Annotated in this window: 36 protein-coding genes and 1 pseudogene; 9 read left to right on the forward strand and 28 right to left on the reverse strand. The window is 33.0% G+C overall.

The window, feature by feature from the left end:
* The 12 genes and pseudogenes from ACJAX4_RS02900 to ACJAX4_RS02955 form a co-directional block, all read right to left on the reverse strand.
* Nucleotides 1-380 (reverse strand): annotated as a pseudogene (locus ACJAX4_RS02900) (oxaloacetate decarboxylase subunit alpha); the annotation flags it as partial.
* A 70-nt stretch (nt 381-450) separates the two neighbouring features.
* Nucleotides 451-1,956: a tripartite tricarboxylate transporter permease gene (locus tag ACJAX4_RS02905; RefSeq protein ID WP_435787952.1), complete on the reverse strand. Its 1,506-nt coding sequence runs from the start codon at nt 1,954-1,956 to the stop codon at nt 451-453.
* A 14-nt stretch (nt 1,957-1,970) separates the two neighbouring features.
* On the reverse strand, nt 1,971-2,462 hold the full coding sequence (locus ACJAX4_RS02910) for a tripartite tricarboxylate transporter TctB family protein (RefSeq protein WP_435787953.1): 492 nt from the start codon (nt 2,460-2,462) through the stop codon (nt 1,971-1,973).
* Between the two features lie 76 nt (nt 2,463-2,538).
* Nucleotides 2,539-3,552 (reverse strand): tripartite tricarboxylate transporter substrate binding protein, encoded by a 1,014-nt coding sequence (locus tag ACJAX4_RS02915; protein WP_435787954.1) that lies wholly within the window; start codon nt 3,550-3,552, stop codon nt 2,539-2,541.
* A 355-nt stretch (nt 3,553-3,907) separates the two neighbouring features.
* Nucleotides 3,908-5,464, reverse strand: coding sequence for a citrate lyase subunit alpha (citF, locus tag ACJAX4_RS02920; protein WP_435787955.1), 1,557 nt, complete (start codon nt 5,462-5,464; stop codon nt 3,908-3,910).
* Nucleotides 5,465-5,468: 4 nt separating this feature from the next.
* Nucleotides 5,469-6,356 (reverse strand): aldolase/citrate lyase family protein, encoded by an 888-nt coding sequence (locus ACJAX4_RS02925; protein WP_435787956.1) that lies wholly within the window; start codon nt 6,354-6,356, stop codon nt 5,469-5,471.
* Nucleotides 6,356-6,619: a citrate lyase acyl carrier protein gene (citD, locus tag ACJAX4_RS02930; protein WP_435787957.1), complete on the reverse strand. Its 264-nt coding sequence runs from the start codon at nt 6,617-6,619 to the stop codon at nt 6,356-6,358. Before citD ends, ACJAX4_RS02925 begins: the two co-directional genes overlap by 1 nt.
* Nucleotides 6,620-6,859: 240 nt before the next feature.
* Nucleotides 6,860-8,122: a dicarboxylate/amino acid:cation symporter gene (locus tag ACJAX4_RS02935; RefSeq protein WP_435787958.1), complete on the reverse strand. Its 1,263-nt coding sequence runs from the start codon at nt 8,120-8,122 to the stop codon at nt 6,860-6,862.
* Nucleotides 8,123-8,226: 104 nt separating this feature from the next.
* Complete coding sequence (gene dapF, locus ACJAX4_RS02940; protein ID WP_435787959.1) at nt 8,227-9,072, reverse strand: diaminopimelate epimerase; 846 nt, start codon at nt 9,070-9,072, stop codon at nt 8,227-8,229.
* An 83-nt stretch (nt 9,073-9,155) separates the two neighbouring features.
* Nucleotides 9,156-10,424 (reverse strand): O-acetylhomoserine aminocarboxypropyltransferase/cysteine synthase family protein, encoded by a 1,269-nt coding sequence (locus ACJAX4_RS02945; RefSeq protein ID WP_435787960.1) that lies wholly within the window; start codon nt 10,422-10,424, stop codon nt 9,156-9,158.
* Between the two features lie 87 nt (nt 10,425-10,511).
* A complete protein-coding gene (gene serS / locus ACJAX4_RS02950) occupies nt 10,512-11,786 on the reverse strand; it encodes a serine--tRNA ligase (RefSeq protein ID WP_435787961.1) in 1,275 nt (424 codons plus the stop codon).
* A gap of 343 nt (nt 11,787-12,129) precedes the next feature.
* The gene (locus ACJAX4_RS02955) at nt 12,130-12,705 is read right to left on the reverse strand and encodes a TetR/AcrR family transcriptional regulator (RefSeq protein ID WP_435787986.1); all 576 of its coding nucleotides are present in this window, start codon (nt 12,703-12,705) and stop codon (nt 12,130-12,132) included.
* A 249-nt stretch (nt 12,706-12,954) separates the two neighbouring features.
* Here ACJAX4_RS02955 and ACJAX4_RS02960 point away from each other — a divergent pair, with 249 nt between their 5' ends.
* Both ACJAX4_RS02960 and ACJAX4_RS02965 read left to right on the forward strand, forming a co-directional pair.
* Entirely contained in the window at nt 12,955-13,653 is a 699-nt protein-coding gene (locus tag ACJAX4_RS02960) for an ABC transporter ATP-binding protein (RefSeq protein ID WP_435787962.1), read from the forward strand.
* The gene (locus tag ACJAX4_RS02965; RefSeq protein WP_435787963.1) at nt 13,653-15,881 is read left to right on the forward strand and encodes an ABC transporter permease; all 2,229 of its coding nucleotides are present in this window, start codon (nt 13,653-13,655) and stop codon (nt 15,879-15,881) included. The genes ACJAX4_RS02960 and ACJAX4_RS02965 overlap by 1 nt, the downstream gene beginning before the upstream one ends.
* A gap of 69 nt (nt 15,882-15,950) precedes the next feature.
* Here the strand turns inward: ACJAX4_RS02965 and ACJAX4_RS02970 are convergent, their stop codons facing one another.
* The gene (locus tag ACJAX4_RS02970) at nt 15,951-16,304 is read right to left on the reverse strand and encodes a hypothetical protein (RefSeq protein WP_435787964.1); all 354 of its coding nucleotides are present in this window, start codon (nt 16,302-16,304) and stop codon (nt 15,951-15,953) included.
* A gap of 17 nt (nt 16,305-16,321) precedes the next feature.
* Nucleotides 16,322-17,512 carry a cation:proton antiporter gene (locus ACJAX4_RS02975; RefSeq protein WP_435787987.1) on the reverse strand — a complete coding sequence of 397 codons (1,191 nt, stop codon included), beginning with the start codon at nt 17,510-17,512 and terminating at the stop codon, nt 16,322-16,324.
* Nucleotides 17,513-17,790: 278 nt separating this feature from the next.
* On the opposite strand from ACJAX4_RS02975, the gene ACJAX4_RS02980 reads away from it, so the two are divergent.
* Entirely contained in the window at nt 17,791-19,014 is a 1,224-nt protein-coding gene (locus ACJAX4_RS02980; protein WP_435787965.1) for a M20 family metallopeptidase, read from the forward strand.
* 97 nt (nt 19,015-19,111) lie between these two features.
* Here the strand turns inward: ACJAX4_RS02980 and ACJAX4_RS02985 are convergent, their stop codons facing one another.
* From ACJAX4_RS02985 to ACJAX4_RS03020, 8 genes are all read right to left on the reverse strand, one after another.
* Nucleotides 19,112-20,497: a sodium-dependent transporter gene (locus ACJAX4_RS02985; RefSeq protein ID WP_435787966.1), complete on the reverse strand. Its 1,386-nt coding sequence runs from the start codon at nt 20,495-20,497 to the stop codon at nt 19,112-19,114.
* Nucleotides 20,498-20,784: 287 nt separating this feature from the next.
* Nucleotides 20,785-21,102 carry a PTS fructose-like transporter subunit IIB gene (locus ACJAX4_RS02990; RefSeq protein WP_435787967.1) on the reverse strand — a complete coding sequence of 106 codons (318 nt, stop codon included), beginning with the start codon at nt 21,100-21,102 and terminating at the stop codon, nt 20,785-20,787.
* An 80-nt stretch (nt 21,103-21,182) separates the two neighbouring features.
* Entirely contained in the window at nt 21,183-22,286 is a 1,104-nt protein-coding gene (locus ACJAX4_RS02995) for a PTS fructose transporter subunit EIIC (RefSeq protein ID WP_435787968.1), read from the reverse strand.
* 41 nt (nt 22,287-22,327) lie between these two features.
* On the reverse strand, nt 22,328-22,765 hold the full coding sequence (locus tag ACJAX4_RS03000; RefSeq protein ID WP_435787969.1) for a PTS sugar transporter subunit IIA: 438 nt from the start codon (nt 22,763-22,765) through the stop codon (nt 22,328-22,330).
* Nucleotides 22,758-24,785 (reverse strand): BglG family transcription antiterminator, encoded by a 2,028-nt coding sequence (locus tag ACJAX4_RS03005; RefSeq protein WP_435787970.1) that lies wholly within the window; start codon nt 24,783-24,785, stop codon nt 22,758-22,760. Before ACJAX4_RS03005 ends, ACJAX4_RS03000 begins: the two co-directional genes overlap by 8 nt.
* A gap of 141 nt (nt 24,786-24,926) precedes the next feature.
* Nucleotides 24,927-25,688: a DeoR/GlpR family DNA-binding transcription regulator gene (locus ACJAX4_RS03010; RefSeq protein ID WP_435787971.1), complete on the reverse strand. Its 762-nt coding sequence runs from the start codon at nt 25,686-25,688 to the stop codon at nt 24,927-24,929.
* A gap of 32 nt (nt 25,689-25,720) precedes the next feature.
* A complete protein-coding gene (locus tag ACJAX4_RS03015) occupies nt 25,721-26,611 on the reverse strand; it encodes a Cof-type HAD-IIB family hydrolase (protein WP_435787972.1) in 891 nt (296 codons plus the stop codon).
* A 12-nt stretch (nt 26,612-26,623) separates the two neighbouring features.
* Nucleotides 26,624-27,094 carry a heme-degrading domain-containing protein gene (locus tag ACJAX4_RS03020; RefSeq protein ID WP_435787973.1) on the reverse strand — a complete coding sequence of 157 codons (471 nt, stop codon included), beginning with the start codon at nt 27,092-27,094 and terminating at the stop codon, nt 26,624-26,626.
* Between the two features lie 158 nt (nt 27,095-27,252).
* Here ACJAX4_RS03020 and ACJAX4_RS03025 point away from each other — a divergent pair, with 158 nt between their 5' ends.
* From ACJAX4_RS03025 to ACJAX4_RS03050, 6 genes are all read left to right on the forward strand, one after another.
* Nucleotides 27,253-29,553, forward strand: a complete 2,301-nt coding sequence (locus ACJAX4_RS03025) for a formate C-acetyltransferase (RefSeq protein ID WP_435787974.1) — start codon at nt 27,253-27,255, stop codon at nt 29,551-29,553.
* Between the two features lie 11 nt (nt 29,554-29,564).
* On the forward strand, nt 29,565-30,389 hold the full coding sequence (locus tag ACJAX4_RS03030; protein WP_435787975.1) for a [formate-C-acetyltransferase]-activating enzyme: 825 nt from the start codon (nt 29,565-29,567) through the stop codon (nt 30,387-30,389).
* A gap of 51 nt (nt 30,390-30,440) precedes the next feature.
* Entirely contained in the window at nt 30,441-31,307 is an 867-nt protein-coding gene (locus tag ACJAX4_RS03035) for an SDR family oxidoreductase (protein ID WP_435787976.1), read from the forward strand.
* Nucleotides 31,308-31,325: 18 nt separating this feature from the next.
* Entirely contained in the window at nt 31,326-32,006 is a 681-nt protein-coding gene (locus ACJAX4_RS03040; protein ID WP_435787977.1) for a fructose-6-phosphate aldolase, read from the forward strand.
* 83 nt (nt 32,007-32,089) lie between these two features.
* Nucleotides 32,090-32,266 (forward strand): hypothetical protein, encoded by a 177-nt coding sequence (locus tag ACJAX4_RS03045; protein WP_435787978.1) that lies wholly within the window; start codon nt 32,090-32,092, stop codon nt 32,264-32,266.
* Nucleotides 32,267-32,414: 148 nt separating this feature from the next.
* Nucleotides 32,415-34,781: a GGDEF domain-containing protein gene (locus ACJAX4_RS03050; protein ID WP_435787979.1), complete on the forward strand. Its 2,367-nt coding sequence runs from the start codon at nt 32,415-32,417 to the stop codon at nt 34,779-34,781.
* Nucleotides 34,782-34,878: 97 nt separating this feature from the next.
* On the opposite strand, the gene ACJAX4_RS03055 is transcribed toward ACJAX4_RS03050, so the two are convergent.
* The 6 genes from ACJAX4_RS03055 to ACJAX4_RS03080 all read right to left on the reverse strand — a co-directional run bounded on the left by ACJAX4_RS03055 (nt 34,879) and on the right by ACJAX4_RS03080 (nt 42,021).
* Nucleotides 34,879-35,253, reverse strand: coding sequence for a DUF956 family protein (locus ACJAX4_RS03055; RefSeq protein WP_435787980.1), 375 nt, complete (start codon nt 35,251-35,253; stop codon nt 34,879-34,881).
* A gap of 126 nt (nt 35,254-35,379) precedes the next feature.
* Nucleotides 35,380-36,291: a PTS system mannose/fructose/sorbose family transporter subunit IID gene (locus ACJAX4_RS03060; RefSeq protein WP_435787981.1), complete on the reverse strand. Its 912-nt coding sequence runs from the start codon at nt 36,289-36,291 to the stop codon at nt 35,380-35,382.
* Between the two features lie 20 nt (nt 36,292-36,311).
* The gene (locus tag ACJAX4_RS03065; protein ID WP_435787982.1) at nt 36,312-37,118 is read right to left on the reverse strand and encodes a PTS mannose/fructose/sorbose transporter subunit IIC; all 807 of its coding nucleotides are present in this window, start codon (nt 37,116-37,118) and stop codon (nt 36,312-36,314) included.
* 36 nt (nt 37,119-37,154) lie between these two features.
* Nucleotides 37,155-38,126: a mannose/fructose/sorbose PTS transporter subunit IIA gene (locus tag ACJAX4_RS03070; protein WP_435787983.1), complete on the reverse strand. Its 972-nt coding sequence runs from the start codon at nt 38,124-38,126 to the stop codon at nt 37,155-37,157.
* A 283-nt stretch (nt 38,127-38,409) separates the two neighbouring features.
* Entirely contained in the window at nt 38,410-38,883 is a 474-nt protein-coding gene (locus tag ACJAX4_RS03075) for a mannose/fructose/sorbose PTS transporter subunit IIB (RefSeq protein ID WP_435787984.1), read from the reverse strand.
* A gap of 318 nt (nt 38,884-39,201) precedes the next feature.
* Nucleotides 39,202-42,021 carry a sigma 54-interacting transcriptional regulator gene (locus tag ACJAX4_RS03080; RefSeq protein ID WP_435787985.1) on the reverse strand — a complete coding sequence of 940 codons (2,820 nt, stop codon included), beginning with the start codon at nt 42,019-42,021 and terminating at the stop codon, nt 39,202-39,204.
* Nucleotides 42,022-42,275 lie beyond the last annotated feature (254 nt).

A 42,275-nucleotide genomic window follows, 5' to 3' on the forward strand; every position in this document is an offset into this window, starting at 1 on the left:
GTTTCTAAATTTCTTACATCATTTAGAGCATCAAATACACGAATAATATCTATACCATTTTCTACAGCCTTTTCTATAAATTTTTCTACTATATCATCTGGATAGTGCTTATACCCTAGAAGATTTTGACCTCTTAAAAGCATCTGAAGTTTTGTATTCTTTACCCTTTTTCTAATTTCTCTTAGTCTTTCCCACGGATCTTCGTTTAAAAACCTTAAGCAAGAATCAAAAGTAGCCCCACCCCAAACTTCCATAGAATAGTAACCCACCTTATCCATTTTCTCTAAAATAGGTAGGATTTCTGCTGTGGTAAGCCTTGTTGCAATTAAAGATTGATGTCCATCTCTTAATGCTGTTTCAGTAAATTTAATTTTTTCCATTTTTTCACCTCTTTTTAACAAAAGCTAACTCATTTTATAATAATGGGTTAGCTAAATATTAAGTACTTTGTTACTGTGCGATATTCATTTTTTTCTTTTTATAAGATGTTTTAATCATTGGATATGCAATTGAAGCAATTGTAATAATTATCAAACCTAATGCTACTCCTGAACCAACGAAAATTTTCATACTTCCATTTGATATTGTCATTGCTTGTCTGTATGATTGTTCCATTGTTCCCCCAACTATACAACCTAGTACCAATGGTGCTGATGGAAGCTCTACTTTACTCATTATGTATCCTAAAACACCAAATCCAGTTAATAAATAAAAATCTGTTACACTGTTACTTATAGCATAACACCCTACGAAGGCTAATGCTAGTACTAGAGGGTATAATACTTTTGCTGGAATAGCTAGAACTCTTACAAGAAGTCCAGCAAGTGGAATATTTATAATTGCTAATACAATATTTCCAACAAACATACTTGCGATAAGTCCCCATGCTATATCAGGATGCTGTGAGAATAATAGCGGTCCTGGTTGAATACCAAGCATCAATAATGCGCCCATCATAACTGCAGTTGTTCCTGAACCTGGAATACCAAGAGTAAGCATCGGTATCAAAGCTCCAACTGACGCAGCGTTATTGGCAGCTTCTGGTGCCGCTAAGCCTTCTATAGCGCCTTTACCAAATTCTTCTGGGTGTTTCGAAAATGATTTTTCATTATTATATGCCATTAACGATGCCATTGTTCCACCTGCTCCTGGAAGTGCTCCAATAAAGAATCCCATTGGTGTACTTCTTAGTATAGGCCATTTACATCTTTTCCATTCTTCTTTTGTAACCCAAATCTTCTTAAACTTTGTCTGAGATTTTTTAGTTCCCTCTTGAAGTGTTTTAAAGCTTTTAAAAACCTCGCCTAAAGCATATATACCAATTATAGCTACAAGAAAATCTATTCCTGTTTGTAAATGCAAGTTTCCAAAAGTGAATCTTGGAACACCAGATTGTGCATCTATACCAACTGTTGTTATCATGAGTCCTACAATTGTTGCAATAAAACCCTTTAACATATTCTTTTCTGACATTGATGCTGTCATTGCAAGTGCTGCTATCATCAAAAGAAAATATTCAGCCGGTCCAAATCTTATAGCAAAATCCGCAATAGGATTAGCAACAAGAACCATGAATACTGCTGCAATTGTTCCACCAATAAATGATGCTATTGCAGATATTGCAAGAGCAGATTCTGCCCTGCCCCCCATAGCCATAGGATAGCCATCAAAAGTTGCAGCTAAAGCCGCACCATCTCCTGGAGTATTTATTAAAATTGAACTTCTTGAACCACCATACATAGATCCATAATAGACCCCACACATTGTAATTAATGCAGCTGTTGGTCCCATTGAAAAAGTAAGTGGGAGTAATACTGCAACCCCTGTTGCAGGTCCAAGTCCTGGAAGCATACCAACAATAGTACCTAATACTCCACCTACAGTAACCATAAGTATATGGTAAGGTGTAACTGCTACCAGAAACCCATTAAATAAATTTACTAATACGTCACCCATTATTTCACCTCCTGTTAAATATTTATAAACGGTATTGTTGGAAGAATAATTCCTAGAAACTTCGAGAATAGAATATATATACCAATACTAAAACATATACTCACTATTGAATTTTTTATTATTTCTTTTTTATTAGTCAAATAAAGCATACCTTCAAGAAAGAAGAAAGTTGAAATTACAAATCCAATTTTATCAAAAATCAAAGCATATATAACGCAAAACATACAGGTTAACGCAATAAGCTTTGAATTAGATTTTTCTTTATCACTCATTTTCTTTAACTGTTGTAATGCTTCTTTTGTCTTTGACATATCACTTTTTAAAAAAAGTAAAATTCCTAAAGCAAACAGCATTCCACCTAATAAAAACGGAAAGGCTGAAGGCCCTAATGGTTTTCCTATTGTTGATCTTGGTAAGAGATAAGCTCCTAAAATATAAATTAATCCAAATAATGCAACAACAATTCCAACCAAAGCATCAAAATCTAACTTACGCTTACTACCCAATTTATATCCTCCTTCTAAATGTAAATCTGATAAGGAAAGAACTTTCCTTATCAGATTTGACCTTCATGTATTTTTCCTATTTTAGCATTCCAATTTCTTCTAATATTGATTTATAATCTTCATTAGTTTTATCTAAGAAAGTATTAAAATCAGCTGTATTTAAGTACGTTTGGTCCCATCCATTTGTCTTACAAGCTTCAATCCATTCTGGAGTTTCTACCATTTTACCTAAAGTATCCTGCCAATACTTAACAGCATAATCAGGCATATCTTTTGGTGCAAATAATCCTCTCCAGTTTGTAAATGTTGCATCTATTCCTTCTTCTTTGCATGTAGGTATTTCTGCAACAGCGCCTGTTCCTACTCTCTTATCAGCTGTCTGAGCTAATACTCTTAATTTTCCACTTTCAGCTAATTGTGCAACGTCAGAAATTCCTGTTGTTAAAAGATCGATATGCCCACCTAATACTTGAGCTGAAGCTCCACCATCTTGGAAGCTTACATAATCTATATCCTTTATGTTTTTAACTCCTGCAGCTTTTGCAATTATTAAGAATTGAATATGATCCATACTTCCTGCTGAAGAGTTTCCACCTATTTTAACACTCTTAGGGTCTTCTTTTAATGCATCCATTACTTCATTAATATTTTTATATTTCGAATCCTTATTTACAGCAAAAGCTGCGTAATCTGAAATAAGTCCTGCAAGTGGTGTAGTATCTTTATAACTAAATTCTGTTGAACCATTTAAGTTAATAAGGATAATTGGTGGTGAATATACAGATATTAGATTATCTGCATCTTTCTTTGCCTGCATGTATGCTAAATTTACACCGCCACCGCCGCCTGGTTTGTTAGTTATTGGCATTGGTACTGATACAAGCTCTGTATCTTCTAATACTTTTCCTACAGTACGGATAGTTAAATCCCAACCGCCACCTGCTCCACCTGGTGCTATAAATTCCATAGCATTTTTAGGATAGTCAGGTGTCGTTCCCTCATCAGTCGTAGTTTTTGCTCCACAACCTGCTAAAGATGTAACTGCTAATGTTCCGGCTAAAATGATTTTCATTAAATTGTTCTTTTTCATAGTAATTTCCCCCTCAAATTTTAATTTTTGACTGCTTTGATTTATATTTTAATGCAAGGATTAATTACCTTATTTCAGTAGAATATATTTAAGCAAAATAAAAAGGCCAGCACAAAAAACCTTAAAGTTTCTTGAACTGACCTTATAAAGCTTAACTTAAATAGTTATCTTTAATCCCTGTCATCATAAATATTAAATTTTATAATTCACACTTTATTCAGCGAAAACCTTTTCATCTCAAAGTACCTATATATATATTTACTTTAAGCCTATTGCCTTCACTTCTTATGTGGTTATCTTAGCATGTCCAAAGCACTATGTCAATGTATTAATACTATATTTTGAACAAGAGTAATTATTTTTGCTTTACTTTTCTTATAACATCCATTACAGTCCCATCTCTATATTCTACTATTCCAACAATTTCTTCATCAAATTCTGGTTTTTCTGGAATACCTGTAAAACTTTCCGCCAATTTCTTTAATTCTTCTATAGTCATAATAGGAAGGTTAGATTTTCTTAATTTTTCTATTATATCTGTTCTCCGAGGATTCACTGCTATTCCTCTTTCTGTAACAACCACATCAACAGTTTCACCTGGGGTTACAACTGTAGTTACTGCATCTACTATTATAGGTATTCTTTTCCTCATGAGTGGCGCTACTACAACCGTAAGTTTTGCTCCAGCAGCCGTATCAGGATGTCCACCTTGAGCTCCCATAATTACTCCTGTTGAACCTGTCATAACATTAATATTAAAATTAATATCTACTTCTGTAGCTGAAAGTACCATTATGTCCAACTGATGCGCAACACAGCCTTTATTATGAGGGTTGGCATACGTTGATGCTGACATTTCTATATGATTGGGATTTCTCTTAAGCGAACTAGATGATTCGCAGTCAAAAGTCTGTGTATCAAATAAGGCTTTAAATAACCCTTCTTCTAGCATGTTTACCAAATATGAATTTATTCCGCCTGAGGCAAATGAGCCTATAATTTCATTTTCTTTCATATATTCCTTAATAAATTTAACTACTGCTAGTGAAGATCCGCCACTTCCAGCTTGAAATGAAAAACCATTTTTCACGTATCCAGAATCTATTAGTACCTTTGCTGCATTCTCTGCTATTTTAAGTTCCAATGGATTATTAGTTACCCTAGTGGCACCTGTAGAAATTAATGAGGTATCCCCTATTTCATCCATTACAACAACATAATCAACTAATGATTGAGTAATACTTATAGGATATAATGGATATTCTACTATATTATCCGTTATTGCTACTACTTTATCTGCATACTCAGCATCAACCATAGCATATCCAATGGCTCCAAAGGAAGATTTTCCATCCACTCCATTCATATTACCCATTTTATCACAAGAAGATGCTCCTAAAAATGCTACATCAATTTTTACATCTCCAGCCTCAATAGCCCTTGCTCTTCCACCATGCGTTCTAAATATTACAGGGTTTCCTAAAATATTTTTGGTAGATATTTCTTTAGCAAGCTTTCCTCTAAGACCACTACTTTGGATTCCTGTAATCACACCATTTTTCACATGTTCAATTAGAGGTTCATGAGTTTTATTCAAAGATGAAGCGCAAATTGTAATATTTTTTATACCCATTTTTGCTATTTCATCCACAACTGTGTTTAGTATATAATCCCCATCTCTTAAATGATGATGAAAAGATATAGTCATTCCATCTTTAAGACCAACCGCATCGATAGCCTCCCTAATATTACTTAGCACTTTATTGTCACCAGGTTTGTTGTATGATTTTTTAGGCAAATATTTTCTGCCTTCAGGTTTTGTTTCAAAAGGACCTACATATGGTGTTGTTTCCCCTACACCTTCTATATATCTAGGTATTTTTCTACCTACTGCATTCACTATAAACTCCATTGTTTTATTCCTCCTCCTTATGTACTCCTGCGCCTTTTGCGAGCGCTACTATTCTCTCAGCCTTTTGAATTACTGGAAAGTCTACCATCTTACCATTAACAGTTATTACTCCAAGATTCATTGTTTCAGCCTCTTTAGCAGCGCAGATAATTTCTAAAGCCTTTGAAATTTCATCTTTTGTAGGTGTATAAATCCTGTGTACTTCTTTAACTTGCGCTGGATGCACACATGATTTACCTGAGAAACCTAAATTTTTCGCGTCTTTTACTTCCGCTGTAAATCCTTCCATATCTGAAACATCTGCCCATACTGTATCTATAGAATCTATTCCTGCAGCTGATGCCGCAATAACTACTCTTGTTCTTGCATAAAATAATTCTCTTCCAGCTTTTGTTCTATCCGTACCAAGCGATCTAGTAAAATCTTCTGCACCAATAGATATCGCTATGACTCTACTACTAGATTTTGCTATTTCATATGCATTTTCTACTCCCTTTGGAGTTTCAATCGCACATTGTATTTTAACTGTTCCTATTTCTATGCCATTTTCTTTTTCAACTTCTTCTATAAGTACTTCTAACGCTTTAACATCTGCGCTAGATTCACACATAGGTAATCTAATATTTTTAAGCCCTGCTTTTACAAGTTCTCGTACATCTGTTTCACCAAATGGTGTATACAATGCGTTAATTCTTGCAAATACTTCAATATTTCCATAATCCACAGCTTTTAAGGCTTCACATAATAAATCTCTTGCAGAGTCTTTTTCAGCATAGGCAACCGCATCCTCCAAATCATATATTATACAATCCGGGTTATAAATCTGCGCTGTAAAGAGCATTTTAGGATTACTGGCAGGACAAAACATCATTGTTCTTCTTAATTTTTTCATTAATTCATTCCTCCTTTTGCTCTTCTAATGGCTGTTTTAACACGAGCTTTTATTACAAAATCTAAAGCTCCTTGATCTTTTAAAGTAACATGTGCATTTTTAATATTCATTTCATCCAATACGTCTTTAACAGACTTCTCTATCTGTTTTTCAAATAGTTGTTTGACTTTACTTTCTATGTCTACGTTTACACCGTCAGATACGTTCAAATTAACATTAACCAAAACATCATCACCTTTTTCTCTACCTGCTTGTCCTATCATAATTAAAAACCTCCTCCAAAAGTTTAGTGTATTAAATAAAATTCCTATTTTTTAAAAACAAAAAAAGGTCAGCACAAAAACATAAATGTTTTTTGCGCCGACCTTATAAAGCTAAACTTATAAGTTTTCTTTAATCACTGTCAACATATATTTTATTAAATTAATTATATCTTTACCTTAAAAGTGACCTACTAAATACTACCGTATCATATCACATTAATATCTAGTAGTCAAATCACCTTACCCCTTAATAGAAGTTGATGAAGTTTGAACATTCTTCTTCATCCAGTCCTTGCCTTCCACGAGTCGTGTAACAATCATTGATGTTACAGCATCACCAGTACAGTTTATACAGGTTGCAGGAGGATCTACAAGGAACCCAATAGTTGCAATAATTGGGAATGCTTCTGGTGGGAATCCAAATAAGCTAACAATGAGCATTTCGCCGATAAGTCCGCCACCCGGAACACCGGACATAACTACGCCACCAAGAACTGAAACTGCTATTGCTGTAGCGTAGGTTCCAACGCCTGAAAACTCTTGTCCAAATATACCAAACAGAAATGAAATCTTTAATATAGAAGAGATAACAGTACCGTCCATATGCATGGTTGCACCTATAGGTAGAACAATTTCACGAATATCTTTTGGTACTCCCATACGCTCTGTTGCCTCTAGATTTACAGGCAAACTTGCAATAGAACTCTGTGTTGCAATCGACGTAATAGCCGGTCCTAAAATGTTTTTGAAGAAAGTTTTCACTCCTTCCTTACCTCCAGCATAATAAGAATATCCATAAAATGCAATAAAGAAGTATGCAATACATAGTGGATAATAGATAATCATAGCTCTTGCATATGCACCCAATAGTTGAGGTCCAAACTCACCAATTAGGCTTGCAAAATAAGCACCTAGACCAATTGGAGCATACCACATAATAATACCAACAAATTTCATCATAACTTTGGTCATAGCATCTAAACCCCTGGCTATAATGTTGTTTTCACCGCCAAGAGAACTAACGCAATAACCAAATATAATTGAGAATACAATAAGTGGCAACATATTAGAGCGAGAAAGTAGGCCACTAAAATCATTTACGGTTAGTGCCTTAACAATTTGTTCGGAAAATTTGACTGTTTCTAGCTCCATTGTAGAATCTAATGCTAGATTAGCACCTGCCGCAGGAGGAAATACCTTAACAATAATAAGAATGATAAAGCCAGCAATAACTCCTGTAACAACGAAGGTCAAGAACATGTTACTTACAATGTTCCCAAGCCTTTTCATATTCACCATGTTTCCTACTGCACTAGCTATGGTAACAAATACTAAAGGGGTTACAACCGTAAACATCAAATTAAGAAAAATATCTCCAAAAGGCTTAAGTGCTATAGCTTTTTCACCAAAAATAATACCAATGATGCTACCAATTACAATAGATAAAAGTAAAATAATAGGAAACCGATAGTTTTTCCATACGCTTTGTTTGGTTGTTTTCATTTTAATACTTCCTTTCATTGTTTAGTATTGTTTATCATTTATATATAAAATATCAAAACCATGGCAGGAAATGAATATTCTATAATCACTTAAAAAACTAGAAACTATAATATATTATCCAAATCTTCATCCATTATTTTTCCAATTGCAATAATATTGGTATCCCCTATTAAAAATAGCTTTTCTACACTATCCCCTGTTTTTTCCATTTCTATGAATAATTCTCCTCCAGGTGAAACAATTTTCACTTTGTTACCCTTTAAATATCCTTTTAGTACTAGAGCAACTGCTGTTGAACCAGAGCCCGTTCCACAAGCCAATGTGAAATCCTCAACTCCTCTTTCATATGTTTTTAAAATTGCGGTTGTATCGTCTAAAATATCAAAAAAGTTTACATTTGCTCCTTTAGGAAAATCTTTATGAAATCTTATTTTTCTCCCAATATCAAATAATTCACTTTCCTCCGTGTTTTGAAGACCTGGATATTTTACAACCGCATGAGGAATTCCTGGATTACCAAGTTCTATATATGAACACTCATATTTTTTACCATCTATTTCAACATCAGAATCAAGTCTAATATCTTCAGGACTATTAAGTTGAACTTTTACAAGTCTACCCTTTATTATTTCTGCTGATACTATACCTGCCAATGTTTCAAACTTCATTTTTTCCCCTGCAATATTATTCATATATGCATATCTAGCAATGCATCTTGCACCATTACCACACATCTCACCAATACTACCATCAGAATTATAAAAACGCATTTTAAAATCAGCATCACTCTCAGACGCGTCAACTACTATAAAACCATCTGCACCTAAGGATACTTTCCTCTTACACAACTTTGCAGCTATTTTAGGAATCTTATTTAGCGGCAACTTAAGTTTCATATTATTTACTATTATAAAGTCATTACCTGCTCCTTGAATTTTAGTGAATTCCATAGTTTCCTCCTCGAAATATCTCTATTAATATAATATTCTATTTTAAACTTGTTTAGTCGTAATACTTCAACAAATCTATAGTTTTATTTATTGGCCTGCCTAATATCTTCTATAATATCTTCCACATTCTCTATTCCCACAGAAAATCTGATTAATCCAGGTTCAATTCCAGCCTCAGAAAGCTGTTTGTCATTCATTTGCCTATGGGTTGAGCTTGCAGGGTGTAATACTAATGTTCTTACATCTGCCACATGTACAACTATTGAGGCAAGTTTTAATTTGTCCATAAATTTCACAGCTGCTTCTCTTCCACCCTTTATAATAAAGGAAATAACCCCACTAGACCCCTTAGGTAAATATTTTTTTGCTAGTGCGTTATATTTATCCCCTGGTAGTGAAGGGTAACTAACTGATTGTACTTTATCTAAGCCTTGAAGGAAGGTTGCTACTTTTAAAGCATTTTCAGAATGTCTTTCCATCCTAAGATGTAAAGTCTCCATACCAAAATTTGTTAAAAAAGCATTATTGGGACTCATGCAATTCCCCATATCTCTCATCATTTGAACTCTAGCTTTTGCAATAAAGGCTGCTTTTCCAAAAGCTTGTGTATAAACTAGACCATGATAAGATGGATCAGGCTGCGTAAACTCAGGAAATTCACCCTTTGTCCAGTCGAAATTACCTGAATCTACTATTACTCCCCCTACACTAGAGGCATGTCCGTCCATATATTTTGTAGTGGAATGTACCACTATATCCGCACCAAACTCAAAAGGTCTGCAAAGTATTGGCGTAGCAAATGTACTATCAATTATAAGAGGTACTCCATTCCTACGCGCAAGGCATGCAAACTTCTCTATATCTAGTACACTAATTTTAGGATTTGCAATTATCTCTCCGAAAATTGCTTTGGTATTTGTTCTAAACGCCTTTTGAATTTCCTCTTCATCACTGTCAGCGTCTACAAATGTTACTTCAATGCCCATTTTTTTAATAGTCATTGCAAGCAAATTAAAGGTTCCACCATATATAGCACTTGACGAAACTACATGGTCTCCATTTTGACAAATATTTAATATCGAAATTAGTGTTGCTGATTGCCCTGAGGATGTGCATAATGCACCTACTCCTCCTTCAAGTGCAGCAATTTTATTTTCCAAACATTCTACTGTTGGATTACTAATTCTAGAATACATATGTCCAGCTTCCTCTAAATCAAATAGCTTAGCTACCTGCTCTGTAGATTTGTATCTGTAAGTAGTGCTCTGGCATATTGGCAAAACATGTGGCTCTCCATTGCAAGGTTTATACCCTTCCTGTAAACACTTAGTTTCAATTTTCCATAAATTCACTTACTACACCTCTTTTTTTAATATTATATACATTATTACTTATTTTCCTTCTATTTTCAAGTATAAATATTCATCTACTTTAGTTTACTATAATTTATCTTTCCCTACCCATTTTCTTAATACTTCTGGAACAATAATACTACCATCTTCTTGTTGCATTTGCTCTACTATCGCTGGAAACAATCTACTTGTAGCTAGACCAGACGCATTTAAAGTATGAACATACTCCATCTTTTTACTTTCATTTCTTTTAAATCTTATCATTCCCCGTCTTGCTTGATAATCGCGAGCATTTGATGCTGAACTCACTTCTTTATATTCATTCATGCTAGGAATCCATATTTCAATATCATAGGTTTTCGCCATAGATGCACTACAATCTTTCGCAGCTAACTTACTCACCCTATAATGAAGCCCCAGTCCCTGTACAAGCTTTTCTGCTTTACCCAAAAGTTCGCAAAACGCAGAATCTGAATCTTCTGGCTTTGTATATTGAAACATTTCTACCTTATTAAATTGATGGCCTCTAATCATTCCTCTTTCTGATGCTCTATAACTTCCTGCTTCTACTCGATAACAAGGTGTATATGAGAAATACTTTTTGGGCAAATCTTCTTCCTTTAGGATTTCATCTCTGTGCAAATTAATTAATGCGGTTTCTGAAGTTGGAAGTAGAAACTGACTACTTTCTTTGTTTTTATTATCAGTAACCTTAAAAACTTCATCCTGAAATTTTGGAAACTGACCAGCGGTGAGCCCACACTTATATGATAAAATATGCGGAGGTAAAATGAATTCATACCCATCTTTTATGTGCTCTTCTATAAAATAATTAAGAAGTGCCCATTCAAGAATAGCACCATCACCTTTATAAACCCAAAAACCATTTCCTGATAACTTTGCTCCTCTTTCATAATCCACTAAATTATGTGTTGTTACAAGTTCCACATGATCCTTTGCAGCAAAATTAAAATTAGGCTTTTTGCCCCATTCTCGTATAACCACATTATTTTCCTTTCCTCCGGCCACCACATCATCATCCGGTAAATTAGGTAAGGCTTCTAGAAAAGTATTTATTTTTTCATAAAGTGGAGTTAATCTGTCCTCATAAATCTTTATTTCACTTGAAACCTCTTTCATATCTAAATATAAACTTTCAATGTTTTCACCACTTTTTTTAAGTTCCGGTATTTCTTTAGATACTTTATTTTTCTTATTTTTTAGGATATCAATTTCTAGTATTAACTTTCTTCTCTCGTCGTCCCACTTAAGAAGCTCAGTGAAATCAATATTGTCAATACGCTTAGAAAGAGCCTTCGTAACCTCCTGAGTATTTTCTCTAATTAAATTTAAATCTAACATATTATTGTACCTCCTCAATTTTGTATACAAAAAAACTCTCGTCTCTATAAAACTATAGAGACGAGAGTTAAACTCCCGCGGTGCCACTCGATTTGTCATATTTACATATGACCACTTTATTGTGCGATAAAGGACACAACCCTTTATTTTTTTAACTTACTTTTATGGAATCGGAGGGATTATATTACACACTGATTCTCACCAACCATCAGCTCTCTTAAGTACAATAGCAATCTTAATTTCCATAATTTACACAATGTATTAATTTTGTAGTTTACAAAGTTATTCTTTAAAAGATAATATCATTAACTGTAAATAAAGTAAAGTATTATATTTTTTAAATTTATACTGGTTTGAACCCATTATAAAGTAACGCTATTTGAGCTCTCATAACCTCACTCAGCATTTCTAAATCAATCGGCTCTTGCATTAAAGCACCCATGAATTGCATTAATACTACCGAATATATGTTGAAAGACAATATTTCAGTATTTACATTAGAGTCAATTAGTCCCTTTTCTATGTACCCATTTAAAAGAGCTTTAACCTGATTCATTAATTTATAATCCAATTTAATTAACTTTCCAAAATTAGATTCATCATACTGTTGTGAAAAAATCACAGATAAAATGTCTCTAAACAAATTTTGTGGCATGGATAAAAAAAGTCCTTGCATATAAATTTTCAGTAAATCCACTAATGTTTCTACTACATCGCTACCTGGTTTCTCAATAATTTTTTCGGCTTCTATATATATATCATCAGTTTTATCTGTTAAAATAAGCAGTAATAAATCACCTTTAGATTTCACGTAGTTGTAGAGAGTACCAACGCCAACCTCTGCTTTTTCAGCTATTTCTTCCATTGTAGTATCATTGAAACCTTTTGAAGTAAATAACTCCAGTGAGGCTTTTATTATACGATTTTATTTTTCTTTTTTTTGTTTTTCTCTAAGTCCAGCCATTAAAACACCCCACATAATTTATAAAATTTCTAATATGTATATTTTAGCATACATCTAGGATAAAACAATATTATATATTTCACTTAATATATTTATCTTGATATATTTTACAATTGACAAAAGATTTTATTAGATTTGCAATGTGAATGTACTTTAAATATGAACGAACTTCAAAATAAACTAATTTAAGTCAGGAGGAATAATATGTTTATCGAAATTAATAAAGTAGATAAATCTTATAAAACTAGCGATGTTGCTTTTAAAGCATTAAAAAATATTAATCTAGGTATTGATGAAGGTGAAATCGTAGTGATTCTCGGACCTTCCGGTTCAGGTAAATCTACACTACTTAATATAATCGGTGGAATAGACCATGTAGATTGTGGAAATGTCATTGTAGATGGAGTCGATATAATTAAGTTAAGTGATTATAAATTAACTCTGTACAGAAGAAACTCTTTAGGTTTTATATTCCAATTTTATAATTTAGTACCTAACTTAACCGTATATGAAAATGTAGAAGTTGCTTCCAATATAAGTAAGAACCCACTGAAAATAGATGAGGTATTAGCTTCAGTAGGTATGAGTGAGTTTAAAAATAGATTTCCAAGAGAATTGAGTGGCGGGGAGCAGCAGAGAGTTTCTATTGCCAGAGCTTTAGTTAAAAATCCTAAATTATTGTTATGTGATGAGCCTACAGGAGCACTAGATTTCACCACTGCAAAAGAGATTCTAAAATTGCTTACAGAAGTAAACCGAAAGTTTAATACTACGGTGGTTATAATAACTCATAATACTGCAATTAGCGGAATAGCAAATAGAATAATAAAGCTTCGATCAGGAGCAGTGAGTGAGAACATAATAAATGAAGAAATATTGCCTGCAGAAAGGGTTGAATGGTAATGATATTAAATAAAAAAGTAAAGAGGACTATGTATGAACACAAATCTCAGTATGTAGGCTGTATAATACTTATAATAATAGGCTGCATGCTTTACAGTTCTTTTAATATTGCCATGGTAGGAGTACTTGATAATCTTAAAAGTTTCAGAGTGGAAAACAAATTAGAAGATGCCAGTTTTATTGCAGAGAACCCCGTAGAAAATATTAATGAATTGGAACACAAATATGATTTGTTATTGGAAGAGAGAAAATCAGTAGACTGCGATTATGACAAGGAATCCGTTTTAAGAGTGTTACAAAGCACAGAAAAAATAGATAAATACGCTGTAATAGATGGCAAGACTCTTCAGAATAAAAATGAAATATTAATAGATAAAGGCTTTGCCAGTGCTCATTTATTATCTATAGATGATAATTTAAAAATAAAAAAAACAAACTTTAAAATAGTAGGTTACATGACAACGCCTGATTATGTATATCCACTAAAATCCGCCAATGATATTTTAAAAAATCCAAAGGCCTTTGGGGTAGCTGTGGTGTCAAATTCAGATATTGAAAAAATCGGAACCCCGCTAACCTACTATAGTGTTAAATTTAATAAAGAAAACAATGAGAAATTCAAGAAGAATTTAAATAATGACAATATGTTGATTCAATGGATTAACAAAAAAGATAATAACAGAATTTCCTTTATAGATGGTGATTTAAGTGGTGGTGTTGCTGTTGGTAAATATATGCCTATAGCTATTCTTCTATTAACCTGTGTGCTTATATCTGTTGTTCTTTCTAGACTTCTTAAAGGAGAGTATTTAATTATAGGAACATTGTATTCCTTTGGGTATACCAAAAGGGAAATAATGTCCCATTATCTTAGATATTCATTTGTTATTTCCTCTATTGGGAGTATCACAGTAACTATAATAGGTAGTTTCCTTGTAAATCCCCTAGTCTCAGCAGTTTCAGGTTATTATAATCTTCCTGTGCTAGTTATTAATTTCGATGCAAAATACACTATTATAAGTTTGTTACTTCCCTTTGTATTTTTGATTCCAGTAACTTATTTAGTTATTAAAAGCGCACTTAAATTATCGCCTCTAGAGCTTATGCGCGGCGGAACAAACAAAACAAAGGTAAACTTCATTGAGAAGAACCTTAAATTGGATAGGTTCAAGTTCAATACGAAGTTTAAAATAAGAGAAATGGTACGAAGCATGCCTAGAACCCTGCTTATGCTACTTGGGGTAGCTTTTGCCTCAATGTTACTTCTTCTTGGCTTTGCTACAAAGGACTCTATGGATTACATGGTAAATAGCAGTTATCAGAACATATATAAATATAATTATCAATATACCTTTAATTCACTTCAAGTTGGAGACATAAAATCCGGAGAAAAAAGATCCCTATCCACTTTCACATCCCAGTTTAATAACAAGGATGAGAATTTCATCATTTATGGAGCTGAAGGTGACTCAAAGTTAATTACCTTAGAAGATAAAAATAATACCCCTATTAATTTTGATAATATAATAATAACTAAATCCATGAGTGATAAATACAACCTTAAGGAAGGCGATAGCATAAACGTTGAAAATAAAGTAAATTCAAAGGAGTTTACAATTAAAATAGATAAAATTGCAAAAACCTATATTGGGGACATAATATATATGCCCTTAACCAAGTTCAATAACTTGAATAGCTATCCTGAGAATAGTTATCTTCAATTAGATTCTTTGGAAAAACTTAATATATCACAAGATAAGCTTATATCAAAGACTAACAGCCAAGATGCAATAGATGGCTACAACGCTCTGCTTAAGCCAATGAACTATATGATCGGTGGAATTGCTGCTACTGCATTTATTATTGGTTTAATAGTACTTTATGTAGTTACTTCCTTATTAATAGAGGAGAATAAAGCTAATATTTCTATGTTTAGAATCCTTGGGTACACCAAAAAAGAAGTCTTTTCGCTTATACTTGGTAGCAACATTATACTTGTTATATTAGGATATATAATATCAGTGCCACTTATATTAATAACACTCAAAAGCTTTTTTAATACTATGACTAAAGAGATGAATATAACCATACCTGCCAAATTAAACAATATAAATATTATAATTGGTTTTGTAATAATTCTAGTAACCTATGAGATATCAAAGGCTTTAAACAGAAGAAAGGTACTCAGTGTTTCAATGGCCGATAGCTTAAAGGAAAAACGAGAGTAGAGATAGAAAAGACACCCCCTACATCAATCTTGGTCGATGTAGAGGGTGTCTTTTGTTTTTATGGTTTGGCTACTTTCTAATAGTTTCATACTCTTCATTAAATCCATAACATTCTAAAATAGGCATTACAAACATAACACCAGTGTCAGGTTCACTTGTAAATTCTTTGCTTATTGTATCTACAACTGATCTCAATTTAGACTCCTCTTGTATTACGCATACTATAGTTTTATTGAAGGGCTTAGTTCCTTCAACTAGCCTTCTTATACCTGCAAATATTGGAATATCAATGTTTCTTTCAACTAATACACTACCTAGTCCTTGACTATCTATAGTTGTAGCACCGCACCCATTTTCGTAAAACACTTTAGAAATATCATCTAATTTATCAATGTTACTTAATATAATAAACACTGCATACATATGTTATCTCTCCTTAATTAAATATTAGATTCCTTAGCTCTTATTATAGCATTTTTAGTTAAGATTGGTCCAACTAACTCTGTAACTATTGTGGTAGCTAAAAGTATTGTTATTACAGTAGTACCGAGCTGAGTACCGCTAAATTCTTTACTAACTGTTATAGCAAGCCCAATTGCAACACCGACTTGTGAAAGAAGTCCAAAACCTATGTACTTCTTAACCGTTTCAGGTGCTTTTGATAACGAGGCACCGAGTGACGCACCAGCAATCTTACCAATCATCCTAAAAATGAAATAAGCAACGCCTATTACGCCTATTTCTGGTAATAGTGCAATATCTAGTCTACAGCCAGCTAATATAAAGAAAGCGGCAATAATAGGTGGCGAAAAAGTGTCTATATTAAAGAATGCTTTTCTACTGTAAGATGATACATTAGCAACTATAGTACCTAATGTCATTGCTGCAAGTAGAGAAGATAGGTCAAATACTGTACATATACCTATTAATAATATTAATGTTCCTGCTACGAAACCAAGATCTTCTTCTTTATTGCGACAGTTAGCAAGTAAATAGCATAAAGCTATTCCTAAAACACAACCTACCCCAAGTGATAATGCAATTTCTGCTATAGGATGTACAAGAACCTTAAAAACTGTTATTTCTTGATGTTTTATAAAGACTTTTGCTATGGAAGATGCAATAGAGTATATCATAAGACAGATTGCATCATCCACGGCTACAACTCCAAGTAATGTGCTAGTTAATGGTCCCTTAGCTTTACACTCCTTTAAAACCATTACTGTAGCAGCTGGAGCAGTTGCAGATGCTACGGCACCAAGTATTAACGCAATAGCAATATTATGTGGATTTGTAAAATAATACATTGCTATCGTAACTAATAAAAAAGCCCCTAGTGCTTCACATGTTGCAATTATAAAAATAGACTTACCTAGTTTTTTTATAACTGATACTTCTAGTTCACTTCCGATTTTAAAAGCAATAATTGCTAATGCAAAATCACTAATAAATGATAGCTTATTTATCATATCAGGGTTAACAATATTAAAACCCGAAACTCCAAGAATTAACCCCGCAATTATGTATCCAGCAACGGATGGTATTTTAAATTTATTTACTATTTTACCAAATATAACTCCTACAATTAATGCTGTACCTAAACTTATAAAAGCATTTATATTAATAATAATGCACCCCCTTTGTTTAAACCCATACCATCTATTATATTACTTTCATATCTATATGTAAATAGTTGTATAGCTTTAAATATAAAGTATTATGTCTACTAGGTTAGCTGATAGGAGTTTATTAGACACATGTGCAATAATGCTAGATACAGCATGAAAATGGAAATAAGAAGCTGACTAATTGATATAAATTGCAAATTGTTGGATTTTTATTTTAATTAGTTTTATTTTCATTATTTCAACATACCCTATACTGATAGCAATTTTATGGAGATTTCTGTATGACGAAAATATATGAAAATACCACACCGTGTGACGAGATCACATCATTTGAAGTAATTAAATTAATGAAAGAATTGATATCCATACCAAGTCCCTATTATTTTGAAGATGCCATTATGGATTTTACCTACCAATGGTTTATTAAAAATGATATACCCGCGTTCATTCATGAATACCATGAGCCGAAAATTACTAATTTTAAGGGCAAAAATGTTATCTGTGAAATTATCGGTGAAACTTTCGGCCCTACTATTTGTATAAATGGCCACCTAGATACCGTTAATCTTTGCAATGGGTGGTCTAAAAATCCATACGAAGGAATTGTAGAAGATGATAAAATTTACGGGCTTGGCGCTCTTGATATGAAATCAGGTTGTTGCTCCTCTATGCTTGCGCTCAGAAAGTTTCATGAACTCCACACAGAATTTACAGGAAAGATTATTGCAACTTTTGTTTCAGATGAAGAGGGACCTTATGGCCTTGGAACAAATGCGTTAATCGAAGAAGGATTAATTAAAGACGTGGATTTTGTAATCAGTACTGAGCCAAGCGCAGGGTTCAACAATCGTTCTTTTCCAGATATAGCTCTTGGGGCAAGAGGTGGCTATGGTGTTGAAGTAGAATTCTTCGGTAAAGCATCTCATGCAGCTCTCCCAAAATTAGGTATTAATGCAGCATTGGATGCTGGAAAATTCATGTGTGAATTAGAAAAAATAGATTATACTGAGGGTTTATTTTTAGGTAAAGGTGTTGCATGTGTCATTGCAGTAGAAAGTGATGGTGGTGCTTGTAGCGTTCCAGATTATGCTAAAGTCAAACTTTTTTGGCATGTTGTCATTGGAGAGAACGAAAAAAAAATAGAAAGTTATATAGTTGATGCAATAAAAAAAACAAATATTGAAAGCACTTATAGAATCACTTTTAGAGATGCACCTTTAGGATGCAACCGAGGCTATATACCCTATGTAGTATCAGTTCAAAATCATTTTGTCGCTACATTTTTAGAATCAATAGTTGATGTTTGTAATTGTGATGCAAGTATCTCTTATTTCCAGTGCATTGGTGATTTTAATCACTTAGGTTCAAGACTTAATGTTCCTGTAATTGTTTTCGGTGCTGAAGGTGAACATATTCATAGTTGTGACGAGTATGCTACCATAAGTTCTATCGTCAAAACAGCAGACATTATCTACGACTTTTTAGTCAAAGTACTTACAAACTAAAACTCAAAAGTATGCTCCGACAATGGTATTATTGGTCAAAAAAAGCCAACCTGTAAAGTTTTTTACAGGTTGGCTTTTTCTATTATACAAATTAACACTACTTAATACTAGCTAAAATCCAATCCATTATGCCAGTGCTTTGTAATAAAATTACAAATATAGCAATAGGAACTACCCATTTAATAAGGAATCCCCAAACAAAGGCAAGTCCAAACTTTACTTTTCCGTCATTAGTAGCTTCTGCTACAGCTTTGTCTACACCCCATACCCATCCGATGAATATACTTAACACTAATCCTGCAAGTGGTAGAAGGATACTTTCTGCAAGATAGCTCATCGAGTTAAAGAAATTAAGACCTTTAATAAATACCATATCTGACATAACAGGTCCATTAGCTAATGAAGAAGGTACACCAATAATGAAGGCAAGAATTGCAAGTCCAATTGTTGCCGTTTTACGTTTCCATCTGAATTCGTCAATACATACTGATACCGCCGACTCTAACAGTGAAATCGAAGATGTAATAGCAGCAAATAAAACTAATACAAAGAATAATATAGCAAAGAAAGAACCTAAAGGCATCTTAGCAAATACACCTGGTAATGTTATGAAAAGAAGTCCAGGTCCACCAGCTGGGTCAAATCCTAAAGCAAATACTGCTGGTAGAATTGTAAGTCCTGCAAGTAATGCTATTACAGTATCCAGCAATGGAATAAAGAATGCACTTTCTACAAGATTTTCACTTTTCCCAAGGTAACTACCGTATGCAATAATAACACCCATACCAAGACTTAGAGAAAAGAATACCTGACCCGCCGCCGCTAATATAACAGAGCCGTCAATTACAGAAAAATCTGGTTTTAATAGAAATTCAACACCTTCCATAGCACCTGGAAGTGTAACGGATCTAATCATAATTACAATCATCATTATAAATAATGCTGGCATTAAAATCTTACTAATCTTTTCGATACCACCACTAACACCACCCATAACTATAAATAATGTTATTGCCATAAATATACCATGGTAAATAATTGGCTGAACTGGGCTTCCTATGAATGTCGAAAATATACCTTCAAGTGCACCAAGGTCTGTTGTATTAAATCCCCCTGAAAATGCCGTAACAATATACTTTAATACCCATCCACCAATAACACTATAGAATGTTAATATTAAAAATGATGCCCCTACTCCTATAAATCCAACCCACGCCCATTTTTTCTTAATTTTTCTGTAAGCACCCACTGCACTTAGCTGTGTATGTCTACCGAGTACAAGCTCCGCCATCATTAAAGTAAACCCAACTAAAAATAGCATTGCAATATAAACAACGACAAAAGCGCCTCCACCATTTTTACCTGCGGTATAAGGAAACTTCCAAAGATTCCCAAGTCCAACTGCAGATCCAGCAGCAGCAAGTATAAATCCTGTTTTTGAACTCCACTGATCTCTTTTCGGCTTTCCATTTGTTTCTTTCATAACCACACCCCCTATAAAAATTAAAAAACACTTGAATATTTATACAATTTAATGTGAAAATCGACATAATTCTTTTCAAGTATATCGTTTACATATGTACCTGTCAACCTCTTACTAGGTATTAATTTCAATCTTCCTATTATTCTGCAATTTATCGAAACCTAAACCATAATCAGCCTTATTCTTTCGATTTATTGTTGCATGCCATATTGTTTCATTTTTTTATCTATATAAATTAAAGCTACCACTCATTATTAGAGTGATAGCTTTAATTTATCTTTTCTATTCTATTTTAAACTGTTTACATGCGCCACAACTTTATCAATTAATTGATCGGCTTTTTTTACGACATCACTAATTCCAACTTTAACTGTTGGTATACCCTTAAATCTTTCAACTTCTTTAATTCCCATATCCTTAGTTAAAATTACAATATCAGAACCTTTAACATCCTCTGCTGTAATTCTATTTTCTATACCTATTTGACCTTGAGTTTCCACTTTAATTTCTATGCCTTTAGCTTTTGCTGCTTTTTCTAGTGCTTCAGCAGCCATATAAGTGTGTGCCACTCCTGATGGACAAGCTGTTACTGCTAAAATTTTCATATTCTCATCTCCTAAATATATTACTATCCTAAATTTAATTATGCTTATCTTAGTATACTACTTATCAGTAATTATTATAATTAAAATTCTAAATCTATCTCATTATCATCACTACTACCACTAATTTCATCTTCAGATTTAACTTGAATAGGTTTCTTTAGAATATTAACTACTAGTGCTGTAACTAAAACACCTACTATTGTACCAACAATATAACTTACCTTACCTGAAGCAACTGGTAGTACTATCCATCCACCCCATGGTGCCGGATTTCCTGCGCCAAGTACCATAGCTGTAACTGAACCACATGCAGAACCAACCATTATTGATGGTATAACTCTTAGAGGATCAGCTGCGGCAAATGGTATAGCTCCTTCTGTTATTCCTATCATACCCATTAATATACCGGCTTTTCCAGCTTCTTTTTCTTCTGTAGTATACCTCTTAGGTGATAACATTGAAGCAATACCCATTCCTATTGGTGGTGTACAAATAGCCACACCTATACCTGCCATTATTTTTAAAGCCATTGGTGCTGCCATGCCTGTAGCTGGGTCTATTGTACCAACCATAGCTGCTCCAAATCCATATGCTACCTTATTAACTGGACCACCCATATCAAATGCAATCATAAGCCCTAAAATAAGTCCGAGAAGCGCTATGTTTCCAGTACCTAAACCTTCAAGCCAAACCTTCATTGCTTCCATAACACCTGCAATCGGTTGTCCGAGTACCCAAACTATTAATCCACCAACCACAAAAGTACCAACTAATGGAATAACAAATATAGGCATTACTGAACGCATAATTTTTGGAACTTTTATTTTCTTTAAATAGAAAACTACTAGTCCTGCTAGGAGTCCTGCAATTATTCCGCCTAGGAATCCTGCTCCTATTTGGTTTGCTAAGAATCCACCAATAACTCCTGGTGCAAGTCCCGGCCTATCTACCATGGAGAATGCTATAAAACCTGCAAGTATTGGAACCATCATTCCAAGGCCCGCTGCTCCAATTTGAAATAAATCATATAGTTTTGTGCCCTCTGGTGGTACTGCTGCTGAACCAGATAGTAGAACTGAAAGTGCTAATAACACTCCTCCTGCAACAACAAACGGAATCATGTAAGAAACCCCTGTCATTAAATGTTGCCTCGTGTGTTTAAATAATTCTTTTAAATCTTCCATTTTAATATTTCCCCCTCTTTACTAAATTTTATTTTAATCTCCTATATATCTAAAATCTCTAATATCTCATCAACACTTTTAGCATTTTCAAGTTTTTCTCTAAACTCTTCACTCATAATCTTTCGTGACAACTTTGCTAGAATTTTTAAATGCTGGTCTCCTGCCTCTTTGTCTGAAACCGCAATTAAGAAAATATACTTTGCACTCTCGTCTTCACTCCACTTAACTTCATTTTTAAGTCTCGCAAAGGCCAATGCTGCTGTCTTCACTGACTCGCATTTTCCATGAGGTATTGCAAAATTAAAACCTATACTTGTTGGGAACGTCTCTTCTCTTTCATTTACTTGTGCTAAAAAACCATTATAATCAATAAGTCTATCTTGGCCTTCAATAATTCTAGCCAGTTTTTCAATAGCATCATTTTTATTTTCAGCATCTAGGTCCATTAATATCATTTGTTTTGTAATTAAGTTATTCATTTTTAATTCCTCCATTCAAAAATATATCTAGCACTTGCAATTTATCATTTGATTCCATGATTTTATCTATTAACTTTTCATTATCTAATATAGAATAGAATTTTCTATAAAATTCTTTTGTAAAAGTATAGTCAATGAACTTAAGAGCCAATATGATAACAAGTTTTACCTTTTCATCATCCAAAATAATAGCATCTTTCAATCTAACAATACATATTTTTGATTTTTCCACAAACTCCTGAGATGAATGCGGTATTGCAATTCCTTTCCCGATTACAGTAGATGATTTATTTTCTCTTTCTAGTGCATTTTCACAAAATCCATTTTTAACGTATCCTTTTTCTTCCATAATTTTACCATAGTGATTAATTATATCTGTGAGGTTATGCCTTTGGTCATCCATAAAACATAATTTCTCATCTAGCACACCAGTTATACTACTTCCAGGATTTTTTTCGTCATAGACTTCTCTATTACTTCTTGAATCTAATCTTTCAAGTGCATTTTGTATTTTTAATACATCAGCTACTCCTAGCATTGCGCTCACATAAACAAATTTTGGGCTATTAAGCACTCCTGGTATAGTTGATATAATAATATCTGCCTTGCTAATAATTTCTTTCTTAAGTGAATACAGTGGAATCACTGCAATAATGTCTATTTCATGAAATCTTTTTTCTAGTTTAATAGATATTAATTGTGAAGTTCCTACGCCACTTGAACATACAACTATGGCTTTTATTCTTTTACTTAACCTTGAAACTCCCACCGCAAGATGCATTGCAATGTATCCAACCTCATCTTCATTTATGGAAATGCCTAGTTTCTTCTCAAAAATACTGCTACACGCCCATGCAGCGCCAAAGATGCTTGTATATTCATTCTTTATGGTATCCAATATGGGGTTTCTTAATTTCAGTCCATACTTTAGACGAACCGTTGTAGGTCTTAAGTGTAACACCAATGCTGTGAGTAGTAATTTATCTTTCGATAAATCAACCTCTAGCACATCACCTGCAAGACATACTATTTCTTTTGCTGTATCTACATATTCTTCATTTTGCGTATCTAATAAAATATCACAATTATTTGGATCTAAGTCTTCTTGAATTTTCGCACCTAACATGTGTAATGCTATATAACCTATTTCATCTTGCGAAAAAGTTAAATGAAAGGTCTCACTTAATCTTTCTACAACCCAATCGGCTACTTGCAATTCATATTTTCCTGTTAAAGACTTAAAGAATTCTTCCACCATTTTTATTTCTTTTTCGTTTTTTACTCTTTCTATTGCAATAGCTATATGAATTATCAAATTTATAAAGGCTTGGTCAGTAAAATAATATTGAAGTTTTTCTTCTGCTTGAAGAATAATTTCCTGTATTTTATATAAATCAATACGAGGAAACATAAGTCTTATTTTTTTGTAGTTAACAATATCAACTCTATAATCCAACTTATCCGATTCATTTTCTAGAATAACATCTTTATTTATCTTGCTTTCTGAAAATAAATCCATCATTGCTCGTCTATACTCATTTTCATTTCCTTCAATCCAAAGACCTTGATTCTGTTTTCGTCTCAAATGAAGCCCTCTTTCCTCTAACCAATTCTGAGTATAGGTAAGATCATTTACTATGGTACTCTTACTACAATACAAATCCTCTGCAAGAAGCTGAAGCGTATAAGTATACTTGCTTTTTAGTAATGTTCTTAATATGTAACTTTGTCTGTATTGTGGTGAAAATTCTTCTTCACTTACATTTTTAAGCATAATATCATTTCGTAATAAAGTTCTTGCTTCATTCGAAACATCTAGATATACACCTAAATTAGGTTTAATTACAAGTGACATATCATTATCTTTTAATTCTTCTTTCAGTATTTTAAGATAATTTCTAACACTCTTCCCCGACATAGAAATTTTCTCTGCTAAATTTGCTACAGTTACAGGCTCTTTATTCTGGGCTAACAATAAAAGAATTTGTTTTTTGACATCTTCCTTACCTTTAATTTTCATCACTCCCAAAAACGCTTTGTAATCGTTTTACTATTTGTTCTATGTTTATCATATCATTTAATTAAACTTCAATCTATATAGTAATATGCACTTTTTCTTCCACAATGATGCGGAAATTATATATATTAATTTACTTCAATTTTAGATCAGTTGTACATTGTTTTCTTCAAGTTCCCTACAGATCTCTTCATCTGGCATTTCATCTACAACAATCGCATCTACATCATAAATATTCGCAAATTTATAAGTTCCATCATATTGAAACTTCCTACTTTCCATAACTAAATAAACTTTTTTTCCAGAGTGAATAATAGCTTTTTTTGTATTACCATCCTCCATATCAAAAGTTGTAACACTTTTATCAAACATATTCAAACCACAACTGCCTATAAATGCCCTATTAACCTTGTGCCTTAATATAATTTCTATAGTCGTGGACCCTACAAATCCATTTAATTCTTTATTATATACTCCACCAGTAGCTATTACATCTACATGTTCACAATTTGAAAAACATCTAATAATATCTATCATATTAGTTATAACTATGAGTTTTTTATTGCCTCTTGCAATTTTCTCTGCAATTAATATATTTGTGGATGATATATCTAAAAAAATAGTTTCTCCTGACTTTATAAGTTCAAAAGCCTTTTCTACAATTTTTAATTTACCCTCTAAATTAGTATTCTTTCTAATTGAAATATCATAATGCGGAGCAGCCTTCCTATTTAATACGCCTCCCCCATACGTTCTTTGAAGAATCCCTCGCTTTTCTAAAGCTTTTAAATCTTTTCTTATACAGTCCTCTGTTACTTTGAACCTTTTGCTAAGCTCCTTTACCACTACCTTTGAATTTTCATTAAGTAACCCAATAATCTTTTCCACTCTTTCCTCAGCAAACAAAATATAACCACCTTACCCTATATAATGATTTTTTAATCATTTAGTATAAACTTATCTATTACATGAGCAACACCATTTTCCTCATTTGATAAAGTAACATAATCTGCAATTTCTTTAATTTCTGGAAATGCATTTTCCATTGCCACCCCAAGCCCAGCATACTCAATCATTTGTCTATCATTTCCTGAATCTCCAATACAAATGATTTCATGAGACTTTATTCCTAATTCCTCCGCAAGTTTTTCTATGCCTGATCTTTTATTTACACTCTTCTTCATAACTTCCACATTAAACGGTGTTACTTTAGAAACAGTAAATTTTTCTAAAAATTCAATTGGTAGTTTAGAAATATCCTTGAATAAATTTTTATTATAGCCTTCTTTAGACCCAATACTAGTATCTTCTATTATAATACTTGGAAATAATCCTCCCAATTCTTCTGCTATACTTAAATCCTCATTTATCAGCATAATCTTTGATATTAAAGTGTCTTTGTTTAGAGATTCAAAATTCATAATTTGCAAAGGTAAATTATTTGCAATAGAATCTATTCTACTAAAATAATTGTTAGAGTGTATTAAAATACTTTCATTAGAGTACATATTTAAATCTATATCAAGCTGTTTCACTAAATTAAACACATATGCAATTTCTTCGTGATTAAGATGATTTGATTGAATAATTTTATTTTTTGTATTATTCATAACTATTGCCCCACTGCACACCACGCAATATTCATCATTACTTATTAAGTTCAATTCTTCCAAATAATTTTCTATACCCTGAATTGTACGTCCCGAAGCAATTACAATTTTAACTCCAAGCTGTTTTGCCTTTTGAATTGCTAATATATTTTGTTTAGAAATTTTCTGATTTTCATTTAAAAGCGTTCCGTCCATATCTAACACTAGTAACTTATACAAGTGAACTACCCCCTATTGTTGCAAAAATTCTTTTAAAACCCCTACAATTAAATTATGTTCTGTTATTTGATCTATTCCAGAAGAAGAAATCGTACCTACTACCCCAACATTTTTAATTATTATTGGAAATGCACCTCCATGGGGAGAATATTCATCCGATGAAACAAAGTACTTTTCTTCAATTGTTTTTTCTATGAGTTTAAGTTTTGTTCCTATGCATAATGAACTAGTATGAAACCTATTAACTACTCTGTTTTTTCTAATAATCCAAGCATCATTATCAGGCGATGTTCCCTCAAAAGCATAATGAAATAATTGATGACCACTTCTTGTAATATCAATTACTATTGCGTAATTTTCTTTTTTTGCTTTTTCAATCATCTTCATACCAATTTTTAGTGCTGTTTCATTTGTAAATTCTGTGAATTGTAGCAGCTCCTCGTGTACCTTTAGCTCTTTTAGCATTTTTTCATAATCTTCCATATTGCTTCTCTCCTCATATCTTTATTATTATAATTTTTATAAAATTTATTATTTAAGTATTGAATTTTCTCCATTTTCATTATACAATAAGACAAAACAATAAACAATGATAACAAACGATAAGAACTTGTATATTATTTAAAAAGGAGGTAGTCACTTTGACATTTGATAGAATTCAATTACTTAAAAGTGCTCTCTTTGAAAACAAAAGAGAGGTGTCTCTTGAAAGAGCTCTTCTATATACAGAAAGCTACAAAAGGACTGAAGGCGAACCATCAATTATTAGGCGGGCAAAAGCAACCGCTCATATACTAGGTAATGCCAAAATTTCTATAAGAGATGAAGAACTTATAATTGGTAATAGAACACCAAAGCCTAGGAGCGGAATTATTTCTCCTGAAATGGACCCCTACTGGATTAATGATGAACTTGAAACAATCGATCATAGACAACAAGATAAGTTTTTTATATCCGAGGAAGATAAGAGGGTTTATAGAGAAGTACTTTATCCCTTCTGGTCTGGTAGATCCTTAAAGGACTTTATAAATAAAAAGCTTACACCTGAAGTTCGCGTTCCTATGGACTTAGATATTTTTAAACTCAATCAAACTGATAAAGGTCAAGGACATATAATTCCAAACTTCGAGAAATTATTAAATCAAGGTCTGGGTCAGATAACGCGTGACGCCTTAGTCTTATCTGAAAAGAACCCTCACAATGATTTCTATAAAGCTTCCACAATAACTCTTGAAGCATCGACATCACATATTTTAAGATATGCAGCTTTAGCAAAATCAAGTGCTAAGGTGGAGCTAAATAAAAGACGACAGGCTGAGTTGCTTGAGATTGCTAGGATTGCAACAAAAGTTTCCGTAGAAAAGCCTTCTAATTTCTATGAAGCCTGTCAACTATTATGGTATTTATGTGTGATACTACAATACGAATCCAATGCTAGTTCCTTGTCACTGGGTGGTTTTGATAAGTATATGTATCCCTTTTATGAAAATGACCTTAAAAGCGGAATATCTCCTGAAAGTTTAAGGGAAATATTAACTTGTTTATGGATTAAAACCAATGACGTAGTTTTAATTAGAAGTAGCAATAGTGCAAGATACTTCGCTGGTTTCCCAACTGGATATACTATAACCCTTGGAGGGCTTACAGAAAGTGGTCGCTCTGCAGTTAACGCGCTATCTTATCTCGCTCTAGATACCTATCAAGATATTAGGCTTCCCCAACCAAATTTAGGTGTACGTGTAAATGAACTTATAGAGCCAGGTTTCTTAAAGAAAACTGCTAAAACTGTGCGCCTTGGTACAGGAATACCTCAAATTTTTAACGATGAAGTAATAGTGCCCGGATTTTTAAACAGAGGTGTCAGTTTAGAGGATGCAAGAGACTATTCTGTAGTTGGCTGCGTTGAACTTTCACTTCCTGGAAAAACTTATGGACTACATGATATTGCACTTTTCAATTTGTTGAAGATAATGGAAATTTCATTAAAGGAAAGTGGAAACAATGAGGCTATAACATTCGATGAAATAATTGAAAACATAAAACAAAAAATCGATAAGTATGTGGGACTTATGGTAATTGGCTCAAATATTGTAGATACATCCCATAAAGATTTTGCACCTGTTCCACTTCTTTCATGTTTCATTGATAATTGTCTAGAGACTGGAAAGGATATAACTTATGGTGGTGCAAAATATAATTTTTCCGGTGTTCAAGGTATTGGCATAGCAAATTTAAGTGATTCACTTTATGCTTTAAAAAAGATTGTCTTTGAAGAAAAAAGAATTTCTTTAAGTGGTCTAATCAAAGCTTTAGATTGTAATTTTGAGGGCGTAGAGCATGAAAAACTTAGAGTTCGCCTTATTAATAAGTATGATAAATTTGGAAATGACAATGATGAAGTAGATAATCTTAGTTCAGATATTCTTAGATATTACTCAAAAGCTGTGGAAAAGCATGCGACTCCTAGAGGTGGTACCTTTACCCCCGGGTCTTATACAGTATCAGCTCATATTCCCCTTGGAAAATCGGTGGGTGCTACCCCTGATGGGCGTAAGTCTGGTGAACAACTTGCAGATGGTGGCTTGTCTCCTATGGTAGGTCGAGATGTTCTTGGTCCTACTGCTGTGCTAAAAAGCGTAAGCAAATTAGATAACTACTTAACAACCAATGGCAGCCTTTTAAATGTTAAGTTTAGTCCTAAAACCCTAGAGGGAGATGAGGGAATTCATAAATTATGTGATTTTCTATATGGTTTTATGAAACTTAAAATACAGCATATACAATTCAATGTAGTTTCAGTTGAAACACTAAAAAGTGCTCAGGCTAGTCCAAACGATTATAAGGGCCTAGTTATAAGAGTAGCAGGTTACAGTGCTTTTTTTATAGAGCTAAGCCGTGAAATCCAAGATGATATCATTAAAAGAACTGAACATAATTTATAGGAAGTGATTAGGTGAAAGCATTAATATTAAATATTCAAAGATATTCCTTGCATGATGGCGATGGAATTAGAACGATTGTATTTTTTAAGGGATGTCCTATGAAATGTCCTTGGTGTAGCAACCCCGAATCTCAAAGCTTTGAACCTCAAACAGTGAAAATGAAAAGTAAATGTATCCATTGCAAGCACTGCACTTTTGATGTAGATGAATGCCCAACAGGTGCAATTACGCAGTTTGGCACGTATATGACCGTAGAAGATGTTGTTACAGAAGTTCAAAAGGATATGGTTTTCTACCGTACATCGAGTGGCGGGGTGACCCTTTCAGGTGGAGAAGTTTTATCTCAGAGCGCCTTTGCAACAGAACTCCTTAAGCAGCTGAAAAGTTTAGGTATAAATACTGCAATCGAAACTAGTGGTCAAGGGAATACACAAAGCCTTATTAAACTAGCAGCTTATTGTGATTTAATATTATTTGATCTTAAAATAATGAATAAAGAAAACTCTAAACTAATACTTGGAGCAGATATTAATCTAATAAAAAACAATATTAAAATCTTAACTGAAATGCATAAAAAGGTTATACCTAGAGTTCCACTAATACCAGGGTATACCACAGATGATGAAAATATAAAAGAGATAATTATCTTTGTTAAAAGTTTAAACCTTGAAGAAATTCACATTCTTCCTTTTCATCAGTATGGAAGCAATAAATATAAATTGTTAAATGTAGATTACAAGCTTAAAGATATAGACCCTCCAACTCCTCAGATCGTAGAAATGATAGCAGATGAAATGAGAAATAATGGTCTTAAAGTGGTTATTGGTGGTTTGTAATTATATATTAGTTACCTATTAGTTAATTAAAATATAAGATGAGGTGTTAAAATGAAAAAAATATTATTAACAGGTGGAACTGGTTTTTTTTGTACTCGATTTACTGAAAAATATAAAAACACATATGAAATTCTCTCAGCAAGTTCATCCTTACTTGATATTACTGATGAAAAAAAAGTAAATGAAATTTTGAAAAACTTTAATCCTGACTATGTTATTCATGCAGCAGCCAAAGCAAGTACGGAATTTTGTGACAAAAATCCAGACCTTGCATACAAAATTAATGTTACCGGAGCAATAAATGTTGCTAAGGCTTGCAAGAAAGTACATTCGAAAATGATATTTCTTAGCACTGAGCAGGTTTTTAATGGCAATATTGAAAGCGGCCCATATACAGAAGAATCTACTCCTTGTCCTGATACAATGTATGGTAAAAACAAACTTGAAGCTGAAGACTTATTAAAAGAAGTGTTAGATGAGCTTTGGATTGTAAGATTTACTTGGCTTTTCGGTGTTCCGGAGCGAAATTGTGGTATGTCCCCTAATATACTTTGGGGCACCTTGACTGATATTTTACAGGGCAAAAAAGCATTGGTTACAACAAACGAGTATAGAGGCCTAACTTATGTTCATGAAGTTATAGACCAATTTCCAATGATATTTGAAATTCCTTATGGTACCTACCATGTAGGAAGTCATAATAGTTTAAGCCGCTATGATATATGCTCTTTAATATTTAAAGAAGTTGGATTAGAACATAGAATAAATGAACTACTAGAGGCCGACTTAGAAAAATATAAAGAACATACTAGAGATATAAGATTATGTACTGATAAAATTAAAAGCTATGGTCTAGAGTTTTCAGAGTCAACAGATGGAATTAAAAAATGCTTAAAAGAATTTAAAATAAAATTATAAAATAAGGGAGATATAATTATGTTATATATAATTGATACCGCTAATTTAGAGGCTATAGAAAGAGCTTACAACTTGTACCCTATGGCTGGTGTTACTACTAATCCAACAATCATTTCCAAAGAAAATAAAAGCTTTTTAGATATTTTAAAGGGGATCAGAAAAATTATAGGTAATGAGTCAATGCTTCATGTTCAAGCTGTTAGTTTAACTGCTGAAAAAATGGTGGAAGAAGCTGAGTATTTAAATAGCACAATCGGAGGAAATCTTTATATTAAGATTCCAGTTATACCTGAAGGAATAAAAGCAATGAAAATACTTAAACAAAAAGGTATAAAAACGACCGCTACTGCAATTTTCACTGCTCAGCAAGCTCTTATGGCAGCTGTGGCTGGAGCTTCCTTTGTTGCTCCTTATGTTAATAGAATAGATAATATTAGTGGTGATGGGGTCTCGGTTGTGGCTCAAATAGTTCAATTATTTGAGCAATATGGTATAGATGCTAAAGTCTTAGCTGCTTCTTTTAAAAACGTTCAGCAAGTCCACAATGTTGCTCTTGTAGGCGGGCACTCTGTAACTGTAAATCCAGAGATATTAGATGCAATGCTAGCTCATCCTCTTACTGACTGGAGCATTAACCAATTTGTAAATGACTGGGAAAGTGTATATGGCATAGGGAAAACAACCTTAGATGTAAAATAGTACTTTATTATATCATATACATATTAGTCGCAATATGTATATGATATAATAAGTATATAGTTGCAATAGTGGGGTGGTTGAGAATGAAATTACGACGAAATCAAATCTTTGTACTAGCAATAGCTTTCGTATTTATATCCTTCGGTATTGCACAATCAATTTTTAATTTTGATATAAGCAGGAAATTTATTGATAATATATCTTTTGTGCTGATAATGATTGCTGCTGGTTTATTACTTATAGGTCGCAAGAAAAAATAATCTATTAAAAAAACTAACTTGTAGAAATACAGGTTAGTTTTTTTATTAATTGTTAATAATTGTTATATTCACTTGCCATAAAGTAGCATTTTGTGATAAAATTAATATAATTTTCAAATTATTTGAATTCATATGGGGGCTATGTAGGATGAATACTTTATTCCAAAATAGAAGAAAAATAATAGGCGTTTTAATTAATTCTTTTGATGGTTTCTACCAGACACCTCTTTGTGAGGGAATAAAAAAAGTTGCTGAAGAAAGAGATTTTGATGTGCTTTTTTTTGCGGGTGCAGCTCTTAATTCTCCTAATAGAGATGAAGCAAGTCAGAATGTTATTTACGATTTAGTTAACACGGATAAACTGGATGGATTAATTATATGCCCAGGATTATTGCTTAATTATATTGGAATTGATAAATTTAATGAATTTTTAGAACCCTTTAGAACTATACCTATTGTTAGTATTGGAATCGATATTAATGATATTCCTAGCATAATTTTTGATAACAGAGAATGTATGCATCTAATGGTTAATCATTTAATTGAACATCATAATTATACTGAAATAGCATTTATAACAGGTACTTCTTTAAATGCTGAATCAGTTATGAGGTTAGATGGATACAAAGATGCTTTAAAAGAACATAACATACCTATTGATAGTGCGCTTATTGTTGAAGGAGATTTTCATGAATTATCAGCAGTTAGAGCTATAGATGAGCTTATGATAAATAGGAATAAACGCCCACAGGTTATTGCGGTTTCAAATGATGAAATGGCAATCGAAGTGTTTTATCGTTTAAAAAAAATGGAAATTGAAGTAGGAAGAGATATAGCATTAACTGGGTTCGATAATATTGAATCTGTAAAATCCTTCTCTCCTTCTTTTACTACTATTGAGCAGCCTATTTTTGAAATGGCATCCCTTGCGGCCAAATACATAGACACCATTTTAGATGGTGAGTCGGTACCAGAGTGTACTTCTTTAAACGGCAAGTTAATAATACGCGAATCCTGTGGTTGCTACAATATTATAAAAAATAAGCCCCCCTTCACACTATCCTCTAGTTTAAGTACAGATACTTTTTATAATAGTGAATGCATTGATCTTGAAAATCACTTAACTAAAAAGCAATCTTCCCTCGTCAATTTAATACTAACTGAGCTCTCAATACCTACAACTCAGATGTTAGACAACACAACAAAAATTATTGATTTATCAAATGCATTTATGAAAGATATAAAAGCTAAAAAAATAGATGGGGATTTTTTAGAGGAGTTTAAAGATGTTCTATTTGATTCATATACTATAAAGAAACACAATTATCCATGGAATGAGACACTTTATGCTGTTCGTAACTTCACGCTTACTGTTATAAAACATCATGAGGTTTTAAGAGTAGCCGAACAAATCTTTTATTTGGCTAGCATTTTAATAGGTGATATTTTTAATAAAAGAGAATCCATAAAACATTTTAATTTCAAAAGAATGTATATAGGAACACGCGATATAATGAGCGATTTTAATACTATAGCAAATCTTGAGGAATTAACTAAAGTTATTATATCTGCTATGTCCTGGTACGAAATTAAACAATGCTATTTATGCATTTATGATAATCCTGTGACTACTTTGTTTAATAAAAATTTTAAATTACCAGCTAAGGTTAATTTAATTTTAGGATACAATGAAGGCCTCCTTGCTAAAACTCAGTGTTTAGATACACAAGACATACTACCTGACCAGTTTATGTATAAGGGAAAAAGAAATGAGCTAATATTCTTTCCACTAGTTACAGGTAAATACTATTTCGGATATATTGCCTTTGACATGAATGCATTTGATGAATTTGTTTATGAAACCTTTAGAGCGCAGATTAGTAATACACTAAAGATTCAAATGTTATTTAATGAGCGCATAAAAGCTGAAGAACAATTGAATTTAGCTGTTATAGAACTGGAAAAAAGGAATGGTGAATTAAGAAACAATTATGTAATTGATGAATTAACAGGTATCTTCAATAGAAGAGGATTTTATATGCACGGTGGAAGTCTTTATAAGTCAGCTTCTATAACTGGTGGTAAAGCTGTTATGTGTTTTGGCGACCTGGATGGATTAAAGATAATCAATGATACTTATGGTCATAAAGAAGGTGACGGCGCTATTTTAACGGCAGCACTTATAATTAAGGAGTCCTTTGGACCAGATGATATAGTAGCTCGTATTGGTGGAGATGAATTTTTAATAATTGCAGCAAATAAGTCCACTAAAGATGAAATTAATAAAATTTCAAACAATATTAAATATAATTTTGATAAATATAATTCCATTTCTAAAAAACCATATAAGTTATCTATTAGTTTAGGATTTTCAGTTTATACTCCTACCGCAAAACTTAGCTTTGACCAATTAATTCAAGGTGCGGACAAGGAACTTTACAATCAAAAAAAGGGTGCCATCCATTTGGCACGTGGCACGTTGCAAAGCGTACATACTTTAAACACTGATACTTAATAATAGTTCTTGAGTAATAATTTATTGGCTTGTCTATTTTAAGACAAGCCAATTTTATCCTCAATATTGTCTAACATAGCATTTCTTAAGTAAATGCTTACTTCTTCTTAAATCTCGTTTGCACCCCTCTTTTAACCATATCAAAAAAACTTAGCGAATTAACCATATGAGCTGGATCAACATATTCTCGAATAGCTCGAAGTACTTTCTTTGGTTCTTTGGAAGAAAAAGTATAGGTGCCATTTTTCTTAGTTTTGATCGCATATCGTGGAATCCACTTTCCTTTTAGCAATATGGACGCAATGACACTGTCAACCTCTTCCCACGGAATTTGAATAAATTTATGAGAATCACGAGAATTATAAAACTCAAAACCTTTGTCTCCGATCATTATTTTCCCATAATCTGCAAAACCTGTAAAAGCAGTTGCATCAATTACTAGATCCACCTTTGTATTCAGTGATTGAACCATATGATCTACCTCTTTTCTATTTATACTTGTTACTATAGTATATAATATACATTCTTAAAATTAAACATTTACATAGAAGGTAATAAAAAAAACCCAGGCCCAAAAGCCCAGGTTTATTTAAAAATATTACATTAAACCGATTAAGTGGAAAATAATTCCGATTGCGAACAATCCAAAAATAATTGCAATTGGAGATACTTTCTTCTTAAGCAACCACATACAAAATAATGTAAGTAATAATCCTGCAAGTCCAGGAATTAATGAATCCAAGTTGTTTTGAAGTGTAGTAACCTTTTCAGCAGTTAATGACAAACCACCTGATTGTTGCAATAGAGCTTCTTTAATACCGTCCGCCCCAGCAGGAAGTTTGCTCCATTCGATGAAGGCACCTTCTGCTAACTTAACAGTAGATACTATCGGTGTAAATACAACAGATACCCACCTGTTAACTAATGCTCCTAAAATGAACATACCAAGGATGGATGCTCCTTTTGTAATATCTTGTAGTAAACCACCTGATACATCTTCGGTAATACGAGAGCCCGCTTTGTAACCAAACTCTTGTGTATACCACATAAATGACATACGGATGATATTCCAAGCGAAGAAAAAGATAATTGGTCCAAGTATGTTACCACTTATAGCAAGTGCACCAGCTAATGCCCCTAAAATTGGTCTAACAGTAAACCAGAAAACTGGATCTCCTACGCCCGCTAAAGGGCCCATCATACCAACTTTAACACCTTGAATAGTTATGTCATCGATTGGCAAACCATTTGCACGGTCTTCTTCTAATGCTAATGTTACACCAATAACTGGTGAAGCCACATATGGATGAGTGTTAAAGAACTCCAAGTGACGTTTAAGTGCAGCTTTACGATCTTCTTTAGTCTTATATAATTTTTTGATTGCTGGTATTAATGAGTATGCCCAACCACCGTTTTGCATTCTTTCATAGTTCCAAGAACCTTGAAGAAAAAATGAACGGAACCAAACAGAAATACGATCTTTTCTCGTTAGTTTTATTTTATTTGCCATTTTCGTGTTCTCCCCCTTTCTTAGTAAGTGTCAATAATATCGCCTAATGGATCACCCATATTTGAACTTCCACCATTACCTGAGCCACCTTGTTTAGTAAGCGCTAAGTAAATAAGTGCCACGCACACACCGATTGTACCTAGTCCAATAAGTGTAATTTGAGTAATTGTTGCTAATACAAAACCGATTGCAAAGAATGGCCATACTTCTTTTGTAGCCATCATGTTGATTACCATTGCATAACCTACAGCTACGACCATTCCACCACCGATTGCGAGTCCACCTGTTAACCAAGTAGGCATAGCTTCAAGTAAATCACGAATCGGACCAGCACCAATTGCTAAAATTAAACCTGCTGGAATTGCTATACGTACACCCTGCATACAAATAGCAATAATTTGCCACATTTCAATTTTTTTGAAATCTCCTTGTTCAGCAGCTGCATCCATGAAATGTACAATCACAGTAGCAAGCGTACGAACAATAATTGTTAATAATAACCCTGCAACTGCTAGCGGAACTGCAATAGCGATAGCTGCAGGAACTCCTGCTGTTCCTTGTCCACCAAGAACTAGAATAATTGCTGATGCAACAGATGCAAGCGCTGCATCAGGTGCTACGGCAGCACCGATATTTGCCCAACCTAAAGCAATCATTTGAAGAGTACCACCTAATATTAAGGCTGGTAATAAGTTACCTGTAACTAAGCCAATTAACGTACAAGCAATTACTGGTTGGTGGAATTGAAATTGATCCAAGATACCTTCCATACCAGCAAGAAATGCTACGATAATGACTAATATTATTTGTATAATATTTAAATCCATGGTTATTAATCCTCCTTTTCCATTTAAATAGTTAAATTATTTTAGTCTATTTAATTCCTCTTGGGCTTTTTTAAGTATTTCGTCCATATTTCCTTTTGAATCATTTGGAACTTTACGAACATCAAAAGTAAGTCCAGCTTGTTTAAGTTTACCAAAGGTATCAATATTTTCTTGACTAAAGGCAAGTACTTTGTTTGTTTGAACTTTACCCAGAGAATGGGCCATAGAGCCAACATTAATTGTCTTAAGTGGTACTCCACCTTCTACTGCTCTAAGTACATCTTCTGGATTTTCAAAAAGAAGCAATGCACGTTGTCCGCCAAAAGATTTATCATTTTTTGCCAGTTTAATCATTTGATTAACTGGAATAACATGAGCTTTAACCCCTGGAGGAGCAGCTTGCGTGATAAGTTTACTACGAAGCTCATCTTTAGCTACTGCATCTGATACGACAATAATTCTTGTAGGTAGCACATCTTTTGACCAAGCAGTCGCTATTTGTCCATGAAGCAGACGAGAGTCAATACGAGCTAAAACATATTCGAATGATCCAGGTTTACCTGCACTCGCACCGGTCGCTTTAGAAGAGTTACCAATATCTTCTGGTTCTAATTCTTCTGGCTTAACTTTAACCCCTTCTTTAGCTGGTTTTAAGATATAAGCCGCAATTTCCTGTGCGGATTCCATAGAAGAACGTGAAGCATAAGCTTCAATTACCATTGGTAGATTCATACCAGCTACAATTGCCCATTTATCCTTATGTTCTTCAAATAGACTATTCGCTTGGTTGAATGGTGTACCGCCCCAAAGATCAACTAAGAGTAAAACCTCATCTTGGTTGTCAAAGGATGCAATTGCGTCTTTCATTTTTGCTTTAAGATCATCAGGGCCTTCACTAGGCATCAACGTAACAGCTTGCACGTTTTCTTGTTCTCCGAAAATCATCGCACCAGATTGCAAGATGCCTTTAGCAAATTCTCCGTGACTAGCAAGAATAATTCCTACCATATTTTATACCCCCTATTTTTTTATTTGCTACAGTAAAATTTATGTAAAAGTTTTGAAAAACCTGTAACCAAAATTAATAATTATGATATATTTCAATTAATTTACGAATTGTAATAGCACTGGATTTAACTCCAGTTGTAGATTCTTGTTTTAATATTTTTTATAGCACATGATAAGCAATGACAGCGATTACAACTAAAGCCCTTTTAATTTATATAGGCAATTATCGTCCAAAAACACACGCAAACTATAATAAAATGTTTATATCACAATATAGTGCCTTTTATAGTCTTGTCATTAAATCTATTTTTGAATCAGAAGAAATTTTTCTTATTTCTAGTTCAATGCCCTTTTCACTTAATTTTTTGAAAGCTTCAATATCTGTATCATCTACCGATACTACATGAGTTATTTGTTTCTTTCCTTCTTTAAATGACATACCACCAATATTTACACTCTTTATGGCTACTCCACCCTCAACCATTCTTAGAACATCAGTTGGATTAGTGAATAGAAATAGCACTCTATCGTCTTGGTGTTTTGGATTAAAATATGCTCTTATTGCTTCATCAATTCCTACAACATTTGATTTAATTCCTGGAGGTGCAACTTGCTCTAAAAGTGTCTTTCTAATTAAGTCCTTTTTTACATCATCATTACATACAAGTATTCTTTGACATTTTGTGTGTTTCGACCAAATCGTTGCTACTTGACCATGTATTAATCTGTCATCAATTCTTGCTAACACTATATTCAATGAACAATCCTCCTCATCTGCAATTTCACCTAAGTTGCCACACTTAATATATAGCAATTGTCGTGCCAAAACAGTGTATTGATATATTAAATCATCTGCTAGGTCGCTGCATATTAACTACTTCATAAGGATATTTATACTCCCACTGAAGTTTTATTTCTTTTTAATTATTAATATTTTTCTATATTGATACACTTGTTCTATAGTTTCAATACTAATTTTAATTTTCACTGATGAAAAAAGTGTATAAAAAGAGAAGTGTATCAATATATTGTCTAATATTGAAGGATGAATAGGATTACTTCACAATAATCCGCATTATTCCTCAAGTTCCTTGTATTGATCTGTAAAAATATCGCAAATATAATATATTTCGTCCTCTGTCAGGCTAATATTAAGTACTTCTTTAAACCTGAAAGTAGCTTTCTCTACATATTTCAAAACCGTACCATCCACCTCACTCTTACCTCCACTATAGATAAATGTTTCCTTTATAACCATTCTCTCTAAAGCACAAGCCGTATGAATCATTAATTTGATCTTAAATGGGTTGCTAAAATCCTTACACATTTCTTTTTCTAATACACTTATAAAATCCATTAATACACTAATGATCTTATATGGATTTAAAAACGTTAAAAACTCATTTAAGCTGTCTTCACAAAGTTCTTTAACCACTATATTTTCTTCTTTTATATCTGTAGGTATATTATTCTTCTTAATTATGTTAATTATACGTTTTTCTCCATCGCCACCAATAAGCTTTTCTATTGATATAAATGGTGCACCTATCTTAGGGTCCATAATCCCTACTGTTGCTATAATAGTGTATTGGTTCATTAAATCCTTTAACTCAGCTTTAATATTCATTACGCCTATTGGTATAATAATTATTTCATCTCTTGTTATATTAACTACAATATTATTAACTAATTCTTCGAGTTTTTTTGCTGTACCTTCACCTGTGGAACAAATGGTTATTATAGCTCTACTCTTTTGCTGCACTAAGTCTCTTGAATCTTTACTATAAGTGCTATATCCCTTAAAGTCTTTTAAAGAATCATATAAGGAATCTAAATCCATATCAAGCATATTGGCCTTTCTAACTGCCTCAATTACTAATGGTGTCGAAGCCATATCAACAGTTTTAACTCTTACACCTGTTTTTTTAGTTATAATAGAATCAAAACTTGTTAGAGATCCCATATCCACAAGTAAAAGTACTCCACGTCCCATTTCAATTTTACTTACCATTTCTACTATATCATTCAGTACTCTTTGCGGGCTTACATCAAGTGGCATATCTATGCTTTCGACAACCCCTTCACTTAAGAGTTTTTTAGCCACATTAACCATAGAACTTGCAGTACTACTACCATGTAGAGCCACAATTACAGCTACTCTTTGATTGTTTTGTTCTTCCTGTACTGAATTAATCAGAAATGTTAAGTAAATTACTTCCATATCAGGAACTACGATATTATATTTTTTCTCAATAAGCTGTTTTATTTTAAGCGATATTTTAAATTCTTGAGATTTGTCATTAATCGTATTTTTTATATTTGTATATTGTAGGCTTTGTACATTCTGTATTCTTTTTAAAAATGCACTGATATGAAGGCTAAAAGCATACAGAAATCTTTCATTAAAACTCTTTTTTAACTCTACTTCTACAAGAGCTTTAACCTCTTCTGCAAATTGAAGTGTATCTTCATCTACTAACTTCAATATTTTCCCTCTATCCTGAGCCGCATTTTTACTCTTTTTATAAAAACTTTTAAGATGAATATTGATATCTGTTGTTATAAATTTTTTTATATATTCATCATCCGCACCCTCATCTTTTAAAATAGCGGCCTTATCTTCGATTATTTTATATAAATTGAAGGTTGGCTCAGAAGAATCCTCTTCTATGAGAACTTTATGTCCCTGTGGCATCACCACCATCTGATTGTCAAAGTACTGAGATAGCTCTTCTATTTCTATTTTTTTGCTACTCAATGAGAATAGACCATTTTTTATATCTGGTGGTAAAGATTTAAAATCTATCTCAATGAAATCTTTATTATTTATGCTATTTAAAAATCCAGTGGCACAGACTAGTTGTATATTGGATTTCATCTGACCAATATTTCCATAGGAAGCACTTCCAATAATCGCCTTTATAGCTTCTCCCTCTACCTTTATTGGTTTATTTACTCTATGAGCTTCATTTGCTAAGAGAAATTTAACTATATCTAATTTATCCTTACCAGATCTTTCTTCTAAAGTAGGGAGTGATATAACTATAGGAATCCTTCTAACAAAGGTTTTTAAAAGTGAAGAAGCAGGATCTTCTGTTGTTGCTCCTATTATAAGTACTGTAGATTTTCTGTTTCTTTCTGTTTCACCCAGTTTATTATACGTCCCTGTATCTATAAAATAAAATATCATCTCTTGCCCTTCAGGAGGCAGCCTATGAATTTCATCAAGGAATAATATTCCCCCATTAGCCTTAGCTACAAGGCCTTCTTTTTCTACATCTGCTCCTGTAAATGCACCTTTAACATGCCCAAATATGTGCGATAAAAGAAGCTGAGGATTATTATAATAGTCTGCACAATTAAATAGTACAAATGGAGCCTTACTATCTAATTTCCTAGCATAAATTGCATATTTATACATCATATTAGAAAATAGTGTTTTCCCAACTCCTGTAGGCCCCACTATAAGTGTGTTAAGTCCATTAGGTGGATAAAGTACTGCAGCCTTAGCTTGCTCAATGTGAGTTCTTAGACTGGTATTATACCCTATAAGACTATCAAAAGGACTTTTTTCTGCCTCTTCAGTATTCTCTTCAGCAAAAAATTCTTGAATACTTTCTAGAACTAGTGGACCAGGGTTTAACTTATATTGTAAAAGTTTCTCTGTAATTTCTTTATCTAAGAATAGTACCGGTCTACCTTTTATCTTTATTATCTTATCTGCTCTAAGTAGCTTGTTTAACTCAAGGCTTACATTGTTCCTCATCATAGATAGCCCATTTGCTATTTCTTCTGTACTAAACCCTATACCTAATTTAATATCATTTAAAATGAACTGTCTAGAATGTTCAACAATATATGTATGTATCTTCTCAATTCTTTTTATATCTTTCACCTCAGTTATTATAAATTATTTTTTTCTGATTTGGATGATTTATAACAAATACACTCATCTACTATGATACTCTTTTATCAATACACTATACAATAGTGTATTAATAAAAATTTTTACCTTTCATTACTTACAGATGTTATTTTATTAACGAAAATAAAAACCGCTAAGTCTAAACTTAGCGGTTTTTATATTACCTAGCGACAACCTACTCTCCCACAAGGTCACCCTTGCAGTACCATTGGCGCATTGAAGCT

Origin of the sequence: Clostridium sp. (assembly GCF_051278035.1) — a bacterium.
Lineage (GTDB): Bacteria > Bacillota > Clostridia > Clostridiales > Clostridiaceae > Clostridium_AD.

Excerpts from the sequence above, each read along its gene's own strand:
- ACJAX4_RS02905 (WP_435787952.1), bottom strand. The coding sequence starts at position 1,956 with ATGGGTGACGTATTAGTAAATTTATTTAATGGGTTTCTGGTAGCAGTT.
- ACJAX4_RS02915 (WP_435787954.1), bottom strand. The coding sequence starts at position 3,552 with ATGAAAAAGAACAATTTAATGAAAATCATTTTAGCCGGAACATTAGCA.
- citF (WP_435787955.1), bottom strand. The coding sequence starts at position 5,464 with ATGGAGTTTATAGTGAATGCAGTAGGTAGAAAAATACCTAGATATATA.
- ACJAX4_RS02925 (WP_435787956.1), bottom strand. The coding sequence starts at position 6,356 with ATGAAAAAATTAAGAAGAACAATGATGTTTTGTCCTGCCAGTAATCCT.
- citD (WP_435787957.1), bottom strand. The coding sequence starts at position 6,619 with ATGATAGGACAAGCAGGTAGAGAAAAAGGTGATGATGTTTTGGTTAAT.
- ACJAX4_RS02935 (WP_435787958.1), bottom strand. The coding sequence starts at position 8,122 with ATGAAAACAACCAAACAAAGCGTATGGAAAAACTATCGGTTTCCTATT.
- dapF (WP_435787959.1), bottom strand. The coding sequence starts at position 9,072 with ATGGAATTCACTAAAATTCAAGGAGCAGGTAATGACTTTATAATAGTA.
- serS (WP_435787961.1), bottom strand. The coding sequence starts at position 11,786 with ATGTTAGATTTAAATTTAATTAGAGAAAATACTCAGGAGGTTACGAAG.
- ACJAX4_RS02960 (WP_435787962.1), top strand. The coding sequence starts at position 12,955 with ATGTTTATCGAAATTAATAAAGTAGATAAATCTTATAAAACTAGCGAT.
- ACJAX4_RS02965 (WP_435787963.1), top strand. The coding sequence starts at position 13,653 with ATGATATTAAATAAAAAAGTAAAGAGGACTATGTATGAACACAAATCT.
- ACJAX4_RS02970 (WP_435787964.1), bottom strand. The coding sequence starts at position 16,304 with ATGTATGCAGTGTTTATTATATTAAGTAACATTGATAAATTAGATGAT.
- ACJAX4_RS02980 (WP_435787965.1), top strand. The coding sequence starts at position 17,791 with ATGACGAAAATATATGAAAATACCACACCGTGTGACGAGATCACATCA.
- ACJAX4_RS02985 (WP_435787966.1), bottom strand. The coding sequence starts at position 20,497 with ATGAAAGAAACAAATGGAAAGCCGAAAAGAGATCAGTGGAGTTCAAAA.
- ACJAX4_RS02990 (WP_435787967.1), bottom strand. The coding sequence starts at position 21,102 with ATGAAAATTTTAGCAGTAACAGCTTGTCCATCAGGAGTGGCACACACT.
- ACJAX4_RS02995 (WP_435787968.1), bottom strand. The coding sequence starts at position 22,286 with ATGGAAGATTTAAAAGAATTATTTAAACACACGAGGCAACATTTAATG.
- ACJAX4_RS03000 (WP_435787969.1), bottom strand. The coding sequence starts at position 22,765 with ATGAATAACTTAATTACAAAACAAATGATATTAATGGACCTAGATGCT.
- ACJAX4_RS03005 (WP_435787970.1), bottom strand. The coding sequence starts at position 24,785 with ATGAAAATTAAAGGTAAGGAAGATGTCAAAAAACAAATTCTTTTATTG.
- ACJAX4_RS03020 (WP_435787973.1), bottom strand. The coding sequence starts at position 27,094 with ATGGAAGATTATGAAAAAATGCTAAAAGAGCTAAAGGTACACGAGGAG.
- ACJAX4_RS03035 (WP_435787976.1), top strand. The coding sequence starts at position 30,441 with ATGAAAAAAATATTATTAACAGGTGGAACTGGTTTTTTTTGTACTCGA.
- ACJAX4_RS03040 (WP_435787977.1), top strand. The coding sequence starts at position 31,326 with ATGTTATATATAATTGATACCGCTAATTTAGAGGCTATAGAAAGAGCT.
- ACJAX4_RS03045 (WP_435787978.1), top strand. The coding sequence starts at position 32,090 with ATGAAATTACGACGAAATCAAATCTTTGTACTAGCAATAGCTTTCGTA.
- ACJAX4_RS03050 (WP_435787979.1), top strand. The coding sequence starts at position 32,415 with ATGAATACTTTATTCCAAAATAGAAGAAAAATAATAGGCGTTTTAATT.
- ACJAX4_RS03055 (WP_435787980.1), bottom strand. The coding sequence starts at position 35,253 with ATGGTTCAATCACTGAATACAAAGGTGGATCTAGTAATTGATGCAACT.
- ACJAX4_RS03060 (WP_435787981.1), bottom strand. The coding sequence starts at position 36,291 with ATGGCAAATAAAATAAAACTAACGAGAAAAGATCGTATTTCTGTTTGG.
- ACJAX4_RS03065 (WP_435787982.1), bottom strand. The coding sequence starts at position 37,118 with ATGGATTTAAATATTATACAAATAATATTAGTCATTATCGTAGCATTT.
- ACJAX4_RS03070 (WP_435787983.1), bottom strand. The coding sequence starts at position 38,126 with ATGGTAGGAATTATTCTTGCTAGTCACGGAGAATTTGCTAAAGGCATC.